Raw genomic sequence first — 57671 nt, 5'->3', positions numbered from 1 at the left:
TAAAATCAGCGTTAATATTCATTTTTGATAATTGTGTTTTTTAATATTTCTGGGATACCAGCTCTTACAGAATAAGGGCTAATAAAATTTAGACTATTCAGAAATTGTCTATATCCAGTTTGATTTGAAAGAGCCTGAGATCTGTCTGGGTAGGGCAGTGCCCATTCTTTAATCAAGCGCCTGGTTAACTCACGACCTCGATTTGGTAGAACGCTCGATACCAAATCAGCCTCTACCAAGAGCATCGCTAAACAATCTGTATGAGAAGGCTGGGAGCTTAGTAATCGATTTAATAAGGCTGAATATTGGCCATGATCTGTGGCTAATACCCAAGGACTTAATGTGTTTAGAACTTCATCTATAAGAACAGAATCCATACCTATCTTATTTAGTGACTCTTTTAACAAAGCCAAACTATTTTTTTCTAACTCAAACGAAAAAGCATTGATTAAACCTGGATGACCTAGGTCGTGCATGGCAGCCCCAAGTAATAAGAGCCACTTCTCCTGATTTGAAACATGCCAAATATCATTAGTGGAAGAATCTTTCTCGTGACAAAGTAAATAAGAAAGTGTTAAACAAACATCCATCATATGGCGCTTGGAATGATAGGCTGGCTCTGGTTGCATCTGTGCAAAATGATCAATTGCAGAACCCACTTGCATAATCATTGGAACGTAGGGGTTTGGTTGGATTTGCCATTCCTGCCAGAGTTCTGAGCTCACTAAAGCATCTAGAAAAAAGCGCATAGAAAGATCATTTTTTTCTAGTACTGAAAAAAACTCTTCAATAACTTGAGTGTCTAAAGATGTGATTATCGAGCTAAAAAAATCATTCAAATTTTCTTGGAGATTGTATTGTTTTAGCTGATCCATGAAATCAATTTTAGTCTGAAGAATAAATTCAATCAATAAAGTCTTCTGGACAACAAAAATTTATCCGATATTTTTAGTTAATTGTCTAAATAATCCCACATCCAATATGCTAAGGCGAAATCCCTTTAAGGACATTGCTAAAATGGATAGAATGATTATTATTTTTTTAATTAAGCGAAATAATTAGAAAATACAACTTTCAGTCTAAAAAAGGGGGCAAACATGGCTAAATGGTGTCGTTTTCAAAATAAAAAGACTCAAGAAATGAGTTTCGGCAAACTCAGTCTTGATGAAAAATTCGTGGAAACCATCTCAAGTCATCCTTTTTCAAGCTACAGCCTGACTGGAAATTCAATTTCTGTAGAGGAAATTGAATTATTTTATCCCTGTCAACCTTCCAAGATGATTGGCTTATGGAATAACTATCACGCCTTGGCCCAGCAACAAAACAACGCCATTCCCTCTGAGCCCCTTTATTTTATTAAATCGAATAATTCTTTTTTGAATCCAGAGGGCATAATCAAATTTCCAAAAACAAGTACCGGTCCGGTTGGTCGCGTCATTTATGAAGGCGAACTCGGTATCGTAGTGGGTAAAACTGCGAAAGAAATTTCGGTTGAGGATGCAAAAGATTATATTTTTGGTTACACCTGCGTTAATGATGTCACTGCGCTTGAAATTTTAACTAAGGATGAATCCTTTAAACAATGGACTAGAGCCAAAAGTTACGACACCTTTGGACCTTTCGGTCCATGGATAGAAACCGATGTTTCTTACGAGGATCTAACAGTCAAGACCCTTATCAATGGACGAGAACGTCAAAGCTATCCCTGTTCTGATATGATTTTTAATCCTTATCAAATTTTGAGTTATTTATCGTTTGATATGACTCTAAATCCTGGTGATGTGATTGCTTGCGGTACTTCTCTAGGTACATTGCCTATTAAAGGAGGTCAGATTGTTGAGGTTCAAATAGAAGGTATTGGCAAATTAACCAATACAGTGCAAGATATCTGATTGATTTTGTCGATTAAGTAATAAATGACTGTACTGTGTAGCTTGTTTTAATTTTTTATGTGGTGATAAAAATGAAAATTTGTGTTGTCGGAGCTGGAGCAATCGGTGGCTTACTTGCAGTCAAACTCGCACAATCAGGAAATGATGTGACCGTGATTGCACGGGGGCCGAACTTAAAAGCGATTCAAGAGAATGGGTTTAAATTTATCGAGCATGACGGTACAGAAACGGTTACTCCACTGCGTGCGCTCAGCTCGATTAGTGAGGCAGGACCACAAGACTTAGTCATTTTAGGGATGAAGGCGCACCAAGTAGCTGCCATTGTTCACGAATTGCCGGCCTTATATCATGAAGAAACAATGGTACTCACCGCTCAAAATGGTATTCCATGGTGGTATTTCTTTAAACATGGTGGTGAGTACGAAGGTCGAGTCTTAGAAAGTGTTGATCCTGGTGGTGTCATCGCTGCTAATTTACCGATTGAGAGGGTCGTGGGTACGATTGTTTACCCTGCAGCTGAAATTATCGCGCCAGGAGTTTTAAAGCATATTGAGGGCAACCGTTTTTCTGTTGCTGAGATAGATAACTCTGTCACCCCCAGAATTGAATTACTTTCTAAAACCTTCAAAGAAGCAGGCTTCAAAGCGCCAGTTATCTCCGATATCCGCTCTGAACTTTGGACCAAGCTATGGGGTAATTTAAGTCTTAATCCGATTAGTGCCCTCACCCATGCAACTCTCGTTGATATCTGTGAATTCCCATTGTCACGTGATTTAGTTGCAAAAATGATGAAAGAAGCCCAGGATGTGGGAGAGAAGTTAGGGATTGCATTTCGGGTTTCATTAGAAAAAAGGATTGCCGGAGCTCAAGCAGTTGGTGCTCATAAAACTTCCATGTTGCAAGATATTGAGGCTGGACGTGCCATTGAAAAAGATGCTTTGATTGGTTCTATCGTAGAGCTTGGTCGTATTGTGAACTTACCGACTCCACACATCGATGCTGTCTTTGCTTGTATTAGTTTGCTTTCAAAAACTTTAGCCGATCAGAACGGCCAATTAAAAATCACCACTTAATAAAGAAGAGGACTACGAAAATGAAACGCTGTTCTACCCTGCCAGAATTACTTTCCTTAGGCAATGATGCCGATGCAGCCATTGGTGCGCCAGATCAATTAGATGTTACTTTTAAAAGCTTACGCACTTTTATTACGCAAACAGTCGCCAAATTAAATAGCTTTGGTATCGGTAGAAATGATCGTGTTGCAATTGTGTTAGACAACGGACCGGAAATGGCTCTCGCCTTCATGGCTGTTGCAAGTGGCGCAACGTCTGCACCACTCAACATTTCCTATCGAGCTGATGAATTTCAATTTTATTTAGATGATCTCAATGCAAAAGCCATCATCGTCAAAGTAGGTTCTGAGTCTGCTGCTATTTCAGTTGCTGAAAAATTGGGGGTAGCAATCATTGATCTCCACCCTACTTCTGAATGTGGTGCAGGAACCTTCACACTCAGCTTACGGGGTTCTAAAAAGGCAAAGCTTAAACAAGGTGGATGGGCCAAGCCAGATGATGTTGCCCTCATTTTGCATACTTCAGGAACAACTTCCAGACCAAAAATTGTGCCCCTTTCGCAAACGAACGTCTGCGCCTCTGCAGGTAACATTGCACAAACTTTAGCTTTTACCTCAAAAGACCGTGGCCTCAATATCATGCCTTTATTCCATATTCATGGTTTGATTGCAGGAATTTTGGCACCTCTTTCAGCTGGCGCGTATGTTTCCTGCACGCCTGGTTTTAATGCACTGAAGTTTTTCTCCTGGATGGATCAAATCAAACCGACTTGGTATACCGCTGTGCCAACCATGCATCAAACTATTTTGACTAGAGCCAACAATAATCAAGCGATTATTCAAAATAACCCACTTCGTTTTATCAGATCTTCTAGCTCTTCTATGCCAATGAAAGTGATTGAAGAGCTTGAAGCCTGTTTTAATGCTCCCCTGATTGAGTCTTACGGCATGACCGAGGCTTCCCATCAGATGGCGAGTAATTTACTCCCGCCAGCAAAGCGCAAACCTGGCACAGTGGGAGTTGCTTCAGGACCGAAAATGGCCATTATGGATGAAGATGGCAAGATTCTAGGTGTTGGTGAGACTGGCGAAATTGTAATTCAAGGAGCCAACGTCACCAAGGGATATGAAAATAACCCAAAAGCGAACGCCGAAAATTTCACAAATGGTTGGTTCAGAACTGGCGACCAAGGCACGATTGACGCTGACGGTTATGTGACGATTACAGGTCGTTTGAAGGAAATTATTAACCGTGGTGGAGAGAAAATTTCACCTAGGGAAGTCGATGAAATCCTAATGGAGCATCCAGCAGTATTACAAGTCGTAACATTTGCAATTCCTCATGAAAAACTCGGTGAAGAAGTTGGTGCTGTAGTGGTTCTTCGTGAAGGTAAATCTGCCGAAGAAAAAGACATTCGTACTTTTGCGGCGCAAAAGCTGGCTGATTTCAAGGTCCCGAAAAAGATTATCTTTATGGATGAGTTGCCTAAAGGGGCAACTGGTAAATTACAACGTATCGGTCTTGCAGCAAAATTAGGGCTTTAATTAGATCAGTGCCCCGATTAAGTTCGGGGTACTAGCAAACCCATAAATTACACTCTACCCAAATCGACATTCGAGCGATAACGTTTCAAAAACGGCCAATCATCATTGCAGTGCTTAGAGGATAATTGGCTTTCATCACAATACAAAAAGGTTCTACTATGCCATTCGCTTTGATCCGAAATGTTCAAATTTATTATCAAATCATTGGTGATCAAGGGCCTTGGTTTACCCTCTCAACAGGTGGTAGAAGAAGTCACGCAGAATTTATACCTCTCGCCAAAAAAATAGCTGAAGGTGGCTTTCGGGTTTTACTACATGACCGTCGAAATACCGGTGCATCCGAAGTGTCCATTACTGGACAAGATGGTGAAGAAATAATTTGGGCAGATGACTTAGCAGAGCTGTTACGACAATTAGGTATCGAGAAGGCATTTATTGGCGGCGCCTCTTCTGGTGCAAGATTATCAATCCTAGTCAACCAACGCCATCCCGAAATTGCCAAAGCGCTCGTTTTACTGCGCTTGACTGGTGGAGAAACTGCAGCGAGCAGATTACCGAAAAAATATTACCAACAATTTATTGATGCTGCCAAATCAGGTGGGATGCAAGCAGTTTGTGAAACTTCTGATTATCAAGAACGAATAGCCGCGCGACCTGAAAATCTGGAAGTTTTAATGAAAATGGATCCAGTTGAATTTATTCGTGTTTTAGAAAATTGGCTCAGTATTTTTGTAAGTGGTCCCAAATATCCAGTGATGGGAGTGGAGGAATCGACCCTGCGAGCCATTAAGGTGCCAGTCCTGATTATTCCGGGTAATGATCGAACTCATGCTCGCGAAAATGCAATTGCTGCGGCGCAAATCATTCCCGCAGTAGAATTATTTCAGTTACCGATTGAAGATCAAGATGCAGATATTATTTCTTTTACACAGTGGGCTCCACTAGAGGATGCCATTGCTACTAAGATTATTTCTTTTTTAAAGGACATTCCAGAATGAAGATTCGTCGCGTAGTTACAGGTCATGATGCTAGTGGTAAGGCCATTGTTGAGCAGGATGAAATCTGCTCCAATATTATTTCAAGGCGTGATCATCACTCCAGTATCGTCGTTTGGTCTACTGGTCAATTTCCAGTTGATAATTTGGACTCTAGTAACGGCATCTCTAGAGATGTATCTGTTCTGTCTAAAGAAGATACTGTTTTTAGAATTGTGCAATACGATCCAGGTGTCGCTCCTCGGAATCATCGAACAGAAACGATTGATTACGCGATTGTGATGTCTGGTTCGATAGATATGGATTTAGACGGCACCATTGTGCACCTCAATCAAGGGGATGTAATCGTACAAAAAGGCACTATTCATAACTGGATTAATAATGGTGATGTGCCCTGTGTGATTGCATTCATTTTAATTGCTGCAAAGCCTATCAGCCTTACAGAAGCAACTTTACATGCTGATGGATAGATCCCTAAAAGTATATTTATTTTCTGTATTGATGGCAGTAAGTAGCTTTAGTTTTAGCCAGTCTTATCCTTCAAAATCCGTGAAAATCATTGTGCCATCTGCTCCAGGTGGCGGCTCAGACATTATCGCTAGACAACTAGCACAGTCTTTTACCAAAGCCTTTGGGCAAAGTTTCTTTGTAGAAAATAAACCTGGCGCTGGCAATATGATTGGCATTGAGGCAGTCATGCATGCCCCGCCTGATGGCTATACCTTATTGATGGTACCCACTCCATTGATTCTGAATCCCATATTAATGAAAAATATTGGATACGATCCAGTTAAAGATTTTTCGCCCATCTCTCTGGCAGCGACTGCTCCTAATATTTTTGTGGTGAATCCCAATATTCAGGCAAAAAATTTAAGAGAGTGGATTAATTTAGCAAAAAAAGATCCGAATAAACTGAATTACTCTAGTGCAGGAGTAGGGACCTCACCTCACATGTCGATGGAGTTATTTAATTATCTAGCTGGTATTCAGACAACTCACGTGCCGTACAAAGGGACAACGCCCGCCATTACTGACTTACTCAGTGGCCAGGTAGATGCGATGTTTATTAATCCGCTCACTGCAATGCCGTACATTCAATCAGGCAAACTTCGCGCGCTCGCGGTTTCTGGTAGTAAACGATTAGAGCTTTTACCGAATACTCCGACTGTAATGGAATCTGGTATTAGCAACTATGTCGCATTGCAATGGTATGGCCTACTCGCCCCCGCTGGAACACCAGATAATATTATTCAAATGATTCAAAAAGAAATGGTAAAAGCGCTTCAAAATAAAGAGATAAAGGAGCGTCTATTGGCAGAAGGGGCAGAGCCAATGGGAAGTTCATCAGAAGAGTTCAAAACTTTGATAAAAAATGATTATCAAAAGTGGTCTGAAGTTGCTAGGAGAGCAAAAATCGAAGCGCAGTGAAGTCAACTCCCCTCCCTAAAGGAAGAGGCTTGAAAGGCAAAAGCCTAAAGAGCCCGGTTGACCAGCCTAAGTAACAGAACACCGTTACTGCTTTGGCAGTATGTCATGAACTCAATTTGACTTTAAGTTCATGAGTTGAAGCAAATTGATACTATTCCCCATTGCTTGGTATCCAACTCGATTCGGATGTAATTTATCGCCGGGTCCACCAATAGTACTATCGGGAACAAATTCAGCTTTCATTTGACCGGTTGAGGGATCTATGATTACTTCATCAAAATCTATATAACCAGAAAAAATCGGGGAGGTTTTAATGAATTGATTAAACACCTTTCGCTTTTCATCCTGCTCGGGAAATCCATGAGCGGCGCTCGTGCTGCCTAACGCAGTTGTGAGTGTTGCTCCAACCACCTTAATACCAGCAGCTTTTAAACGACGTACACCATCCGTTAATCCATCGAGTACTACCTGGGTAGTGGCATTACCATTCTTACTGAAATCATTAATTCCTTCTAGCCAAATTAATGTCGAAATCCCAGAAAGACTCAAGACATCTCTCTCAAGTCGCATACTCGAGGAAGGACCCCCTGGAAATGGCTTAGTTGGAGAGTACTCTGCTGGTCCAGCTACCTGATTTCCGCCAATACCTGCATTTAGTACAACTACTTTATTGCCATATGCTTTATGTAGTCGACGGGATAAAACATCCGGCCAGCGGTCATCGCCATTCATCGTTGAAGCTGTTCCATCTGTAATTGAATCTCCAAAAGCCATAATCACTTTGGTATTAATTGGTGCAGACATATCTACAGCATCTAAGAAAAACCAAGAGGCTACAGAATAAGGGAAGACTGATTCCACCTCTTCGCTTGCTTTTGCGCCAGCGTTAGGCGCCGTAACATAGGATGTGGTGAGAGCCTTTGCATGCCATGTCATCGGTCCACTAGCGTTTGGGATATGAAAACTTACTGCGAGATTACGACCTTCTAAATTGGTATTCCCCATTTTTTTTACAAATGGCAGATTCACTGAATCACTCCAGGCATCTTGCCCCGGAGCAATCGTGATGGTTTTTTTGCCTGCAAAGGTCGCAAGTGTATTGCTTCCTTTAACGATCTCTGCACTACCCAACTGTAATCCCACATACACATTATCAAAAGTGACTGGTTGTGTTCCAAGCGCATTGGATAAGCGAATACGAGTGCGATTTCCCCAAATATCGGGACGCACAATGAGGCGGAAGGATTGATTAACAGCACCATTTTCTGCTGAAGGAAAAACTTGGCTTAAGTTAGGTTGGGCCGATGGATTACCGACTGGGTAAGGGCCTTGAACCGAACCAACCCATGAGGTTACCCACTTGTCCTTTTGAGCGAAGGATAACTGACTAAAAGTGGCGAGAAATAGTAATCCTAAAAATATAAATTTGCGCATCAGTTGTCTCTTATTATTATGTGCCAAAGTCCTAAAAAGAACCAAAGTCCTTACTCGAACAATTGTTAATAAAAAAATGAAAGTTAAAAAATATTGCATGTATTAAAGGATCTACAATTAATTTTAATAAATGCTATATTAATTTAATCTAAGATTCACGGTTTGTCAGATATTTTTATTATTATGTAACCATACCATGTAACGATTTGATTAAAAATAACGATGCCTTATTTAAGTAAAATAGCTCTCCTGACCGTTTTAATTCATCCTCTACTTGGGTGGGCGTTGGATTTACAACCGAATGATATCGTGGCACCATTGCCTGATAGAACCATTGCTATGGTTTCATTCTTCAATACTGAAAATACCAATTTCTACAAAAATGGCTCGGTATCTACAATTGGCCCCTATGCGAATCCAGTAATTGATAACGTCAATTACATCGCTAGATTATCTCGAAGTTATACCTTTGGAGACTTACCAGGACTTTCCTTTATACAGGCACCTTATGCAACAACCACTCCATCAGGTTCACTCGCAACTAATCCCTCAAGCAGTGGCATTGGTGATACGACCTTAGCAACGGCAATATGGCCCTACGCCAATCATGACACTAGAACATACTTTGCTGTAGCGGCCTATTTAATCCTGCCAACTGGCTCTTACAATAGCTCACAAGCCTTCAACGTAGGTAACAATCGCTACTCTTCTGACTTACAAGTAGGCTTTCAAAAACGTATCACTCAGAACCTTGAAGGCATTATTGCTATCGACTCTCAGTGGTTTGGTGGAAATAGTCAATGCGCTGCAGCTTGTGGTTCAACTACAAATACGTCGTTAACTCAAAAGCCAGTAATCACTACCCAACTAGGTCCCATCTACAAAATTAATCAAACCTTCACGCTAGGCGCTTCCTATTTTTATGTTACTGGCGGGGCTACTGAAATTAATAATGTCTATCAAAATAATGTGATGAATACGCAACGCTTCTTACTTAGTGCTCTTGCCTATACTGATATTGGCAGATTCTCACTTCAATACGGGCGCGATATCGATGTGCAGAATGGTTTTATGCAGAATCGATTACTGGCTATTCGGTATTTAAAGGCATTCTAAATTACTGGAAAGTTAATTAGGTAGGATTAGTCTCAACTTTTCTGCCAGCACTTTGTTTATTCTCCTAAAATAAATCCCCGCCTTCATGTGAGGATTTACTGAATTCGCTACCAATAACTTCAATCCAGATTCAAAAAATTCATTTTACAGAATAAATTCTTGTTAAAGAACTCTAGTCATTTTTAGCTGGAATAATAGGTAAAAGAATATAGGGAGTGAAGTCCTTTGAGAAGTGGATGTGATTTAGCGTATTAAAAATATGTGGTGGGCGATCCTTTGGATTAGTATGCGTAAAAGGCCCCACACCTTTCATTGGAAATGGCGCATTGGGAATTGGTGCAGCGGTTCCATCGAATTCATAGTCTTTACCACGAATGCTAAGGGCTAACTGGTAGCCTTTCGGAACCACTATAGAGGTTGGCCAGATTTCGACATCTAACTCTTCCGCTTGATTTGGAATCAGCGGTTGTTTTTCGTCATGAGTATGCCAAGGACGGTAAGGAGTCGATTTTTGTGGATCAATTTTACGATGGGATGCACGTAACCAACCCAGTCCAACTGGCGTCCTTGGGTCATTGGAACCGATAAAGACGACCTCTTTGCCTTCAGGATCATAAACGCCAACAACTAAAAATAAATCAGCATCAATTGTGTCTGAGGAAATTCTTAATTTTGCTGCTAATGGACCGGTAATTTCTAAATCTTCAGTCATCGGCGCCGTCATGAAACGAATTCCATCTGACATTGTTTGATAGCTTAAGATTTTCTCAGCGGCGTTTCTTTCAGGGCTTAGACTTTGATTTTCGGGATTTAAATAAAATTTTGTCCATTGAGTTCGAGCGATAGGCCATTCGTTCTCAGGACGTAAGACGAACTTCTCTCCTGGCCAGCGAATATTGAGGGAGACAGGCGCTTGTTTATCCCAACCGGAATCTTCCCCTTTTAGAAAGTAGGAAAAAAATTTCTTTTGCAATGGCTCGCCATACTCACTATAAAAATGGGTAAAGTGTGTATCGCCATGAACTTCTAACCATTTTTGTTTTGAGGCTGAACGTAAATAGCCTTCGTAGTTTCCTCTTGGGTGAAGACCTTGTCCACCCCAATTGGCGGTGGATAGTAAGGGAACGTCTATTTGAGAAAAATCAGCCATCCGTGCATAATAGTAATCATCAATCAATTCTCGATTCAACACTTCAGAATCGATTTCTAATCGATTTCTAAGAAGCTCTTCATCACTTAAATTTAATGGGCCAGCAATTGGATCATTTGTCACAATACTTTTAGATCCGCGGTCGCCAACACCATGTTGCACACCTAACACTTGACGCTTATACCAAGTATCTAAAAAGTCACACAGAATACCACCATGCCTTGCTAATTCTCTGTAGTAATCGGAGGACCCTTCCCACAGGCAGATAGCAGATAAATACTTTGGCTTTGTTGCAGCAACATTCCATTGATTCATGGCATAGTAAGAGATACCGTTTAAGCCCACTTTCCCATTACTCCAAGCTTGCTCACCAGCCCATTCAATACATTCATGAAAGTCCTGTGTTTCTTGTGCTGACCAACAGTCCATCAAGCCTGGAGATCTGCCTGCACCTCTCGAGTCAATACGGATAATGACATAGCCATCTTGCACCCAACTTTCGGGATCGACGAGTTCCCAATTTTGGTATTTATTACTCGTTTTCGTTAGTAAAGATGGAACCGCCCTAGTTAGTCTCGCCCAATGGCTTTTATAGCCTTCTTGAAAATGTAAGCCTTTCGCATAGGGCCCGTAGGACATAATAATTGGAAACTGGCCCTCTCCGATGGGTCGAAATACGTCAGCTCTGAGAGTTAAACCATCCGACATGAGAATGGGCATGTCCCATTCAATTTGCATTCCATCACGCGTTTCCTGTTTCATTTGCATCATGTTTTATCCTAAAAAATTAATTTAATGCATTACCCATTTGATCTACTAGCGTTTTCCATTTAATTCGGTCTTGTTTTAAAAACTCAGGAAATTCAGAAGGTTTAACTTTTGCCACATCAAATCCCTGACGATCTATTACTTGTGAAATAAAATCCTCTGTTTGTGAAATCTCCCAGATCTTCTCACTCAATAATTTCACAATCTCTGGTGGTGTTTTTGCTGGCGCGACCACACCAAACCAGCCTCTTGATTCAAAGCCAGGAAGGCCTGCCTCACTGATGGTTGGAACTTCCGGTAGTGATTTATGTCTTTCTGGTCCCACCATCGCTAAAGCCTTTAATTTATTCGCCCGAATATAAGGCAGAGGTCCGGAAATGGCTGACATCATTACCTGTGTGTTGCCAGAAATTAGATCTGGAAAGGCGGTAGAGGCGCCAATGTAGGGAATATGCACCATTTCAATATTAAGGAGTCGATCCATTGCTTCGGTAGAGACATGACTTTGACTGCCCATTCCATAGGTAGCATAGGACAGGGAGTTGGGCGACTTACGCGCTAAGTCAGCTAACTCTTTGACATTTTTTACCGGTAAATTAGCGTTTACAAAGAGCACTTGCGTTAATTGCGCAACCATACTAACTGCGACAAAGTCTTTTGCTGGATCATAGGGAATATTTTTTTGTGTGGCTGGAGCTAAAGACATCCCCGCGTCACTTGCAAACAGCAGTGTATAACCATCAGGATTAGATCTTGCAACATATTGTGCAGCGATCGCAGTGTTTGCCCCTGGCTTATTCTCCACAATGATTTGATACCCATATCGCTTATTTAACATCTCTACAAGTGGGCGAGCTAAGTTGTCAGCAGGTCCACCCGGAGTAAATGGGACAATTAACTTAATAATATGTTGGGGAAAGGTGCCGGAATTTTTATCCTGGGCAAAACAAAAGTTAATTCCCAAAAAAGAAATAGATAAACTTACAACCATTTTTTTCCACATGGTGTGTCTCCTTATTATTTATTTATCTTACATGAATTCAAAAATAGATAGGTCAAAATTCAAAAAGGAAAGAGTACGAATTTAGAATAATAAAAATTTACTATCTAGAGATTAGTAATTACCCCTAATTCAAATAAAAATCCTCGGAATTACTGATACTCTAAAAATAAAAAAGGGGATAAAAATGAACTTACCATGCTTAGGTGCAAGAGTTTTTAAGAACTTCTATATTTGTATTTCAAGTATGTTGCTTATGACTACGCCATTTGCACAATCCTCTTTTCAAAACTATCCAAACAAGCCAGTAAAAATTGTTATTCCCTTTGCAGTCGGTGGTCCGGTTGATACGATTGCAAGAATTCTTTCACAACGCTTGAGCACTGTGACTGGTCAAACAGTGTTAGTTGATAATCGTGGCGGCGGAGGTGGTGTTATTGGACCGAGTATTGTTACCAAGGCCAATCCAGATGGTTACACGATTTTGCTATCTACGGGTTCGATGACATCAAACCCAGCCTTCAATGCTGATATTCCATTTGACACAATCAAAGACTTCACGCCAGTAACAATGCTAGCTAGAAATTATGGGCAGCTTTTTGTGGTCAATCCAAATATGCCAGTTAATTCAGTTTCAGAATTTATTCAATATGCTAAGACGAGTACTAAAGGTTTAAATTATGGGGCAGCCGGTATTGGCAATATTACCTATATCGCCCCAGAAATGATGAAAACAATGACTGGCATCAAAATGAAAGATATTGAATATAAAGGAACAGCACCAGCCATTACTGATTTGATGGGGGGTCATATCGACCTTTGTTTTGTGGGCACACAAAATTTACTTTCTTTAGTGCAGAGTGGTAAATTAAAAGCGCTAGCAATTACTGGTCCAACTAGATGGAATGAATTACCTGATGTGCCAACAATGCATGAAGCAGGTGTCACAGGATATGAGTTAATTGGTTGGTTTGGTGTTTGGTTACCAGCCAAGGCTCCTCCTGAATTAGTAAATCGTTTATACCAAGAGATAGTAAAAGCATTAGATGACCCGCAGGTAAAAAAACAATTTGAAGAGGCAGGTTTAGTGAGTGTTTTATCTTCTCCAGATAATTTTAAAAAGTTTACTGAAAAAGATTTACTGGCAATGAAAGAATTGGCTAAAAAAATTGGCGCCAATCCAGGTTAAGTAATACATTCATTGCACAAGGAAAGATTTAAGAAATTTAATCAACCTGATTGATTCGTCATTGCGCACCGAAAACCAATATTGTGGTGACCCGCTTTGGGATTACGGGATAAATATCTGCCTCGCTGGGTAGTAGTAATTTCTTGGGCATTTGAATCATGTCCACCACCTCTCGTTGCACGGACCGGTCCCGCACTTTGGTTTTCTCTACCTTCGTCCTGTTTGTAAGGATAAAGACGATAAGCGCTGGATACCCACTCCCATTGATTACCGGCCATATCTAAAATTCCATAGGGACTTGCTCCTTCTGGGAAAGCATCAACTGGCGCTGATGAATTAAAGGGTGCGCCAAACAGCGCTAATTTGGCATTTGGTGGTGAGTTACCCCATGGATATTTCCGACCATCTAGACCACGCGCTGCTTTTTCCCACTCAGCCTCAGTCGGCAATCTCTTATTTAACCATGCGCAGTAATCACGCGCTCCGACCCAACTCACTTCATTCACGGCGTGTGATGCATAACCCTGATCAGCTCGCCATGTTGAGTTTTGGAGATGGATTCTAGCGTCATGATCGTCATCATCATAAAAGCTCTCACCTTGCTGATTTTGCAGACCACGAGAGTTAAGAAAAAGCGCAAAATCAGCATTACTGACCGGAAGAATATCTAGATAAAATGCTTTAACAAAAGTAGTATGTTCAGGTTTTTCATCATCGGGTCCCACATTAGAGCCCATCGTGAAAGCCCCCTCTGAAATGAACGCCATCGTTTTGGCTAGGCTTGGTTCTTTAGCATTTACTTTGGCTTGAACCAGTAATACTAGAGCAAGCAAATAAAATATACCAGGGCATACCCGCTTAGCAAAATATGCTGATGTAACTTTAGTATGCATTTTTCTCCAATATTTTATAAAGCTTGCTAAATTGTAACAACGACATTCTTACAGTGAATATCCTCAGAGACATGAGCAAAATTTGATGATAACTCTGAAGTTTTATATTATCAAATATCCTAAATCGATGTGTGTGAAGATATAGATTATCAAAAGTTATTAAACGGATAATTTCTACGCCAACTTTGGATTAAATTGAATTGACTAAACCTTAGTTTGGATTCGAAGATAATTAGTGAAATTCATACCATGTTTGGGGGAGCTGAACTTAGTTAGGATTGATCCAACGAACTTTTTTCTTAATAACCTAAATAGTCGTTGGTATTTGATTAATCAGTTAAATTGATCAAAGAGTTTCCATACTCTTTATGTAAGAATTTGGAATTAAGTTTAATCATCCACTTAATTCCAAATTTGCATTTTAAAAAAATGAGGCTATACGGGTTTCATAATGATCGGAATAATGTCTAAAAATGGTTTTGGTATCAGGGCACTTTCCCCTCGATAGAGGTCTTCCAGTATGAAAATGAGCGATATCAGCATGGAGATACCTAGTGTCACCCCACCTACATAAAAGATCATTCTCGACAATGGATTAATGAACCATCCAAAGAATATCAATACAGATAAGAAGCAAGAAAGTGATCCCCATAGATATGTTTGTAAATATAGCCTAGTAGTCGCTATCCGGGCATCTCTAATATCAACCACTTGTGTTAGGGTAATGTCTATATCTCCCTTTATGGTATCTTGTTCGCTTGAACGTGGAGTTAAGTTACTAATTGCTTTTGTCAACTCTTTCAGTTTGACGGCAGTAGTGTCACTTCCCTTATCATTTTGCAATTCAGGCCATTCATCATCAACGATAGACTGAACGTACTTTACCAAAGCAACCTTTGCTTGATTGGCATCGTCCGATTCATAACGAGTCAACAAACTTGCAATTTTTAAATTAAGTGTTGCCTCTCTAGAAACAAGATCCTCCACGTTCTTATGATCGCCTTGCAATTGCACCAAGCTAAATCCAATCATCACTAAAGCTAGTGTAATAAACATTTTGTAAGACTCATCAGCACCAGCTGCAATTGAATCTCTAGGATTTAAATCCAGTTTATATCTGATCGTTGCGGGGATAATCACCGAAATCAGTAAAAAAGAAAATACAAATATAAATCCAATTTGGTAATTAGATAAGGTGTGTAACCAGTGAGCCATAGTGAGATCCTTTTTAGAGCTTTTAGAAAAGAATAATGAGATTGATCATAAAGTTCATATCCATTTTTTTGTTGTAATCGATTGTGCCGATTGCTTTTGCTGAACTACCTGTATAGTTTTTATGCGCTCCAGGCCATTCCATTTCATGATACGAATTAGCTAATGCATCTCCTGGTGCTCTTAGTTGGGAACATGAGCGATTCGCAGAAGTTACTGCCCCAACTCCGGACTTTCCACTACCGCACCCCCCATTTGAATACTTTGGTTTAGTTCCGCTCAAACTGTTCCTAGCATCATCAATTGAATTGATATTAGAGTTGTTACTATTACCTGTTCTATTGAGCCCATTTTTAGTTGAAGAATAGGTCTTTCTTCTTGGAGTGAAATCTCCCTTTGTTACATTTGAACCAAAATTAGAACCATTCGGTCTAGCAAAGTTGGAAATATTTGAATTAATATTATTCTGAAGATTTGCACCTGCTTTGGAATTAGCTTTATTGTTACCATTTCCTTTACGGGCTGCTTTACCTTGATTACTTGAAGAAGTATTTGTTTGTGGTCTAGCTCTATTATTCGCAGTGGTAGTTGCTTGTGAAGTAGTTGTATTATTTCCTAATGAAGGTTCACTACCATTATTTGAGTTAGAGTTTTGTGAGGAGGTTAAAGCTGTTCCATTAGTTATGGAATTATTTGCTAGTTGTACAACCACGCCATTAGGGTTAGCTAACGGTCCACCCATACCAGACACTGATGATGGGGAGGAACTGACATTAGAAGTAACGACAGAGCGATACGTAAGAGGTGTTCCAGCATTAGTTACAGGTGCAGGACTTACATTAAATGAACCAGAATTTGGTAACTGATAATTACTACTTAGGGCACTTCCGCCAGATACAGCAATCGCTAAGTTATTGATGCTTGTACCAACATAACTTCCAGCATTAGGACTGGAAGTTTGCGCGCTTCCAGAAGTGAGGGAAATTATTTCACCATTTTGTGCTCCGCTCACCATCATATTGAGATAAGTGAAGGTTCCAGTACCGTCATAGACTTTAGTACCAGAAACCGTTAATGGTGCTTTAGCAATTAGTATGGTTCCACCAAAATTACCATTAACTCCACCACTATTAGTTGGGGTGACACCATTTACACCGTTGTTACTCAATGAAGAATTGACGATGATGTAATCGGATGCATTCGGACCTGTTAAAGTCGATCCATTATTAATGATTGTTTGTGAACCAGCGTTTATTCCATTGATAGTGAGTGAAGTGGTACTACTTACGCTAGTACCACTTACCACACCCGTTAAGACTGTAGAATTAGCTATTACGTTACTACCATTGTAAGTTGTCAAGCTAGGAGTAACCGTCGCAGTGAGGCTGGCAGGATTAACTGTTAATGATCCAGTTACATAACTAATTGTGTAGTTGGATAAACCAGTTCCACTTGCTGCTAGACTCGTATCGGTGTAAGTATTAGCATGTAAGCCACTACCTAAGCCACTCACAGAGGCGATTGTATCTGAACCAAATAATTGACCACTCGTAATACTGTAAGTGTTTGTAAGTGTCGTGTTATTGAAGGTTGTATTAGTCGTTCCACCACTAATCGTCAGTGCTGCCTTCGCAATGATTGCGGTACCAGCCACAGAGGATGGCATAGTAATTGAGTAATTAGGATTGTTAACGCTCACGTTGGATACTGTTGCAGATTGCGTTCCTACATTCGCACTACCAAAGGTGAAGGTACCACTTGCAGTGGTTGTTGCAGCGTCAGCTGGCAATACACCACTTAAGGAAATAGTTCCAGCTCCTAGTGTGCTGCCGTTATACGTTTTAGCATTCACTAGGGCTGTGCCAGTAATTGCGAGAGGGTTAATCTGGATAGTGCCATTAGTGGTTGTAATACTGTAATTCGACAGTGATGTACCTGATCCAGCTACTGGCAATAAGTTATCCGTAATGGATCCTTGCACTACGTTGGTCGCTTGGGCTGAACCAGTTGCAGTAATGGTTTCACCAGGTACTACACCTGTCACAGTATAAGTATTTGTTTGTAAGTTACCGTTATAAGTTGGTGTAGTTGTATTACCAACAATCGTCAAAGTTGCTGGGGTAATGGTCGCTGATCCTGCTGATGGTGCAACGGTGACTGAGTAATCGGTATTGTTAATCGTGACACCTGATACCGTTGCTGATTTTGTAGCACCTGCATTTGCATTAGCGAATGTAAAGGTACCACTTGCAGTTGTACTTCCTTGATCTGCTAGTAGTACTCCGGTTAATGCAATTGATCCCGTTCCAGCCGTCGTGCCGTTATAGGTTTTACCGTTTACTTGAGCCGTTCCTGTAATCCCTAGTGGGTTAACCTGGATAGATCCGTTCGTCGTTGTAATACTGTAGTTCGATAGTAATGTGCTTGCCCCAGCGACCGGTACTAAGTTGTCAGCAATCAATCCTTGTGCTACGCGTGTTGCTTGAGCTGAACCAGTGGCAGTAACCGTCTCTCCAGGTATTAAACCAGTTACGGTATAAGTATTCGTTTGAGGATTACCGTTGTATGTTGGCGTGGTGTTATTACCAGTTACCGTTAATGCTTTTGGCACAATCACAATCGTTGAACCACTATTGTTCGGACCAGCTCCAGGGGTAACTTGATTATTTGCAGCGCCACTGCCACCGTTATTGAGGATTGATGAGCTAGCAATCACATAATCACCAGCATTAGGGCCTGACAAGGTTGTACCATTATTCGTAATCGTTTGTGTTCCAGCATTCACTCCACTTAATGTGAGTGAAGTAGTTCCATTAACAGTCGTGCCATTAATCACTCCATTTAGAACAGTCGCATTGGCGAGAACGTTGGTACCGTTATAGGTTGCAACATTTGGTGTAATTGCAGCTATCAATGTTGCTGGGTTTATTGTTAAGCTTCCAGGTACATAACTAATCGTGTAGTTCGATAAGCCCGTTCCACTGACTGAAAGGCCAGAGTCATTGTAAGTATTAGCATGCAAGCCACTTCCTAAGCCACTGACTGAAGAGATAACGTCAGATCCGAACAGTGCACCACTTGTAATACTGTAGGTATTAGTGTGAGTCGTGTTATCGAAGGTCGCACTATTCGTACCGCCGGTAATTGTCAAAGTAGCAGCAGTAATGGTTGCACTACCTGCTGATGGCGGTACAGTAACTGAGTAATCTGTGTTGTTAATCGTGACACCTGATACCGTCGCTGTTTTCCCTAAACCAGCGTTAGCGTTCGCGAAGGTAAAGGTGCCACTTGCACTTGTTGTTGCGACATCGGCTGGTAATACCCCAGTTAATATAATCGTTCCAGTTCCAGAGGTTGTGCCGTTATAAACCTTGCCATTAACCTGAGCACTTCCAGTGATCGCGAGTGGATTTACTTGGATAGAACCATTGGTCGTTGTAATACTGTAGTTCGAGAGCAATGTTCCAGCACCTGCGACTGGTACTAAGCTGTCAGCGATTGAACCTTGCGCAACGTGGGTTGCTTGAGCAGAACCGGTTGCAGTAATGGTTTCACCAGGTACTGCACCTGTCACGGTATAAGTATTAGTTTGTAAGTTACCGTTGTAAGTTGGCGTGGTTGAGTTACCAGCTATTGTTAAATTTGCTGGGGTAATTGTTGCAGTACCTGCTGATGGCGCAACGGTGACGGAGTAGTCGGTATTGTTAATCGTGACACCTGAGACTGTTGCAGCTTTAGCAGCACCTGCATTTGCATTAGCGAATGCAAAAGTACCACTTGCAGTTGTACTTCCTTGATCTGCTAGAAGTACTCCGGTTAATGCAATTGTTCCCGTTCCAGCGGTCGTTCCGTTATAGGTTTTACCGTTGACTTGTGCCGTTCCTGTAATTGCCAGTGGGTTAACCTGGATAGATCCATTGGTCGTCGTAATACTGTAGTTCGAAAGTAATGTGCTTGCCCCAGCGACCGGTACTAAGTTATCAGCAATCAATCCTTGTGCTACGTGCGTTGCTTGAGCAGAACCGGTAGCAGTAATCATCTCACTTCCAACTAAACCTGTTACGGTATAAGTATTGGTTTGAGCATTACCGTTGTAGGTTGGCGTAGTTAAACTACCAGTCACTGTTAATGCTTTTGGCACAATCACAATCGTTGAGCCACTATTGTTTAAACCAGCACCAGGTGTCACTTGATTATTTACAGCGCCAATCCCACCATTGTTCAGGATCGATGAACTTGCGATTACGTAATCACCAGAATTAGCACCTGATAAGGTGGTACCGTTATTCGTAATCGTTTGTGTTCCAGCATTCACTCCACTTAATGTGAGTGAAGTAGTTCCACTAACAGTCGTGCCATTAATCACTCCATTTAGAACAGTCGCATTGGTGAGAACGTTGGTGCCGTTATAGGTTGCAACATTTGGTGTAATTGCAGCAGTCAGGGTTGCTGGATTAATAGTTAGACTTCCTGGTACATAACTAATGGTGTAGTTCGATAAGCCTGTTCCACTGGCTGAAAGGCCAGAGTCATTGTAAGTATTAGCATGTAAGCCACTTCCTAAACCACTGACTGAAGAGATAATATCAGATCCAAACAGTGCACCACTCGTAATATTGTAAGTATTGGTATGCGTCGTGTTATCAAAAGTAGCACTCGTATTTCCGCCACTAATTGTCAAAGCTGCTTTACCAATTACAAGTGATCCTACGTTATAGCTAATTGTGTAGTTGGATAAGCCTGTACCCGTTGCCCCCGAAATGGTTCCTGTGTAAGTACCAACATTAGTACCCGATCCAGCTGTATTGGTTGCAAACCCAGTAATCGTGTCACTTCCTAATAAACCACTGGATGTGTAAGTTGTTAAACCAGACTGAGCCGATCCATTGTAGGTAAGGTTTGAACTGCCCTGAGTTACCGAGAGATTCGCTTTACCAATAACCAGTGATCCAGCGTTGTAAGTAATTGTGTAGTTGGATAATCCAGTTCCAGTTGCTCCCGAGATGCTGCCTGTGTATGTGCCAACATTAGTACCTGTAGCAGCAGTATTGGTTACAAAGCCTGAAATCGTGTCGCTTCCTAATAATCCACTTTGTGTGTATGTTGTTAAACCGGACTGAGCAGATCCATTGTAGGTAAGGTTTGAACTACCTTGTGTTATAGAAAGATTCGCTTTACCAATAACCAGTGATCCACTGTTGTAACTAATTGTGTAATTGGATAAACCAGTTCCAGTAGCCCCTGAAATAGTACCTGTGTAGGTGCCAAAATTAGTACCCGTTGCAGCAGTATTGGTTGCAAACCCAGTAATCGTGTCACTGCCTAATAAACCACTTTTGGTATAAGTAGTTAATCCAGACTGGGTAAATCCATTGTAAGTAAGGTTTGAACTATCTTGTGTTACAGAAAGATTCGCTTTACCAATAACTAGTGATCCACCGTTATAGCTAATTGTGTAGTTGGATAATCCTGAACCTGTTGCACCTGAAATCGTACCAGTGTAAGTTCCAGCATTAGTCCCCGTTGCAGCATTATTGGTTGCAAACCCAGTAATCGTGTCACTTCCTAATAATCCACTTGGAGTATAAGTTGTTAGGCCATTTTGAATTGCGCCATTATAGGTAACGTTACTTGCGGAATTCTGTGTAATGCTTAAGTTAGCTTTATTAACAGTAAATGTTCCAGGATTGTATACAAAGGTGTAATTTGACAATCCAGATCCAGTTGCGACTGACGGTGTATCTGTAAAGGTACCTGATTGTGCTACAGCACTATTAGTTACGGGTGTAGCCCCTAATTTAACAACGTGTGTAACAGAGCTGACAGAGTCATTTGAAGCAGTAACAGTTCCAGTTGAGGCTGTAAATCCGGAAACAAGTCCGGAAACGGTATAACCGTTATTAGCTAAAGTTCCGTAATTACTTACCCCGTCGTAAATACTATTTGTTGAATTGCCAGTAATAGTTAAAGTTGCAGGTGTAATAGTGTAAGTTGAAGTTCCAGTAGTGGTAACCGAGCCATATGGGGATGAAATTTTTGCTGTTCCGATTAAGGAAGTCGTACTCTGAACTAAATTTGAATTAGTTACGGTCCCCAAATTACTTGCAAAGGACAAACTTGCAAGAACTTGTGCAGTTGTTGGGGCTGAACCAAAACCTCCACCTGTGACTGTTGGAGTGGCGTGACTAGCGCTTTGAATCCAAGTATTTGCAGAAGTAGAGTTATATGCAGTTCCATACACGGCTGAGTAGTTACCTGTTAATGCAACACTTATTGTTGGGGATATTACGCCCACACGATAGTTCACGTTATTTAAAGTCGTTGAATTAATTGCGCCCATCACTCCACCAACTTGGCTATAAGCAACGTTAGAAGCTACTGAGGCATTTGCTGAGGTTACGCCTGCAGCAGTTTCAATAGCACCGCCAGTAACTGACGTAGGTTGTGCCATAGATAAAGAAATTACACCACCCCCAGTATTTACAAGAGTTCCAATAGCTGTAATAGTTCCGCCAGTAATAGTTCCAGCAGCTATGCTACGACCACCAGTAATATTAATACCACCTGTACCTGAATCATTTAGCAAAGAGGAGCTATTAATATTTCCCGTTGAGGTTATCGTTATATCCCCTGAACCAGTATTTGTTACTGTATTTTGTAAGCCAGTAACACCGTTAGCGTTCATATTAATTTGACCGTAAGCACCAGAAGATGTTCCTGAAGTAGATGTACCAGTAATCGTCACACCAGAAACTGCACTGATTGATGCCCCATTTTGAATAGATACGCCAGTAGATGAAGTACCTGTTAAATTGATGGATCCCCCAGAGGTGAAAATACCGCTAGTATTATTCATTGCAACATCACCGGCCGTTGTTGTACTAGCTGTGATGTTGATGTTGCCCGAAGTAGTGGTTAAATTTGGCGTTGATACCATGTACACACCAATACCCGTGGTTCCATTACTTGAGCCGTTCATTGTAATATTACCTGTGGCATTCATACCGTTATATGTGCTTCCGTTATAGGTAAACGGATTAGACTGCTGAATATAGATGCCGTAAAGTCCGCCTTGAACAGCACTACCAGCTGCCCCCGCAGTTGAAAGATTTGCAATGGTAGTTCCTGTTGAGTTCGTTACTGAACCTGAAACGGCATCTTGAACTACAAAATTGCCACCAATCTTAGTTGTGATTTGGTAAAGGCGTGCACCAACACTTGAATTATATTGTCCCGCATTTGCACTAATAATGAAGTTACCGCCCGCTTGAACAAACATTACGCCATTGGCACCAGTTGTTAAAGCAAATGACGACTGAAGATTATCGGTATTGTAGTTGTACGCATTAACTATAACGTTACCAGTTGCAACAACGGAGCCGTTATCAAGAGTAACAGCACGTCCCCCGCTACTAGCCGCAGCAGAACCACCATTAATAGTAATATTACCGTTAGCAAGTATGTCTTCATTAACATGACCCACTTGATTCATAATGCGAATACCTGTCGCAATGTTCACACCGTTGACTGCGGTAACACCGATTAGGTTAACGTCACCAGCTAAAGTCTTTAAACCACCATAAATACTCATACCATTGTTTTGGGTTGATAAACCAGTGATATTGATATTGCCAGTTGTCGCAGTAATGGTTGAAGTTCCGGTCATGAGAAACGCATCAAGCGAGGTCGCAGGTGAAGCACTATTTACTGCATTAATCGTAATAGCATTCGTCCCAGCATACAATCCAGATGAAAGGCTTCCATTAACCAAGATAGCAGTAGCGGTTGTCGAGACAGTTGATGCGTTTGTTAGAGTAATAAAACCAGTTGAGGGAGTTCCGCCTGATCCTGCTGTTCCACCATAGGTATTATCCAAAAGAATATAGCCCGGCATTGTTACTGTAGCTGGAACAGTTATTGCTCCGCCAGATGCTTTTACGATATAGTTAATTGCAGTATTAGATGCAGCCACACCACCTGTTAAGGTCAGGGCCCCTGAAGTAATTGTAGAGTTTTTGTTTCCGCTGGTAGTATCGTAAGTAATGCTAGATAGATTGCCACTTGTATTGGCTGCGACTGTTATTGCGCCTGTTTGATTAATGGCGTTATTAGAAACAAAACTAATGTTGCCGCCATTTGCATTGTCAGTAATAGCACCCGTTTGCGTAATACCGGTAGTAGCTCCAGCAGTACTATCATTACCTGTCACAGAAATATTACCACCGCCTGAATTAATCGTCATGGCACCTAAAGATACGACCGTTGCAGCAGTTGTACCTGTTCCCGAAACAGTAATAGAGTTTGCGGTAATTAAGCCTGTTGTTGCAATGGTTGTACCGGTGGTCGATGTACCCGTTATGCTGACATTTCCGGTGGTCGCTGTAATCGGACTGCTAAATGTAATGCCAGCACCTGTAGAGGTGGTTGTGTTTAATGAAATATTTCCAACGGATGCAGTTAGACTATCATTAGCTGCGGCGTCATTAATGCCAATACCAGCAGTGCCAGCGATTGCCTTCAGCGTAATTGCATTAGAACCTGCTAAGGCTCCAGATGTTAATGCGCCGCTAACCGTGATTGCTGTACCAGTTGTTGCATTCGCAGCTAAAGTGACTCCACCATTGGTGTTGTCCACTAGGATATAACCTGGAACGTTGGTAGCACTGATGTTTAAAGCTGAGCCAGATGATTTCAGAACATAATTAATGGCCGATGAACTAGTTCCAGCCCCAATACCCAATGCACCTGTAGCAATAGTACTATTTAGATTACCGCTAGTTGTGTCATAAGTAATCGTTGAACCTACACCAGAAGTATTAGGAACTAAAGTTATCGCTCCCGCTTGAGCAATTTTGTTATTAGATGTGAATGTAATATTTCCGCCACTCACATTTTGTGAGATGACACCAGTTTGCGTAATGCCTGTATTGCCACCAGCAGTTCCAGTACCACTCACAACTAGACCTCCGCTTGCAGTATTCGTAAATACAGGCGAACCACTAAAACCAAGATTAGCAATTCCGTATCCAGCAGTTACTAGAGAAGTTGACTGCGTAGTAGCAACAGTACCGCCAGTCCACAAGGTATTAATGTTCGTACCAGCACCAGTAGTTAATGCCGTAGTACTTGTTTTAGCTCCAGTCTCAGTTGCAATTAATTGACCACCAATGATCTGAAGATTTAACTGCACTATTCTTGTCAAAGGCGCAGTTGCCGCACCCCAACCTAATAAATAGTTCGCATTCGTAGCAGTATTACCAGCCACGGCATACACCACTGTGGCTGATTGAATATTACCTGTGAGCCCTGCATTCGTTCCAGCAATCGCAGCGGAGGTCAAAGTTGGTAGTGTCGCAATCGTGCCAATGTAGGTGCCACTCGTATTAGAAATAAAACTTGGTGCCGAAACTGTACCCGAGACGTAAAGTCCGTTCACAGTCATCACACCTAAGCTCGTGATGGTTGTGGCAGTTGTAGCAGTACCGTTCACCATAATACCTAAACCGGTTATCGCACCAGTTGCAGCAATGGTGGCTCCAGTCGTTGAAGTGCCGGTAATGCTGACAGAACCAGAGGTAGCGGTGATTGGGCTAGCATAAGTAATACCCGCACCAGTAGAAGTTGTAGAGGTAAGGCTAATATTACCAATTGGGGCAGTTAATGAGTATGTTGTTGCGGCGTCATTAATACCAATACCACCAGTACCTGCTATTGCTTTTAAAGTTATTGCATCACTACCTAATAGTAAACCACCGGACGATAAAGCACCATTCACAGTCACTGCAGTACCGGTGGTTGCATTGGCAGCTAAAGTAGTTCCACCATTCGTGTTATCAACCAAGATACTTCCGGACACATAAGTAGCACCAATCGTCAAAGCTGAGCCATTCGATTTCTGTACATAATTAACTGGACTCGTATCTCCATTCGAGTTAAAGGTAAAAGCACCAGTAATGATCTTACTATTTACATTACCTGAAGTCGTATCGTAAGTTATTGTCTGAGCGTGGTTAGTGGTATTTGCTGTTGCAAAGCTAATCGCAGCGACAGAATTAATATCACCGTTAGTAACGTAACTGACGTTACCACCGTTCGAATTATTGGTAATAGCGCCCGTCGTTACATTGATACCGCCAGTGATACAACTTGTTCCAACGGTGGAGGTCAATGTCAAAGCATCAGCAGCAGTTGCAAAAGTATTTGGTAAACCAGCATCCAAGGCACTAATCGTAATGCCGCCCGTTATATTAATACCTTCACCCGTTAGGTTAGGATTGGTTGCTGTAATGACTACTTTTGGAGCAGTAATTAAGGCTGCAATTGAAACGCCGTACACTGTTGTGGAATTTGTAGAAACAATATTCACGACTCCACCAGTAGTCGTAATGGTTCCACCAGCAACTGATGACACACCAATATTCGTACCACCACTCGAGGTTAAAGTAACACCGGTAGCTGCTGAGATTGCTGCACCCACTTTAATACTGAGTTGTGGAGTCACTAAAGAACTCGTTAAATTGACACTACCTGAATAGCTAGTAAATGGTGAGGTTAAATAAATAGCTGGGGTATTTAAAGAAGCACCACCTGTGCCAAAAGTGGTTAAGGTAATATCGCCCAAGGCATTAATTGGCGAATTTATTGCGAATCCGCCAGGTGTATAGGCAATACCCGTTGGGCCTATCACGCGAATATTAGCTGTGAAAGTGCCGCCGGCATTGATAACTTGATTTGCACCAGGCTCCCATGCACCATAGTCCATATTGCCTGGAATCATGGTATTGGTACTTCTACTCGTAGTGAGTATCACATTACCACCACCAGTTGTTGAAGCACTTACTGCCAAACCATCATTCGTTGTATTAATTTGTAAATTATTGTGAGTCCACACGATACCATTTTGAATGGAACCCATCGTATTAGTAATACCAGCAGTGCCTAAGCCACTGATGGTTCCACCTGTTCCATCGAGCACTACGTAACCACCCCGAGTAATAAACTGGGCATTTTGACCTTTACCTGCATCAATGTTATTACTGCCGTTTACAAAGGCGTAAAAGTTTGCATAGGTATTCGCTGTATAAAAAGACTCAGCCAAAATATTAATCGGAGCTGCAGCTGTTCCTGGTGCATTTTGAATAATGCTGCCATTAATGGTGATCGTGGAATTAGACAGAATGGTTACATTAACTGGCGAGGTAATCGAAGCGCCTTGCGAGCTAATGGATTGAATTGTGATTGCACTGTTACCGTTCCCACTTGTCGTGTCGTATTTAATACTCTGAGCGTGATTCGTATTATTAGCCGCTAAATTCAGTGCACCGGTAAGAGAAATATCACCGTTGGATTGGAATAGCAAATCTCCACCACTAGATTGAATGGCAACCGTTCCCGTGGAGGAGATTCCGGGATTCCCCGCATTAGAAGTTTTGTGGTTAGCAATGACTGAAATTGCTGCAACATCAGCTGTTGGGAAAGATGCAGCACTAGTAACCGTTAAGTTAAAAGCGCCCAATGAAACGACAACCGCGGTACCTGAGTTAATCCCGTTCAGATAAATACCAACCCCTGAAGTTAAATTACCACCTAGGGTAATCGCACTCGAGGTAGTAGCATTTGGTGTTGGGGTCGCTATCACATTTGTTGCCGTTAAATCAGAAACGCCTGCAGTAGTACAACCGTAGCAAGTATTATCTATACGAATATACCCAGGCATCGTAATCGCGCCGGGGGTAATCGGTGCTCCGTTTGATAGAGCAATAAAGTTAATTGGACTCGTACTAGAACCACTAATGGTGATAGCACCATTCACTAAGGTTGATAGGTAGTTGCCACTGGTTGTGTTAAAAGTAATTGATGAAGCGGTTCCGCTAGTATTTGCAACTAATGTAATAGCACCAGCCTGAGCAATTTTGTTATTAGAAACAAAACTGATGTTGCCGCCATTTGCATTGTCAGTAATAGCACCCGTTTGCGTAATACCAGTAGTTGCTCCAGCGGCACTATCATTGCCAGTCACTGAAATATTACCGCCACCGGCATTAATCGTCATGGCACCTAAAGATACGACCGTTGCAGCAGTTGTACCTGTTCCCGAAACAGTAATAGAGTTTGCGGTCATTAAGCCTGTTGTTGCAATGGTTGCACCGGTGGTCGATGTACCCGTTATGCTGACATTTCCGGTGGTCGCTGTAATCGGACTGCTAAATGTAATTCCAGCACCTGTAGAGGTGGTTGTGTTTAATGAAATATTTCCAACGGATGCAGTTAGACTATCATTAGCTGCGGCGTCATTAATGCCAATACCAGCAGTGCCAGCAATGGCTTTTAAAACGATTGCATCACCACCTAATAGTAGGCCGCCTGATGATAAAGCACCATTCACTGTCAATGCTGTACCAGTGGTTGCATTGGCAGCTAAAGTAGTTCCACTGTTGGTATTATCAACCAAGATACTACCTGAAACAGAGGTCGCACCAATCGTTAGTGCTGAACCATTCGATTTCTGTACATAATTAACTGGACTCGTATCTCCAGTCGAGTTGAAGGTAAAAGCACCAGTAATGATCTTACTATTTAAATTACCTGAAGTCGTATCGTAAGTTATTGTCTGAGCATGATTGGTGGTATTTGCAGTTGCAAAGTTGATTGCTGCAGTTGCTGTGATGTCACCGTTAGTAACGAAACTGACGTTACCTCCGTTCGAATTATTCGTTATTGCACCAGTCGATACACTAATACCACCGGCTTGACCCGATGTGCCAACGGTAGATGTAATTGCTAAAGCATTTCCGACCGAAGTAAATGTATTAGACGCTCCATTCTTATTAGCACTAATGGTAATGCCTCCAGTTACAGTTGCGCCAGTACCACCTGCGGTATTATTTGTAGCTGTAATTAATACTTGTGGTGCAGTAATCAAGCCGGCCAAATTGACAGCCAAAATTCCGGAACCGGTAGTAGTACTAGTAATGTTAACGGTTCCATTTGCACTGGTAATGGTGCCTAGGGCTGATGTATTCACTCCAATCCCAATTAAATTGTTGTTGGTAATTGAAACTCCGGACGCCCCTGAAATGGCGGCAGTTGCATCTACACCATATGTTAAGGATGCTCCGCTTCCGGTTGTATTAAGTGTTACCGACCCAGCATAAGAAGTTAATGCTGATTGAATTTTTATCATGCCTGTTGCCGTGGCTAAGGAGGCGGTAGTGTTTGTGGCGGTAATCGATAAATTGCCATAGGATGTAATTGGGGATGTTGTAACATTCCCGCCGGTAATAAAGCCCATTACTGCTGTACCACTTGTGCTAATATTAATTGTTGCAGTACCGCCAACATTCAAGGGTGCAATTGCGCCAAGCTCAAATGCTCCAGCTCCAGTCCCTAAACTGCGACTGCCTGCAGCTGCAAAGTTTCCACCTGTGGTAGCTGCACCCACCGCGAGACCATCAGTAGTTGTACTCAGGGTAATAGAACCACCTGTTGTAATTCCACCATTTGTAATGAGGCCAGGCGTTATGGTTGAACCAGAAATTGTCCCGCCCGTAGCATCAAGTAATAAATTTCCGCCTTTTGTAGTAATTGAACCGGAGATATAAATATTACTGCCCAGAATCGTACCGGTTGTATTACCTGAATAGAAGGATTGCATCGTCACATTAATTGGACCGCTACTTGAACTAATAGCACCACTACTAATTGCTTGACCACCAGCTAATACTTTTAGATTAACCGTGCCGGCTCCGGAAGATGTGATTCCACCCGATAAAGTAATATTCTGAGCTTGAGTTGCACTATTTTCTAAGATCAGGGTACCTGTAACTCCAGAAGCTGGAGCAAAAGCAAGTGCGCCACTTTGGGTAATAGTTCCAGTCGCAACCACATTGACAGTGCCACCTGCATCTACTGCAGCTTTAATATCTGCTGTGCTAATGTTGGAGACTCCAGCTGTAGCCAGTGCGGATGCTAGTGAACCTGAAGTTGAAGCAGAGGCCGTAATAGTAATATTGGTTGGATCAAGCAACCATTGGTTTGCAACTACCGTATTAAGTTGAGTACCCAATAAATCGGCGGAAGTTTCAACACGATTTGCAGTCAAAGTTGAATTACTAACTGAAGCAATTTTTGCCAGTGCACCATAACCATATATTGGTCGACCAATAGTGATATCACCATTTTGGGCAACTAGTGTTGAATTATTAATTTGGATTTTTTCACCGAAAACTACGATATTGCCGTTTGGTGAATAAATAGCGCTTTGGCTATCTAAGATAATGTTACTTGAAGTAATACTGTTATTTGAATCTACTGCTGTTACAACTGCGTTATTAATAAAAGATATTAATGATGGAGGAGCAGTTGCTGGGGGTGCTAAAGTAGAGCCATTACTGAGATTATTAATCTGCCCTAAATTAATGACTCCACCTTGAGATAAACCCTCAGAGCTAATTAAAGCCCCAATAATCTCGGTTAGGGTTTTACCGACAATAGTAATATTTCCGCCATTATTTATCTTACCAATCGAATCAATAATGCCATTATTATTTACATTACCAGATATCGAAATAATATTTATTGTTCCACCATTAATACCATTTGCAGAAATATAAGCATTAGAACCTATATTAATATCTCCAGTAGAAATAATATTAATATTACCTCCATTAGAAGTATAAATAGTATTATCTGAATTTAAACCACTTTGACCATTACGACGATTATTACGAGTACTTGTGTTTGCTGCATTTAATGTGCTTGAATTTGAATTACTGGAACCACTATTATTACTACTGCCATTACTATTGATATTACCTAAAAGATTAATGATAGCGCCTGCTAAATATATACTTGAATTAGTACCACCGTTGGTATTAATCGAACCATTTACATTAATCGCTTGCGCCACGGCATACACTGCACCGGCAGTAATATTGTTGTTAATGTTGATAGAACCTCCTACCGCATTGAGTGACAAGGAAGTCAGTTGGTTCTGAGAAAAGATATCAGCGCCAGCTAAAAAACTAATTGTGGGAACACTACTTTGCACGCATGAACCGAACCCACCGCACGAGGAAAGGGTGGCATCCAAGGTAACATTGGTTGTTTTTAGTGCATTTGATATAACTAAAGCAGCAGTTTGGTCAATGGTTATCTCAAGGGGATCGGTAATCCAGTTACCAATCTTTCCTTTTGGTGCAGTTGTATCTACTATCAACCCAGTTCCGTAGCTTACTTTGCCTGCAGAACTTGTATCAATAGTGCCGCCATTACCTGAAAGTAAGCCACCTTTTGCGTAGAATTTACCTGCTACTACCGTTGTCTGCTCAGACCAAACTTGAATAACGCCGCCATTGCCATTTTTTGTAGCGGATACATCTACTATTGCCCCTTTATCAATATTTACTTTTTTGGCATTAACTTGAGTTAATGGTGAATTATTATTTGATTTTCCAATTAAAATCTCCCCACCACCTAATGTTCCGGTAGCCGTGGTTTGAGATTGACTTGTTAAATTAATCTCATTACCTGTTATATTTACCTGACCACCAGTTGAAGAAGCTGAATTTGACTCAATAATACCTGCTTGAACCACTTTATTACCTACTAAAGTAATTACTCCACCCTCTTTATTAATTCCGGAAGCAGAAATAGTCCCTGAATTTTGTACTACGGAGTTTCTAAGAGCTTGGGCAGAATTTGCAGCAATAATAATATTTCCACCATCAACTTGGATTAATCTCTTATTTTGAATCAAGGAATTAATACTAGAAGCATCTACGTAAACATTAATTAACTGCTGATCATGAAAAGTTAATGTCACTTTTTGACCTGAAACTAATGCGATTGCATTTGCACCAGATAATGTTGCACTAATAACACCTTCATTTTTTACTTCAGGCGCCATTAATGCAATATAACTATTAATATTATTACCAGTAATTTTTCCTTTATTAATCACTTTAGCTGAACTATTACTATTTCCAGAATATGTTTGCTTCATATTCCCGGCCATAAATTCATCCTGATTAATATTCATGGTGGTAGCAACCATACCGCCGACATTAACCTCAGCATTTTTTCCAAATACAACGCCATTTTGATTACTAAATATCACCTGACCATTTGCATTAACTGCTCCATCAATCATGGATTTTGAAGAACCATTTACGACGTTTAAGGTAGCAGAACTTGCACTCGGTTGGTTAAAGTTAACGGTAGCGTTCGATCCAACGTTAAAAGTTTTCCATCCAATCACTGCATTTTGCGATGATTGATTAATATTTAAGGTATTTTGGGACTGGTTGATGGTTGCAACCCCTGCATTGACGACCCCACCTGTTGGCAGAGAGTTGTTTGGCAATACATTGTTTGTTACAGCAAAACTAAAATTAGTTATAAAAATTATACTTATTAGGGCGGCTTGGATTGGGGTTTTATTTTTTGGGAAGTTCGCTCTAAATTTCACTTGATGTTTTAGTTAGAAAAAATAGTTGCCCTTGATCCATGCCTGCACACTTCTGTACTGATTGTCAGTGTTTAACTGTGAACCGTCGGAATTGTACAGCGGATTTTGTCCTACGCGAAATGCTAAAGAGCCCTGCAGCTGAAAATTTTGGTAGTTGTACTTTGCCCCAAATCCTGCAGCATAAACTGCGTAAACATTATCTGCATTGGTTAAGCCTTGTAGAGTTGGACTCCACTGAGTTAAATATTGTTGCACCAATCCAAGGTCGAAAAAGGTACTGACCTGAAGTTGACTGGGATAAGTATGGATAATCTCTGCTGAAGCAACTAGACCTTGCGCTCCGCCACTCTGAGCAATCGGGTATGCACGAACACCATAAGGACCGCCTAAGTATATTTGTTCGGAAGAGTTCAAGTTACGACCGGAAATTTGACCATTAAATGAAAGCAAAACACTAGTCATATCAATCGGGATAGGACTCAAATAACCTAGGTAGACGTTTAATTTCTCATAAGTACCAGCCGTAAATGGACCGGTTGGCGATTGATCAGACTGCAGTTGTTGCGTATTACGAATCACTAGATTACCAATTGTGGCATTGACGGAATAGTTAAGATTATCTTTACCCAACATTTTTGAACCAGACCACCCCATTGTAAAACTGGTAATACTATATTTACTGGCCTCTAAACTCTTGACGTAGTTCAGGTAATCACGATTTTCTAGGCCAAAATTTAAATTTTGGCTGCCTGAACTATCTCGTTCAAGCGCATAGGTAGCGTAAACTCCGTAGGTTGAGGCATTACCATTGGTTGAAGTTGCTGAAAAACTTTCTAAACCTTTATAACTCAGTGAGGAACCACCAATGCCAAACCGCCATCCGTCGTAACCGACGGGCAGCCAATACTTCAGAGATCCATAAATTGCCCCCTCAGAACCAATGACGTCTAGAGCAATTTGATCCCCTATGCCAAAAGGGTCATTCAAATTAAATCCGCCGATTATTTGGGCGACTCCAGTACTCGCAGCTCCGTAATTCGAGATATCGACACGACCGCTCGTTAAGGGTTTGTCTGTGAGTTTGACTTGAATATTACTGCCACCATCCTTTTGACCGGGGGAAAGTCCTCCCTCTGCGCTTACTCCAGGTAATTCATTCAACAAAATAAAACTACGTTGTAATTGATGAAAATCCAAAAATTCACCAATGCCGTTACCGTTTTTAATAAATCCTCTAGCAACCTCTTGATTGAAACGTGACGGGCCGTTTTCTGAATCACTGTCTAGGGTAATTGCCTCTACTGTTCCTTCAAGTATCTTAATTTCAATGATTCCGTCCCTTACCTCTTGGGGTGGAATCACGGCAGTAGCTACACGACCAGCTTTTGTGTACAAATCGGTAATAGCGGTTCCAGCCTCTTCAATCTGGGCAAAGGTTAGTTCTTTGCCATTAAAGTTCTTTAATGCTAGTTGGGCATTTTCAAGACTAATCAAGCTTAAACCAGTAACCGTAAAACCATTTACTTGAATTTTTTCCGTAGATTGGACATCCGTTGCAGGAGCAGGTTCTTTTTTAGGTTCTAGTTGCTCTACATTTGGCTGTTGGCGATTTCGTTCTGCCTCACGTTGCAACTGTTGCTGTAAAGCACCAGCATCGGGACCTAATTGAGCAGTGGAGGTCGTTCCATAACTGAGCATGACTAAGCCCACAGCCAGTGCCATCGCGTGGCGAACTGGACCAGAAGTAATTCGAAAATTACAGTCAGAAGTATTTAGCGAACTCATCAAATATGTTGATTTAGATAGAAACGATATTTGACTATGAAAATAATGATTTGAATATCAGTCGAACGCATGATATTCATCAACCTACCCAAAATAACTTACCCTACTCCCCGATTTTTTAGTGAAATAAGTTCCGCTAAGGAGCTTAAATTGAGCTTACGCATCACTTCAGATTTGTATTGTTTGGCTGTCGGAAGCGCAATTTGTAGCTTTTCTTGTAATTGCGCATTATTAAAGCCGATAGCAAGTAGTTCAAAAACCTCACGTTCACGAGGGGACAAACTTTTTAACATTTCTTCTAAAGTAAGGCGCTGTGTAAAAGATTGCATATAAGCTTCATCTTGTTCTAAGCCACGCTCCACTGCAGATAATATTTGATCTCTATCAAATGGTTTGATTAAAAATTCAATTGCCCCCTGCTTCATGGCAGAAATTGTTTGCGGAAAAGTGCTCTGTCCGCTGATAAAAATAATAGGAATTTGTCTGCCGCGTTTTAGTAACTCAGCTTGCAACTCTAAACCATTTATATCAGGCATCCGCATATCCGTAATGATGACCGCAGGTGCAACCTCTATTTTAATTTTCAGAAATTCAACTGCAGATTCAAACACATTTACCTGATAGCCTAAAAACTCGAGAATTCCCTTTAAAGAGATGCGCATTGATTCATCATCGTCAATTAAGAAGATGTGCTTTGATCGATTATTATTTGGCAAATAGCTTGTATCGAGAGACATAGAAAATCAAAATATGTTGCAAGCACCTATTACGGTAAATCACTATTGAGAATTGAATTTAGATTCAGACATCCTACTAAAAGAGGATGTCAAAACGATGATTTTACCAAACTACCTTCTTAGTGCGGAAAACTTAGTATAAATTTAGCACCGCCTCCAGTAGCATCTTGGTAAATAATTTTCCCACCAGCATTACTCATAATATACGCAGACAGCCATAAACCAACTCCCATTCCATTGGCTTTATCACTATTTAATAAACCGAAAAGATTGGGTTGTCGATCCTTGGAGACTCCAGGGCCGTTATCAGTTATTTCTAAGATGTATTGGGATTCTTTTTCATAACCATGCAAAGAAATCAACTTCTGAGCAGAGTTTGAATTACTCAAGGCTTGAATTGCGTTATTAATTAGATTTAATAAAACCTGTAAAAACTGACCCTTATTGAAAAGAAATACTGCGTTACCCGTCAAATCTAACTTAATTTGAATATTTTTTGATATTAATTCTGATTTGTAGATTGCCAAAGCATTATCAACAAGCTCTCGTACTTGAATGACTTCCGGTAAACTGCTCTCTTTTGTAAAAATAGCGCGCAGCGACCGAATGACTTCACTAGATCGTTTTGTATCTTTCTCTAACTGATTAACAATTGGGCCAACCAATTCAGGTTTTAAATCACCGGACTTCTCAAGCATTTTTAAAAATTGAATATTCAATAAAGAGGCGCCTAGAGGTTGATTAAGTTCATGCGCGATTGAAACAGAGAGCGCTTCAGTTGCTGAAGATTTATTGGATTGCAGCATTGCTGCAATCATTCGTTCGCGCTCTTCAACCACATTATTTAGCGCCATATTCATATTATTTAATCTGCCATGCTCAGCAAAACCTAAGTGCATACGTAAGTTTATATAGATAAGATTCCTAAGGGTGCTAAGCACTGCAATCGAAAAATAAGTAATGAAGTTATAAAGTTGTGGATCAAATACGTGATAACTTTTTTCGAAAAACATATTTAGCCCCCGAAAGACATACAAAAGACTAGATCCGATAAATATGGCACTAATACAATTAAAAATTAGCCGATTTTGAAATTGGTTCCCAACCTTTTTAGCAGTATAAGCGCCATATAAATTAATCAGGATCCAAACAAATGTTGTCAGAAAAGACATTTGAGCAGTGATCTTGCCGTTCCCAATGTAGCGCAAAGACTCATGCAGAATAAAAAGGCTAATCGCTAACCCAATTGAATAAGCAATACCTCTTGACACCTTTTTCCCAAGCAATAAACCCCACAATGATTGACTCATGAGAAGTAAACTTGCCGACTCAATAGAAATCATCAGGCTGTAACTAATTATTAACGGGATTTCAGTTCGATAAACAGTTACTGATGTAGCAAGCGCTGATAATAAACAGCAAGCAATCCAGATCGAAGCAGATAAATCTTTGCGCCCCCAAAACAAACCAATCAGCAGTAGTCCGCAGAATGTACTAATGGCGCTATAAAAAATGAATATGGATTGGATATTAATCATTGGCATGCCTTATTTTATCGCCATTCATTTTGTGATTCATTGTCCTTGAAGGAAATCACGCTGCAGAACAACGATTTTTAGAGAACTAATATTGTTCATAACTCGCAAGCAAAATCTAAGCGTTTCAACTTGTCACGCTCAATGCAATACTTCCCAAGAAAAAAACCCCAGAAGTTAGAGATCTCCTAACTTCTCGGGTCTGTTTACGAAAGGTGGTTTTAGATATTCGATTAGTCACCCATTCGAATAGCCTTACTGTCCAAGCTCAGCAGATTCTTGGACCACCAGCGGATCCAAACCATGGGGTGCTGGAGTTACTTTTGATTTAGTGCCAGGCATGAGTTCAAAAGTAGGGGTAAATACGGTGAGACTACTACGCAAATCATCAAAGGCTTGACGATTGCCTTCAAACTTGGCTTTACCTTCTTGAATCAACTGGTCAAAGGTTTTAGTTCCTCCCATAACGGAGTTTAAGTCAGCGCGGTTCAAAGTAATTGTGAGGTCAGGTTTTGGCGACTGTTGACCTTTAATATTGGTTAGGGCGGAGTTACTTAATTCGACCACAAATTTCTCACCATTATCTGGCGTATTGAGATTGATGATTGATTTCTTCCCTGCTACTTTTTTGCTATCCATCGAGATTGCTAGAGAATTGAGCCACAACTCTGTTGGCATGCCACGAATCATGTCAGGACCACTAGCTTTAGGAGGTGTTCCCGCAGGCATACCGTGACGTAATTCATAGGCAGCACCAAGGAAGCTATTACGTACACTAGGACTTTCCTTTTGATAACCAATTTGCTCAAATAAATCCGCTAACAAATCTTTGGCAGCCGTATTAGTTGGTTGTGCATAAACTAATTTATTGACAATCTCTGTACCTTCTAAGTACTTACCTTGGCTATAAAGTTGTTTGCCTTTTGCAATAATTTTTGCACTACCACCCATCATTTCAACATAAAGTGGAGCTGATTCCTTGGGTGAAAGTGGCGTTAACGTCGTTGGATTGCCATCCCAGTAACCAATGTAACGGTTAATTACTGCGCGGCTATTATGTTCTTCTGAACCATGATAGCTATGCGCTGACCATTTATTTTTAAGACTGTCCGGGAGTTTGTAGACGTTTTGAATTTCATTGATAGTGACACCTTGATTGGCATGGTGAAGTACTTCGTTATTCAAATAAGCATAAGTGTCTCTTTGTGTTCTCATAATGTCTTGAATACGTGCGTTACCAAAACGTGGCCATGAGTGGGAAGCAAACATGACCTCTGCATCCTGACCATAACGATAGAGAGCGTTATTAATATTTTTAGACCATGCTAGCGCATCACGCACGAGTGCGCCACGCAGTGTGTAAATATTATGGATGGTGCCAGTAATGTTTTCTGCTGCCCAGAATGCTTTCATATCTGGAAAGTAAGTATTCATTTCAGCAGGGGCCTCTGTGCCTGGAGTATTTTGGAACTCCATACGAACACCATCAATGGTCATTTCTTCAAAAGCTTTGGTGATGTATTTAGTTGGCTCGATTAATCCTAAGTTACCTGCCGCCGTATTTTTACCAATGGATTGATCGACGTGCCCAAAAGGACTGCGTGGAAGTAATACCCCGTATTGGAAAAACATCCGACGTGTCATTGCATTACCAGCGTAGACATTCTCAGCTACTGCAGCTTCCATAAATCCTACCGGAGCAATAATTTGTATTTTTCCAGCTTTGACGTCGGCTTCATCTGCAACGCCACGAACACCACCGAAGTGGTCGCCGTGAGAGTGAGAGTAAACCACAGCTACTACTGGACGCTTACCAAGTTTTTCATTAATGAAATCAAGTGCTGCTTTGGCAGTTTCTTTTGCAGTCAGTGGGTCAAAAACAATCCATCCTGTATCGGTTTTAACAAAACTAATATTTGCCAAGTCATAGCCACGAACTTGATAGATTTTTCCAGGAAGAACTTCATAAAGGCCATAAGCCATATTCAGAATAGCTTGGCGTTGTAAAGAAGGATGAATACTGTCGAAGGTTTTGCCTTGTAATAAAAACTCATAGCTTCCCATATCCCAAGCTACATTACCTGCTTCTGCTTTAATTTGCTTGTATGGAGGCGCTGCAATAAAGCCTCTTTTTGCTTCATCAAAATCAGTTGTATCTGCGAATGGTAAGGACTTGCGAGCCATTTCTTGAAGTTTAATGGTGTAAGTCGATGGATATTTACCTTTGGCATCAAAGTGCTTACCGGTCATTGCTCCAGGATCGGCAACAATCGCACCCCCACCGGCTGCAAAAGCAGAGTTCATGGAAAAGCAGAGCGCCAAAACAGCAACTAGTTTTAATTTTCTCACTTGATCACCTTCGTTGTAGTAATTGATTAATTGAAATGTATTAAACATCACAGGTGATTTGAACACTTAAATTGGCTTTAGGACATCCTACTAAAGTAGGGTATTCAAAGATGAATATGTAAATGAGTGAATTCCAAACGCTGCCTTCTAATAATTGATCTACCCGATTAGTTGTTTCATTAAGAAATCTGCCAAGGCTGGTCGCACAATATGAGCGACATCATGATTACAATGCCCACTATCCGACCAGATAGACATTTCAACAGAACCAGAAATACCTTCTTGAAGACGGGTAGCATTCGACATTGGAGTAATTACATCTTTTCCACCATGCAAAATAAAGCTTGGACAAACAATATCTTTAACCACATCACTCAAATCAATGCTGTGAATATAGGGTAAGGCTTCCTCTAATGTTTTCGCGCCGCAAACGTAAATAAATCCATCCAAGGTATGCTTCGGAATACTAGCGTAGTTTTTCAAATCAAAGAAAGCACCCCATACCGCTAAGGCTTTGATACGGTGATCTTGTGCTGCGGCTCTAGGGCCATAATAACCACCAAGACTTCTTCCTACCAAACCAATTTTATTTGCTTGAATTTCTGGACGTTTTTCTAGAAAATCAATCACGGCACTCACGGCATCCGAAAAGTTTGCATTCATTTTCAAATCATAAAAAGTTTCACCTTGCCCTGGCCCATCAAAAATAAGCGAAGCGATACCTCTTTGAGCAAGTAAACCACTCATTACCAACCACTCCTCCTTACCTGAATCAAGACCTCCTAAACAAATGACACAAGGGTATGATGCTTTTTTTTCTATTGGCAATCGCAAATAGGCTTTCATCTCGATTGAATCGTAAGGAATCGTGACAGGAATTAATTCAGGCGAAAGAAGTGGCGCTGCCAGTCGCATCATCTTGCATGAGTAATCATGAACTACTCTTTTTTCTTCCAGCTTGTGCCAAAATAAATAATGGCCAAAACACGCATACAAAGATGCACGCGCGTATTCAACACCGGCTGTCTGCAAATAGTTTTTTTGCACCGCTTGAAGAGCTCTTTGCTCAGCCTGCTTTGCAAACTCATACCAACCAGCACACCAACCATCCCAACTAGAAATGTTTGCACGGATTTTTTTAATATCTGCGAAAGGAACACCCTCTGCTAAATACCTATTAGTGTAAGCATCCCAAGATTTTTGTAATTCGTCATCCATATTTATTCCGCCTGAATATTTGATTGTTTCGCTATGTCATTAAATCTTTTTAATTCTGATTTGAAATACATTTTAAAATCCTCTTGCGAATCTGCCACCACTAAAAAACCTAAATCATATAACTTATCTTTTACTTCTTGCATCATTAATATTTTCTTTAGTTCAGCGTGAAGTCGGTTGATAATCGGTGCAGGAGTTCCTGCTGGAGCAAAAATACCAAACCACCCTCCCTCGGTTACAAAGTCTGTCAGTCCAGCTTCTTTAAAAGTTGGTACATCCGGGAAAGCAAGAGATCTTTGCGGCAAAGAATACGCTAAAGCCCTCACTTTCCGAGCTTGTAAAAAGCCCACAGTAGTCTGTAAGGGTGCTAGCATAGTAGTAACCTCATTAGCAACGACTGCTCCCGCAGCAGGAGCACCACCTTTATAAGGTACATGCGTCATTTTTACACCGGATTGAGTAATAAAAAGCTCACCTAATAGATGTAAAGTATTACCTACTCCAGGTGAGCTATAAGAATAATTTGCATCTGGTTTTTTCCCGTTTGCAATGAATTCGTCTAAATTTTTAGCTGGATTTGATGGATGAACAATTAACATTAAGCCCATATTAGAAGCGATGTTCATAATAGGAATAAAGTCTTTTTCGGTATTGTAGGGCAGCTTCTTGATGACAGCAGTCTTTACTAAAAAACCTGAAGAATCAACTAAAAACGTATAACCATCTGGAGTTGATTTAGCCACTGCATCTGTACCAATAATGCCACTTGCGCCTGATTTATTATCAACAATAACGGCTTGTCCAAGTGCATTACTCAAATAGGGGTTGATTACACGCATTAAAGTATCTGGACCACCAGTTAATGCTGGCACAACCATTCTAATAGGGCGGTTTGGCCAAGCGTTGGTAGTTTGAGCCATGAGTGGGCTAGTAATAAAAAAAAATAATGCACTTAGATGCATTATTGTTTTTTTATGCATTTTTAAACGACACATATACGCTCCATTTTATAAAAAAAATAGCATTACATTGATGCTTAAAGACTTTTAAATCACTACTTAATCATGCCTGCATTTTTTGCATCATCAAAAGCTTGAGGAATTTTCTCTTTCATGAAAGCTGGTATTTTTTCTAGAGGAATATCAACGAGGATGAACCCTTCATCTTCTAGTTTTTTCTTAACGACAGGGTCAGCATTCAACAGTCCAAAATAGTTGGAGAGTTTCTCCTGAGTTTCTTTTGGGGTCGATTTCGGCACAGCAACCCCGCGATAGCCACCATCTACCCAATTAAGACCCAATTCTTTAAAGGTAGGAACATCAGGTAGTGATGGATGTCTTTTTTCCGTCGCAATCGCCAGTGTCCTGATTTTTGATTTTTGCTGAATGGCGAGTGGCAGGTACCCCATTGCACCGTCAACATGCATGCCAATTAAAGAAGTAATTAAATCGCCGGTTCCTTTAAAAGGAACATAGTTAGTTTTAATTCCTGCAAGCTTATTAAGACGTTCATTTGCCATATGATTAGCTGAAAACAATGCTGATCCTGCAATATTTAATTTGCCCTGATTTTTTTTGGCAGCATTGACTAAATCTTGGTAGGTTTTATATGGGCTATCAGCAGAGACCATTAGTGCATCTGGTGTGAAGTGATAATAATAAATTGCCTGAATATCATCTGTTTTAAATTGTGTACCTTCTTGTAAAGGTTGCAAAATAATATGTGGAATATTAACGCCTACAACCATCGTCCCATCATTTGCATAATTATTGAGTTGACTCCATGCTAAGGCACCGCCTCCACCAGGTCGGTTAATAACAATCATCGGCTGATTGTATTTCTGTACTGAAAGTTCGGCTTGATAGCGTGCGACTAAATCAGATTCACCAGCAGGAGGAAATGCGATGATGTATTGAATTGTTTTACCCGGCAAAACTTGTGCACTTGAAGAAATAATAAAGCTACAAATACCAACCACACCAATTTGAAATAACCGGATTACACTTTTCATTTTTGTATCTCCTGAATAACTGCTTTCGTGACATCTTTCATCATCGCTACACCGCCAAGATCTCGCGTATGAAGGGCAGGATTACTAGTCACTTTTTCAATTGCCTCCATTAATTTATTAGCAGCGTCTTGTTCACCAAGATGCTCTAACATCATTACCGCTGACCAAAATGTCCCAATAGGATTAGCTAAACCTTTACCCATAATGTCAAATGCTGAACCGTGGATGGGTTCGAACATCGATGGGTAACGACGATCAGGATCGACATTGCCGGTCGGAGCTATACCAAGACTGCCGGCTAAGGCCGCTGCAAGATCGGTCAAAATATCCCCGTGTAAGTTGGTAGCTACCACTGTATCGATTGATTCGGGTCGATTGATCATTCTGGCAGTTGCGGCATCTACTAATTCTTTATCCCAAGTAACATCTGGAAACTCTTTTGCGATTTGAACTGCAATTTCATCCCACATCACCATCCCATGTCGCTGGGCGTTTGATTTTGTAATCACGGTCAAATGTTTACGCGGACGCGACTGGGCAAGTTTAAAAGCAAAGCGTTGTACGCGTTCTACTCCGACTCGGGTCAAGATACTCATATCTGTGGCAACTTCAATAGGAAGTCCTTGGTGAGCACGCCCACCAACGCCAGAGTATTCTCCTTCAGAGTTTTCGCGCACAATGACCCAATCAAGTTGGTGAGGTTCGCATTTTCGAAGTGGTGTTTGAATCCCAGGCAGAATACGCGTTGGCCGAACATTGGCGTATTGATCAAAGCCTTGGCAGATTTTGAGCCTCAATCCCCAAAGGGTAATATGATCTGGAATTTCCGGATCTCCCGCTGAACCAAATAAAATAGCATCCTTATTTCTTAAATCATTGAGGCCATCATTCGGCATCATCACGCCATGCTTACGATAATAATCTCCACCCCAGTCAAATTCTTGAAAATCAAAACTAATACTGGGATAACGCTTTTCTAAAGCTGTTAATACCTCAGCGCATTCAGGAATAACTTCTTTACCGATGCCATCACCTGGTATGAGTGCAATTTGATACTTTTTCAAAATTCCCCCGATATCGTCTAATTTGTTCTCTATCCTGTAATAGATTCGTTAGTCTGTCAATTGAGGGTTTCCTCTAAATTTGCTATGGGTTGACGTGAAAAACGAGAACCTTTAATCACCATCTATGAATTAATAAACTTCTACCATTGCATAGATGGCATGCAAAGAAGGTAGATATCATCCTTTTTGTTTATTTTTTTGCGCCAAATTTATACGTTAGGCCTGCCCATATTGCGATTGGAGGGGCAGGAGTAATAAAGTTCTGAGTTGCCAATGAATAGATGCTAGTTACTCCACTCTGACCAAAGGTAGCGTATTGATTATTGAAAAGATTATTTACATTGGCAAAGAAAATTAAACTTTCATTAGCGCGATAACGTACATCTAAATTTACGATAGAGTAACCACCCACTTTTCCAGTTGGATCAGAGTTACTCTCATTACCGTGCATAAACTGACTGCTCACGGCAATTAGATTTGCCCCAATTAACAGATCACTTGTTATGGAATAAGCTGCTCTTAACTTTAGAGTAGATTCAGGAATTCCCGGAATAACGTTGCCGCTAGTGACATTCTGTCCACCTGCCGTTGTGAAATTCGATTTAAAAATGGCGTTAACGTAACCATAATTCGCAGATAAATATAATTTATCAATGGTAGTTTTTAAACCCATCTCAAATCCACGACGCTCAGTATCTCCAACATTAGCGAAGTATCCAAACGTCGTACTATTCGGCGCATTTAAAAATTGGATGTCATTACTCAAGAGAGAATCAAATACGGCAGCATTCCAATAAACATTGCCAGCTAAAGTCCCTCTCCCCCCCAACTCAAATGTTCTCGCTACAACAGCTTGTAAATCAGGGTCACTATTAAATCCAGTAGGAAGTGAACAAGGGCTACTTGGATTTGCGCAGGACAACTCAACCGAAGTTGGCGCCCGCATCGATTCACTATAACTCCCAAAGATACCATTCTGAGGATTGATCTTATAGTTAAAACCGATGGAAGGATTGAATCGTTGATAGCTATGAGAGCCATTCAAGCTATTGGTTTGATTGGCAACTGAACCCACTGGAATGGTATTTGCTGCACTGGCTACTCCAGAAGGGTTTGAATTCTTATAACTCCATGCTCCAACAAAACTTGGATTGTAGTAATTGACTCCGCCATCTGACCAAGTCCAACCATCATCCGAATTTAAATAGGTATTACTTGAACCAGATTGATCAATACTTGTATAAGTAAAACTACCACCAGCCGTAATACTGAAATAATCACTTGGATGAAAAGTATCTGTTAAAAATAGACTTAGATTTTTATTTGTCGAATTTAAACCGACACCTCTGATTACGTTACTTCCACTAAATATGGCTGGATTCGTTGCTGAAGGCGCCAGTCCATTTGCTGTAAATGCATAGTGTGTATTGGGAACCATGACAGTTTGATAATTTACAAGTTGAGCTAAATAGGTGCTCTGGTTGTAGTTGATTTGAGATTGATCAAAACCTCCGCCGAACGTAAAAGCGTTTTTATATCCAACTAAATTGTCAAAATTAGACCATTGCACAGATGTGCCAAAAGTATTTGTCTCAGTAACCGAGTTGACGATACTGGTATTAATTGCGCCACCATATCTTCCATAGCCCAACGCCAAAGCATTAGCATTGGTAACTCCATTTAAAGCGGAACCATTAGGTGCCTGATTAGAACAACTAGAAATGGTGCAACCATCATCTAGTTGAGCATTGCTATTGATATTGTTTAAGCTAGCTTGTCTGAAATACACTTGACCAGCAAGTTGATTGTTATCAGATAACCAATGACTCACTTTTAAGTTCAACACATTATGTGAGTTCGTCATGGTATCTGGCCATGTATAAGCCGCTTGACGATTAGACAACATATCTTGAGGCAAGGCCTGCGTCCCACTCAAGGTATTACTGGCATAGGAACCGGATAATTCAATACGGGTTTGATTGCTATTGCCCCTCCAACCCCACTTCCCAAAGAGTTGCTTTACTTGCGATGCTGAATGATCTCTCCAACCATCTTGTTGATCAAAGTTTCCAGCGATAAAGAAATCTGTATTCGTCTCTTCATCAAACCAGCCGGATTCAAACTTCGTCGCTTTTCGGTTAAATGAGCCCCCTAAAACACTTATTGCCGAACCCTGGTCGTCTTTCCCATTTTTGGTATTGAGGACTAATGCTCCGCCTAATGTATTCAAGCCAAACAAAGGATTAGAACCAGGTAATACCGAAAGATTAGAAATAGCATTCATTGGGATTAAGTCCCAATTGACAATGGACCCAAATGGTTCATTCATTCGAACACCATCGACATAAACTGACAGGCCGACTGGTGCGCCTAATAGTGAAGTTGCCTGAAAACCGCGATAGTTCACATCATTTTGATAGGGGTTTCCAGTGCCATTACTCACACTAACGGAACCTAAATTATTATTGAGCAAATCCGCCACATTACTCTGTTCTTGCTCAGTTATCTCTTTCGCATAAAAGATCTGCGCATTGGCTGGAGTTTCACTGAGTAAAGTGCCAGTGCCAATCACCGTATTGGGTATAACCACAATTTCAGGGAGTTGCACCTCAACTGCATGAGTATTCAAACTAGTAAACGGAATGCCAATAGCAAAAGAAATCGAAAAAGCTTTTGAAACTTTTTTTAATAAACCCATCATGTCTCTACTTAATTATTATTAAGTAATCATACGACTACCTTAATCTTTTTACAATATGGGAAAACCCCTTGTGCTGATTAAAATAGTTAGGTGAGATTGAATTGGTTTTCGACTGAAAATCGACTAGTTAACTTTGTTTTTTTATCACTTTACCGATGAGTGGCCAAAGTAGCATTAACAAAGCTAATGATGTAATGCCAGTAACCACGTAACTAGAGAAAAACACTCCTAAACTGCCTTGAGAAATCAACATTGACTGACGAAATGAGTCTTCGGCACGGTCGCCTAATACGAGGGCTAAAACCATCGGCGCCATTGGATAGTCGAGTTTTTTAAATAGATACCCCAGAAAACCAAAGCCTAACATTAACCAAACATCAAACACAGCGTTATGAACAGTGTAAGCACCAACTGCACAGATGACAATAATGACCGGCGCAATGATGGAGAATGGAATTTTTAAAATAGATGCAAATAGGGGTACGCAAGTTAAAACAACAATTAATCCAGCGATGTTACCTAAGTACATACTGGCGATCAAGCCCCAAACAAAGTCTGGCTTTTCGACAAAGAGTAAGGGGCCTGGCTGTAAGCCCCAAATCAATAAACCGCCAAGAAGTACCGCAGCAGTTGGCGAACCAGGGATACCCAAAGACAGCATAGGAAGAAGTGCTGATGTACCTGCGGCATGCGCTGCTGTTTCGGGAGCAATAATGCCCTCCATTTGGCCCTTACCAAAATTTTTACTCTTCGACATACGTTTTGCAACGCCATATGCCATAAATGAAGCAGGAGTTGCGCCACCTGGTGTAATACCCATCCAACAACCAATTAAACAACTACGAATAGAAGTAGCCCAGTACTTCGGTAATTGCGCCCAAGTATTGAGAACTACTTGGCGGCGAATTTTTGCTGCTGCCCCCTGAAACGCGAGTCCCTCTTCCATCGAGAGCAGAATTTCTCCGATGCCGAATAAGCCAATCACCGCAATTAAAAAGTCAAAACCACGCATCAACTCTGGGTTACCAAAGGTTAGACGCAATTGGCCTGTCACTGTATCCATTCCTACAGTCGCCAATGCAAAGCCGAGCATCATGGCAGAGATGGTCTTAAAAGGTGATCCCTTATTCATCCCAACAAAGCTACAAAAAGTAAGTAAGTACACCGCGAAAAATTCCGGGGGGCCAAATTTCAAAGCAAACTTAGCGACCAATGGTGCAAGGAATGTAATCATCACAATCGCAAAAAGAGCTCCCACAAACGAAGAAGTAAATGCAGCAGTTAATGCTTGACCAGCTTTACCTTTTCGGGCCATGGGATAACCGTCAAAGGTTGTTGCAACCGACCATGGCTCACCTGGAATATTAAATAGAATTGAAGTAATCGCTCCACCAAATAATGCTCCCCAGTAGATGCATGAGAGCATGATAATGGCTGAGGTTGGGGACATAGTAAACGTCAAAGGCAACAGAATCGCTATACCATTGGCCCCACCCAATCCTGGTAGAACACCAATAATTACGCCAAGAGTTACACCAACTAACATCAACAACAAATTAAATGGTGACATTGCAATCGCAAAGCCATTAAACAGTGCATTAATTTCTTCCAACTTAAACCCCTTTTTTAAATCTTTTTCTTCATTTTTTAATTGATAATTTTTATTGCACACCCACTAATTCGAGTGGGTTGAACCATGAGCCATGCGGTAACGGAATTTGAAACCAAAATTCAAATAAAAGGTATAGGGTCACGCTGACTCCAACAGAAACTACAATTGCCTTCCAAATTCGGTATTTGCCCAACCAAACCATAAAAAAGGCAATGTAAAAAACGGATGAAACGTAAATCCCAATTAATTGCACACCCAAGACAAAAACAATCGCCGGCAATAACACCGCCATTACTTGCTTAAATGACTCTTTATTAACAAAAGCCTCTGTTTTCTTATGAACGATAGCCGCTTGATACAAGTTAACGGCGCTTGAAAGAAGCATGATCACACTAATATAAAAAGGAAAATATCCAGCCTCTGGACCATCACTACTCCAATTAGCTCCCAATTTAAGGCTTCCAAACATTACAACCAAGCCCACAACAATAAATAACAAGGCGGTAATAATGTCTATTACTCTAACGCTGATTAGAGAGTCTTGATTTGAATTTTCTAAATTTTGAGACATTTTTTTCTACATGAATAAAGTGATGAAAGAACTACTACTTAAAAAAACAGGGCCCTTTAGCAAAGACCCATCCAATTTCTTAAAAATTATTTCGCCAAGAATCCAGCTTCAGTCATTAATTGCTTATGCAGAGATTCATTGGTTGTAAGCCAAGTTTTAAATTCTTGACCAGTCATAAATGTCTGATTAAAAGCACCATCTGCCATGAACTTTTTCCACTCTGGTGTGGCACGAACTTTTTTGAATAACTCAATATAAAAATCAACCTGCTCTTGTTTAACCCCAGGGCCCATAAAAATACCCCGCAACATTAAATAGTCAGTTGATACCCCAGCTTCTTTACATGTAGGTACGTCATACCATGATTGTGTATCGGTAACTTTTTCTTTATATGGCATTCTTGTGTCATCAAACACGCACAGGGCACGTATCTTACCCGCACGCCACTGAGCTACTGCTTCAATTGGATTATTTACTGTCGAGTCAATATGATTACCAACGAGTTGCACTGCAACTTCGCCACCCCCTTTAAATGGAATGTAAGTAAATTTAGTGCCAGTTGCTTTTTCAATTGCTACTGTAATAATTTGGTCTTCAGACTTAGAGCCGGTACCACCCATTTTGAACTTATTCGGTCCAGCAGCCTTAACTGCATCAATGTACTCTTTAGCAGTTTTGTAAGGCTTCTCAGCATTGCCCCATAAAACAAATTGATCAAGCGCTAACATTGCTACCGGTGTAATATCTTGCCAGTTAAATGGAATACCCGTTGCCAAAGGCGTTGTAAATAAGTTTGAAAGGGTTATTACAATCTTATGCGGATCACCCTTGGCTTCTTTGATGGCCAAAAAGCCTTCTGCACCAGCTCCAGATCCTTTATTTACTGGAATAACCGCTTGCTTCATTAAATTATTTTTGGTGATAATCCCTTGAATCATGCGAGCCATTTGGTCAGCACCTCCACCGGGACCAGCTGGGATAATAAATTCCACAGGCTTGGTTGGTTCCCATGTTGCGAATGCAGGTAAAACTCCAAATATCCCGATAGATAAGGTACTGGTGAGCAATGCGCCTTTGAAATTCAACTTCATCAATCTACTCCTCCAAAATAAATAAGAATTTGGTGTTACGCACTTTTATTTAAAATTTAAATACCAATTGATAACGTAAAGAAAACATCATCAAAAGATCAATTTTTTAAACTTAAAGGTGTCGTAAGGAGGTGAATAGGGGCTAAAAATTATCTAAGAACGAATTCGCGTCACTAGCCGTAATTGATACGGCAAGCATTCAGTGCGCAATAAATTAGGATTTAATTCGTCTGTAATACTCATTTAACATCTATCTCCAACAATAAAATTAGATGATGTAAACGCTGTAGAGTTGGAATGAGAAAACTCAAATTCCTTATTTTTTCTTTTATATTACATGAAAATATAAAAATGGACATCATATTTATTTTGTAGAAAATAAATAAGCTAACCGTTCAAATGTCCTTAATTGAAAAAGTCACCATTTTGGTTCAATGGTGACTTTTATCTTTAAAAACAAAGCTATAAACTATCTAAAAACTGTTAATTTAGACAGTCTATGATTCATTTTAATAAGATTAAATGGAAGCTGGGGCTCCAGGTTGCTTTAATGGATGCGCTTTAGAAAAGGCCTCTAACTTAGAGCAATTATCATAGATTTGACGCACACGAGGAAACGCGCTGAGGTCACATGCAAAAAAACCAGCTCCGATTACATGTGATGCCAAAAAGATATCAGCCATACCAGGTTTATTGCCATAACAATAGGGGCTTGACGTAGAATTTGCAGTCAAAATTTCTTCACAAGTTTCTAAAGCTGGCATTACAAAACGATGAATCCACTTTTTTACACCATCGGCATCTAAACCAAGTTCTTCTGATAAGTAAGTTCTTACTCTAGGTACCATCAGAGGATGCGAATCAGCTGCAATAATTTGAGCTAAACTCCTTACTCTCGCTTTTTCAAGAGGATCAGTCGGCAAGAGGGGATTATTGGGGTATAGCTCATCAAGATATTCAACGATGGCCATCGATTGGAATAAAGCTGGCCCGCTTCCAACATCCAAGGCAGGTAATAAGCCTTGTGGATTGATGGAATGATAATGCTCTCCGAGATGCTCTTTCCCTAATAAATCAATCGTTACGACTTCAACGTCGATATCTTTCAGGTTAATTGCAACTCGAACTCTGTAAGTGGCGAGTGAGCGCCAGTGTCCATAAAAACGCATAAATTAAATCTCCTTATTTTGAAAATAATGCCGTCATTAAACTCATATTTATAAAACTTTTCATCTCGATTAGTCTTAGCTACTTTAACTCAACCATGACGATTTGATAAAAACTTAACTGAGCAAGCTAATCAGTTTTGCTTTGTTACAGTACTGACTGAATTGAAAACAGGTTCATTTCGTCTTGGTCTAACTGCGCAATCAATCCAGTTTCCCACTCAAGATAGCGGCGCGCCGCATCCTTGTTACCATCATGCCGATCATGCACAAAAAATAGGAAATCAATGCAGTCTGAGTCTGGCGGTATGGTTTGCGTTGAAATCGTTTCAATCTCTTTCGGAAACCCAGAACCCTGTAATTCAAAAACCTTTATGTTCAGATCTAAGCCATCCAGTTCTAAAAGCGCTCCATAAGTCAGCGCAGGGTCATCTGAAATCATCAGGATTGATTCTCGAGCACCACGAATGATTTCTTGAAGTTTAGGACGAATAGCCCAAAGGGAATTTGGTAAATGGCCCTTACGGTATTGCATGCTGCCACGAATGTCTAACACTGTGACAGAACCATTTTGATAAATTTCGCACAAGTCAGAGCTCTTCATCTTTACCAGACCACGTAAATGATCAATCTGAATACTTGGTAAGCTCACTTTACTTTGTATACCCTCTTGTAAAACTGCTACATCATGCCCCATCTGCTTTAACCAACTAGCAACTGTTATTGCCCGAACTCCATCAGAGTCATACAAGACAATTCGAGCATTACGAACTCCCACAAATTGATCAGTTGCCTGAATCAATTGTCCTCCCGGTGTGTTTTGTGCACCAGGAAGTCCATTATTTGAAAATTCCTCGGCAGTCCTAACATCACAGAGGTATAAAGATCGATCCTCCTCGTTTTTCCAAATTAAGAATTGATCATCTGAAATGATTGGAATAGCAAACTTTTTCACTAATGCCTTACTAGCATCCAGCATTTCATCATCAACCAATGGTAGTGCATATTGAGCAACTTTCCCATGATCTAAAACATAATCATTCAGATACCAACCTTGGGTACCATTCTCTAAAGCAAAGATTGGATTTTGGATTCCCAAGTTAATCAACGTTTGTGCACCAATAATGCTACGGGTTCTTCCTGCACAATTAATAATGATTTTGGTATCTTGGTTACTAACGTGGCTTTTAATGCGGTAGGCTAATTCTCCGTTGGGACAACATTGAGCCCCAGGAATGCTCATCTTTTTAAATTCACTCTGAGGTCTGCCATCTAAAATAATGAAATCCTCTTTATCGACCATCATTTTCATTAAATCATGAGCACTCACTCGGGGGGTATGGCATTGATGCTCGACTAACTCCCCAAAGGTTTTAGATGGGAGATTGACTCCTGCAAATAAATTAAACCCCGCATCCGCCCAGCCTTGCGTGCCACCACTCAGTATATAAATGTCTTGATAGCCCTGTTGAATTAGGACCTTAGCGGCCTTGACAGAAACTCCATCACCATGATCATCATAGACCACTATCCTGACAGATTTACGTGGGGCTAATCGACCAATGTCATACTCCAGACGACTATAGGGCAGAGAAGTTGCTAAGAAAAGATGTGACTCGCCATATTGACCATGTTCACGCACATCAAACAAAGCAATTTCAGTTTGACCATGCAGCCACTGCTTTAAGGTTTTAGCATCAACCGATTGAATCGCCATCACAAATCCATATTATTATTGGTATCAATTACTCTAGCTTGAATTTCAAGCGCATGACACCACCGCTTTTAAGGTTTCAAACCGCGGAATACAACAACTAGCCTTAAACCACTTCGTATTTAAAACGCTTCACCTTTGACATATCAGTCCCTTCTATGCGAATCAGACTTGTTGAGTCTTTACGCTCGGGCGCATGGAGATCTCCCTCGTTGTAAACGTGCGCGTCACCGGGAGTCAGTGCATAAGATCGGGTAGCTTTCACTTTACCTGGTTTATCAGCACTAGCTTCTTCGAGTTTTTGAAAATCTCGCATTTCAGTCCTACCGTGGACTTGCCCATAGATGGCCCAAGAATGCGCATGATCATGTGGGTCAGAACTTTTGGCGCCAAGATAATGATGAGCCAGAATACAAAACCCCAATTCAGGATCTTGATAAATCATTTCGCGCTCGCCAGTGGTTGGGGGAAGGTGCTTTGCAATAAAGTTCTGATCAATTAAAACGTCTTTTAACGCGTCAGCAACTTTTTGACGCCCATCAGGTCCCGGGCTATTCTTAAGAATATCGTGGCACTGACTAGCAAATTGTTCTAGTGTATGACTCATTTTTGCTGGCTCCTTTATTGTTTTCAATAGAATTATATTAACTCACTTTAAATTAAATGATTCGACCGAATTTTTAGTACCAATGTCCAAAAGATTAAATTGAGGGACCTTTTCTTAAAGTTACCATCAAAATAATCATTTATTTTTTAAGAGTTTGAGGAGGCGTTTTCAATATTAATCTCAGGTAAATTGTCTAGGGCGTGAACTCGAATAGAAACAAATTAAATTTCAGAATTTACATCGTATACTTTTAATGATTAAACATAAAATTACTCTTTAAGGGATACTGGGATGAACTGGTCGATAGGAATTGATATTGGGGGAACATTTACTGATATTGTTGCGTGCCACTTACCATCACAGAAAGTTGAGTCTCTAAAAGTACTCACTACAAACTCAAATCCAATTGTTGGAGTTACGAATGGCTTGAATCAGCTAATTACTAACAAAAAAATTACCCCTGAAGAAATTTTCCGGATCGTACATGCTACAACTTTATTTACAAATGCTTTGATTGAACGCAAAGGTGCTTGCACGGGTCTAATCACTAATCAAGGATTTAAAGATATTATTGAAATAGGAAATGAGCGCAAATATGATCTTTATGATTTAGCTATCAGCCGCCCAGATACTTTAGTGCCTAGAAATCTCCGAGGTGAAATCTCTGGTCGAATTGACGCAAGAGGATTTGAAATTGAAAAAATTAATGAGGCGCAGGCACTATCTGAAGTTGAACGTTTAATTCATTTAGGGGTGGAATCAATCGCTATTTGTCTACTACATTCCTACGCAAATTCAATGCACGAGGAAACATTAGTAAAAGTAATTAAAGATAAATATCCTAATTTAGCGCTGACTATTTCATCAGAAATAAGCCCCATTATTCGTGAGTTTGAAAGGATGACGACGACGATTGCGAATGCTTATATTCAGCCTATCGCCCTGTCCTACCTAAATCAACTTGAAAGCACTCTTTCCTTAATAGGTATTCAAGCTGAAGTGTTAATGATGCTATCGAATGGTGGACTTAACCATCTTAATACCGCGAAAAGTAAACCTATAGCTCTATTGGAATCGGGACCAGCTGCCGGTGTTGTAGCTGCGGGCTATTTTGGCATGGAAGAGGGAATTTCTGATTTATTAGCCTTTGATATGGGTGGTACAACAGCCAAACTATGCCTCATTAATGAGAGTAAACCTTCAATTGCCTATAGCTTTGAGGCTGCGAGACAAAAGCGCTTTACAAAGGGTAGTGGTATACCAGTTAATATCACCACTATTGAACTGATTGAAATTGGTGCTGGTGGTGGCAGTATTGCGCATCAAGACGAATTAAACTTACTTCAAGTAGGTCCCCAAAGTGCTAGTTCTGAACCAGGGCCTGCATGTTATGGACTCGGCGGTGATCAAGCAACTGTAACAGATGCTAACTTATTTCTAGGCTACATTAATCCTGACTACTTTGCTGGTGGAACTATTCCAATTAATAGCCTTGCAGCAGAGCGAGCCTTAAATCAGTTGGCTCATGTCTGCAACTCAAATCGAACTCAGATTGCATGGGGTATTCATCATCTAGTTGCTGAGAATATGGCCACTGCAGCACGCTTACATGTCGCTGAACAAGGTAGAGACCCCCGTAACTTCGTTCTCCTCGCAACTGGTGGTGGAGGTCCGCTGCATGCCTATATGGTTGCCAAAGCTATAGGTATCTCTACGATTATCTGCCCTCGAGATGCAGGTGTTGCATCTGCATTTGGACTTCTCATTGCGCCGGCAAGAGCTGATCGTTCGAAAACCATTAGTTACAAACCTGATTTCAACTTGATACAAGATTTAGAAAAAAATATTCGAGATTTAGAGTCAGAAATACAATCAGATCTTCAAGCGCTAAATGGAAGTTATGGTCCAATTCAGATAACGTATCAAGCCGAGGCTAGATTTGTCGGACAAGGATTTAATCTACTCTTTAAATTACCTATTTTTTCAGTAAATAATGAATCGCAAAAAATGGCGAACCAGGAAATAAAAGATACATTCCTTACTCAATATACTGAAAAGTTTGGTCGCACACCTCCCAATGGCGTGATTGAACTTGTAAATCTAAGAATTGCAGGAATTGCTCCGCCCATCCAAAAAAATCCTGTGGTACAGGATAAAAAAGCACCTTCTAATGCTACGCCAAAGTTTCGACAGGTTTTCTTTCAAGAAATAGGTGACTTTACCAACACACCTATATTTAAACGCTCTGAATTAGATTCTAGCTTTGAACAAGCGGGGCCCTTATTAATTGAAGAATACGGCACCACCATCGTGGTAGGTCCCTTAGGCTTTGTCAAAATGAGTAATCATGGCAACTTAATTATCACTATTTCAGATAACGAATGAACATGAAAAATGTCCCTCTTTTAAATTCTGGCCCTGTATTTTTACAAATATTTTGGTCACGCGTACAAGCCATTGCTAACGAAGCTGCGCAACTCATTATCCGAACATCCTTTTCTACTCTTTCTTCCGAAGCAAATGATTTCGCTGTAGTCATCACAGATTCTGATGGGAATGCATTTGCCGAAAATAGTGGCAGTCTCCCTTCCTTTATCGGTACCTTACCCAATACAGTCAAAGCTACTCTTAATAAAATTGGTAAAGAGAAGATGGCCAAAGGTGATGTTTTTATCACCAATAATCCTTGGATTGGAACTGGTCATTTGAACGATGTGTGTTTAGTTGCTCCTATTTTTCACCATGAAATATTGGTGGGATTTGCCGCTACCGCAGGACACGTTCCCGATATCGGTGGAAAGGTTCGTTCGGTTGATGCACGCGAATTGTTTGAGGAAGGTTTTCATATCCCAATCATGCCTTTGTTAAAGGGCGGCAAACAAGATGAAACCTTAATTGAATTAATTCGAACCAATGTACGTACACCCGATCAAACTGTCGGCGATATTTTTTGTCATGTCGGCGCAGTGGAATTAATTGCACAAAGGATGGAAGGATTACTTACCGAATATAAGCTGAGCAATTTTTCAGAGTTAGCCGATGGCTTATTTGAGCGGAGTGACCTTGCAATGCGCAAGGCAATTCAATCATTACCTGACGGAATTTATTCTTATAATATGGAGACTGATGGGTTTCAAGAACGCTTACAATTTCATGTAAAGGTAGAAATTAAAGATTCAACGATTACTTGTGACTTTACTGGATCACCACCACAGCAAAACTATGCAATTAACTGCGTTCTGCCCTATACCAATGCAATGGTGATCTACACCATTAAATGCCTACTATTACCGAATCTGCCTAATAACCATGGACTCTTTAAGGCAATCAAAACAACAGCTCCCGAGGGTTCACTCCTAAACCCTAAATCACCAGCTCCAGTAGGAGGTAGATCTTGTACTGGGCATTATGTCCCTTGCTTGGTTTTTGGCGCACTTGCACCAATCCTTTCTCAAAAAGTAATGGCAGCTTCTGGCTCACCAGTGTGGATTACTAATTTAAGTGGCATCAAAGAAGATGGTAAACCGTTTTCAAGTGTTTTATTTTTTAATGGCGGCTTAGGTGCCTCAGCAGTAAAAGATGGCTCCTCTGCTATGTCTTGGCCTAGCAATATTTCACCAACCCCAATTGAAATTGCTGAACGCGACTTTCCCTTATTTTTTAAAAGGAAATATCTGGTAACTAATTCAGGAGGTCTTGGTCTTTACAGAGGCGGATTAGGGGAAGAAATTTGTTTTATCAATATGCACTCATCGCCACTTTCTGTAGCACTTTTAACTGAGCGACTGAAAGTAGCCGCACCGGGGATTATAGGAGGTGAGTCAGGCCAATTAGGTCAAGTAATGATTAATGGTCAAAGCGTGGATTCTCGAAAACCACAAATTTTGCAACCCGGTGATGAGGTAGTTTTACGAACCCCTGGAGGTGGAGGCTATGGTGATAAAAAACAGCGCAACCAAACCCAGATAAACTTTGATTTACAACATGGTTATATTTCTGAAAGTACTTATGATGAATAAACATTATTTTCTAAAGGTTTTTGTTAGTAGCCTTGTAGGAATTTTTTCTACGTTGAATTTTGCGGTAGCTCAAACGGACTATCCGAATAAGCCAATTACGCTAGTCGTTGGATTTTCTCCAGGGAGTAGCATTGACTTAGTTGCAAGAACTTATGCTAAATCAATTACCAATAAACTTAAAGTACCTGTCATTGTAGAAAACAAAGCCGGAGCTGGTGGCAATATTGCCGCAGAGTGGGTGGCAAAGTCAAAAGCGGATGGCTACACTTTTCTTGTGGTTGCAAATAGCATTGCAATTAGTCCCGCTTCTTATACAAATCCAAACTTTGACGTAAAAAAAGATTTGGTCGCAATTGCCTATATGGGTATAGGTCCGCTGATCCTCAAAGTTAATAAAGACTTGAAAATTAATTCAGTAAAAGAGTTAGTTAATTATGCTAAAGATCATCCCGGAAAGCTCAATTATGGATCTTCGGGAGAAGGTGGAACACCACATATGGCTACGATTTTATTTGAGCAAACCGCCAATATCAAAATGACGCATATTCCCTATAAAGGAGGCGGTGAAGCCTTGGCTGCTCTAATGGGTGGGCAGGTTGACTTACTAATTAATCCACTTTTAGGTGATATTAAATCAGAGCGAATTTCTTCTCTTGCAATTACGGGTTCAAGCCGATCACCACTTTCACCAGATATTCCAACATTTAAAGAATCTGGCTATGACTTTAATATTGGTGTTTATTACGGCATCATGGGTCCTAAAGGGATTCCAGTTAAATTAGTTGACACAATGAATCAAATTTTTAACGATTCGCTATCCGATACAGAACTAATTGATATCCTGACAAATAAAAGTGGCATCGTTACGCAAAAGATGTCGCCGAATGAATTTCAAGAATACTTAAATAAAGATATTGAACTATGGAAAAAAGTGGTTGCAAAGACTAAAGCTGGGGGATAACAGCAGATACTTTTTAGCCTTAATTGAATAAAAATTTTTTAATGGTCAACAGGAAAGCTTAAGAAATCACCTTTCTGAGCCATTTTCTGACTGACCCTTTTAGCGATTTTAAGAAATCTGACTTATTAGGTTTTATAATAAGAAATGATAAATAACGTCTATTATCTAGACTAATTTGGTTCTAGACAGACGCAGTTTAAAATCTAGGATTAGGGCTAGCTGATTTAACTAATTTTATTTATGAGGAATACTCATGAATGAAACTTGTTGAGCTAATCCGATCTTTAATTACTGTTAATAATTAATCCATTTTTAGAATTGAATGACGCCAAAGGAAGACATGAGTAATAATCAATCACAAATCATCT

At 40.6% G+C, this 57671-nt stretch carries 34 protein-coding genes (1 of these 34 cut by a window edge); 11 read left to right on the top strand and 23 right to left on the bottom strand.

The annotated features are described in order from the left end of the window. Both AOC35_RS00675 and AOC35_RS00670 read right to left on the bottom strand, forming a co-directional pair. Positions 1–22 carry the start of a cupin domain-containing protein gene (locus AOC35_RS00675; protein WP_108645295.1) on the bottom strand. 629 nt of this gene lie to the left of the window's left edge, so 22 of the gene's 651 nt are visible here — the first part of the coding sequence; it begins with the start codon at positions 20–22; the stop codon falls past the left edge of the window. Continuing rightward, positions 12–875, bottom strand: a complete 864-nt coding sequence (locus tag AOC35_RS00670) for an HD domain-containing protein (RefSeq protein WP_159077410.1) — start codon at positions 873–875, stop codon at positions 12–14. Before AOC35_RS00670 ends, AOC35_RS00675 begins: the two co-directional genes overlap by 11 nt. A 222-nt stretch (positions 876–1097) precedes the next feature. Here AOC35_RS00670 and AOC35_RS00665 point away from each other — a divergent pair, with 222 nt between their 5' ends. From AOC35_RS00665 to AOC35_RS00640, 6 genes are all read left to right on the top strand, one after another. Continuing rightward, a complete protein-coding gene (locus tag AOC35_RS00665; protein ID WP_108645293.1) occupies positions 1098–1892 on the top strand; it encodes a fumarylacetoacetate hydrolase family protein in 795 nt (264 codons plus the stop codon). A gap of 71 nt (positions 1893–1963) precedes the next feature. Further along, positions 1964–2965 (top strand): 2-dehydropantoate 2-reductase, encoded by a 1002-nt coding sequence (locus AOC35_RS00660; RefSeq protein ID WP_108645292.1) that lies wholly within the window; start codon positions 1964–1966, stop codon positions 2963–2965. Between the two features lie 20 nt (positions 2966–2985). Continuing rightward, positions 2986–4509 carry an acyl--CoA ligase gene (locus AOC35_RS00655; RefSeq protein ID WP_108645291.1) on the top strand — a complete coding sequence of 508 codons (1524 nt, stop codon included), beginning with the start codon at positions 2986–2988 and terminating at the stop codon, positions 4507–4509. 158 nt (positions 4510–4667) lie between these two features. Further along, positions 4668–5507: an alpha/beta hydrolase gene (locus AOC35_RS00650; RefSeq protein ID WP_108645290.1), complete on the top strand. Its 840-nt coding sequence runs from the start codon at positions 4668–4670 to the stop codon at positions 5505–5507. Continuing rightward, positions 5504–5974 carry a cupin domain-containing protein gene (locus tag AOC35_RS00645; RefSeq protein WP_108645289.1) on the top strand — a complete coding sequence of 157 codons (471 nt, stop codon included), beginning with the start codon at positions 5504–5506 and terminating at the stop codon, positions 5972–5974. The genes AOC35_RS00650 and AOC35_RS00645 overlap by 4 nt, the downstream gene beginning before the upstream one ends. Continuing rightward, the gene (locus AOC35_RS00640) at positions 5961–6932 is read left to right on the top strand and encodes a Bug family tripartite tricarboxylate transporter substrate binding protein (RefSeq protein WP_108645288.1); all 972 of its coding nucleotides are present in this window, start codon (positions 5961–5963) and stop codon (positions 6930–6932) included. The genes AOC35_RS00645 and AOC35_RS00640 overlap by 14 nt, the downstream gene beginning before the upstream one ends. 111 nt (positions 6933–7043) lie before the next feature. Here AOC35_RS00640 and AOC35_RS00635 read toward each other — a convergent pair whose 3' ends face one another. Next, on the bottom strand, positions 7044–8366 hold the full coding sequence (locus AOC35_RS00635) for a GDSL-type esterase/lipase family protein (protein ID WP_108645287.1): 1323 nt from the start codon (positions 8364–8366) through the stop codon (positions 7044–7046). A 222-nt stretch (positions 8367–8588) separates the two neighbouring features. Between AOC35_RS00635 and AOC35_RS00630 the strand changes: the two genes are divergently transcribed. Continuing rightward, on the top strand, positions 8589–9482 hold the full coding sequence (locus AOC35_RS00630; protein WP_108645286.1) for a transporter: 894 nt from the start codon (positions 8589–8591) through the stop codon (positions 9480–9482). Between the two features lie 172 nt (positions 9483–9654). Here the strand turns inward: AOC35_RS00630 and AOC35_RS00625 are convergent, their stop codons facing one another. After that, the gene (locus AOC35_RS00625; RefSeq protein ID WP_245898386.1) at positions 9655–11400 is read right to left on the bottom strand and encodes a CocE/NonD family hydrolase; all 1746 of its coding nucleotides are present in this window, start codon (positions 11398–11400) and stop codon (positions 9655–9657) included. 19 nt (positions 11401–11419) lie between these two features. Further along, a complete protein-coding gene (locus AOC35_RS00620) occupies positions 11420–12403 on the bottom strand; it encodes a Bug family tripartite tricarboxylate transporter substrate binding protein (protein ID WP_108645284.1) in 984 nt (327 codons plus the stop codon). A 184-nt stretch (positions 12404–12587) separates the two neighbouring features. Between AOC35_RS00620 and AOC35_RS00615 the strand changes: the two genes are divergently transcribed. Then, positions 12588–13589 (top strand): Bug family tripartite tricarboxylate transporter substrate binding protein, encoded by a 1002-nt coding sequence (locus tag AOC35_RS00615; RefSeq protein ID WP_108645283.1) that lies wholly within the window; start codon positions 12588–12590, stop codon positions 13587–13589. A gap of 41 nt (positions 13590–13630) precedes the next feature. On the opposite strand, the gene AOC35_RS00610 is transcribed toward AOC35_RS00615, so the two are convergent. From AOC35_RS00610 to AOC35_RS00525, 18 genes are all read right to left on the bottom strand, one after another. Next, on the bottom strand, positions 13631–14482 hold the full coding sequence (locus tag AOC35_RS00610; protein ID WP_108645282.1) for a formylglycine-generating enzyme family protein: 852 nt from the start codon (positions 14480–14482) through the stop codon (positions 13631–13633). Positions 14483–14917: 435 nt separating this feature from the next. After that, positions 14918–15697, bottom strand: coding sequence for a bestrophin-like domain (locus tag AOC35_RS00605; RefSeq protein ID WP_108645281.1), 780 nt, complete (start codon positions 15695–15697; stop codon positions 14918–14920). Between the two features lie 22 nt (positions 15698–15719). After that, positions 15720–32057, bottom strand: a complete 16338-nt coding sequence (locus AOC35_RS00600) for a YDG domain-containing protein (RefSeq protein ID WP_159077409.1) — start codon at positions 32055–32057, stop codon at positions 15720–15722. Between the two features lie 117 nt (positions 32058–32174). Further along, the gene (locus AOC35_RS00595; RefSeq protein WP_108645279.1) at positions 32175–33947 is read right to left on the bottom strand and encodes a ShlB/FhaC/HecB family hemolysin secretion/activation protein; all 1773 of its coding nucleotides are present in this window, start codon (positions 33945–33947) and stop codon (positions 32175–32177) included. A 98-nt stretch (positions 33948–34045) separates the two neighbouring features. Further along, on the bottom strand, positions 34046–34684 hold the full coding sequence (locus AOC35_RS00590) for a response regulator transcription factor (protein ID WP_108645278.1): 639 nt from the start codon (positions 34682–34684) through the stop codon (positions 34046–34048). 119 nt (positions 34685–34803) lie between these two features. After that, entirely contained in the window at positions 34804–36222 is a 1419-nt protein-coding gene (locus AOC35_RS00585; protein ID WP_159077408.1) for a sensor histidine kinase, read from the bottom strand. A 252-nt stretch (positions 36223–36474) separates the two neighbouring features. After that, entirely contained in the window at positions 36475–38568 is a 2094-nt protein-coding gene (locus AOC35_RS00580; RefSeq protein ID WP_245898385.1) for an alkyl/aryl-sulfatase, read from the bottom strand. Between the two features lie 159 nt (positions 38569–38727). Beyond that, positions 38728–39786 carry an alpha/beta hydrolase gene (locus AOC35_RS00575; RefSeq protein WP_108645276.1) on the bottom strand — a complete coding sequence of 353 codons (1059 nt, stop codon included), beginning with the start codon at positions 39784–39786 and terminating at the stop codon, positions 38728–38730. A gap of 2 nt (positions 39787–39788) precedes the next feature. Continuing rightward, positions 39789–40781 (bottom strand): Bug family tripartite tricarboxylate transporter substrate binding protein, encoded by a 993-nt coding sequence (locus tag AOC35_RS00570; protein ID WP_108645275.1) that lies wholly within the window; start codon positions 40779–40781, stop codon positions 39789–39791. A gap of 59 nt (positions 40782–40840) precedes the next feature. Then, a complete protein-coding gene (locus AOC35_RS00565; protein WP_108645274.1) occupies positions 40841–41797 on the bottom strand; it encodes a tripartite tricarboxylate transporter substrate binding protein in 957 nt (318 codons plus the stop codon). After that, entirely contained in the window at positions 41794–42861 is a 1068-nt protein-coding gene (locus tag AOC35_RS00560; protein ID WP_108645273.1) for a tartrate dehydrogenase, read from the bottom strand. Before AOC35_RS00560 ends, AOC35_RS00565 begins: the two co-directional genes overlap by 4 nt. A gap of 190 nt (positions 42862–43051) precedes the next feature. Continuing rightward, entirely contained in the window at positions 43052–45559 is a 2508-nt protein-coding gene (locus tag AOC35_RS00555) for a TonB-dependent receptor family protein (protein ID WP_245898384.1), read from the bottom strand. Between the two features lie 130 nt (positions 45560–45689). After that, complete coding sequence (locus AOC35_RS00550) at positions 45690–47174, bottom strand: tripartite tricarboxylate transporter permease (protein ID WP_108648647.1); 1485 nt, start codon at positions 47172–47174, stop codon at positions 45690–45692. A 49-nt stretch (positions 47175–47223) separates the two neighbouring features. Next, the gene (locus AOC35_RS00545) at positions 47224–47745 is read right to left on the bottom strand and encodes a tripartite tricarboxylate transporter TctB family protein (RefSeq protein ID WP_108645271.1); all 522 of its coding nucleotides are present in this window, start codon (positions 47743–47745) and stop codon (positions 47224–47226) included. 86 nt (positions 47746–47831) lie between these two features. Beyond that, the gene (locus AOC35_RS00540) at positions 47832–48836 is read right to left on the bottom strand and encodes a Bug family tripartite tricarboxylate transporter substrate binding protein (RefSeq protein ID WP_108645270.1); all 1005 of its coding nucleotides are present in this window, start codon (positions 48834–48836) and stop codon (positions 47832–47834) included. Positions 48837–49354: 518 nt separating this feature from the next. Continuing rightward, complete coding sequence (gene maiA, locus AOC35_RS00535) at positions 49355–50005, bottom strand: maleylacetoacetate isomerase (protein WP_108645269.1); 651 nt, start codon at positions 50003–50005, stop codon at positions 49355–49357. Between the two features lie 145 nt (positions 50006–50150). Beyond that, positions 50151–51719 (bottom strand): rhodanese-like domain-containing protein, encoded by a 1569-nt coding sequence (locus tag AOC35_RS00530; protein ID WP_108645268.1) that lies wholly within the window; start codon positions 51717–51719, stop codon positions 50151–50153. A 103-nt stretch (positions 51720–51822) separates the two neighbouring features. Continuing rightward, on the bottom strand, positions 51823–52323 hold the full coding sequence (locus AOC35_RS00525; RefSeq protein ID WP_108645267.1) for a cupin domain-containing protein: 501 nt from the start codon (positions 52321–52323) through the stop codon (positions 51823–51825). A 291-nt stretch (positions 52324–52614) separates the two neighbouring features. Between AOC35_RS00525 and AOC35_RS00520 the strand changes: the two genes are divergently transcribed. Genes AOC35_RS00520 through AOC35_RS00510 form a run of 3 tightly spaced genes read left to right on the top strand, consistent with a single transcriptional unit; the run spans position 52615 to position 57303 of the window. Then, positions 52615–54708, top strand: coding sequence for a hydantoinase/oxoprolinase family protein (locus AOC35_RS00520; protein WP_108645266.1), 2094 nt, complete (start codon positions 52615–52617; stop codon positions 54706–54708). Between the two features lie 2 nt (positions 54709–54710). Then, on the top strand, positions 54711–56342 hold the full coding sequence (locus AOC35_RS00515; RefSeq protein ID WP_245898383.1) for a hydantoinase B/oxoprolinase family protein: 1632 nt from the start codon (positions 54711–54713) through the stop codon (positions 56340–56342). Further along, complete coding sequence (locus AOC35_RS00510; RefSeq protein WP_159077406.1) at positions 56332–57303, top strand: Bug family tripartite tricarboxylate transporter substrate binding protein; 972 nt, start codon at positions 56332–56334, stop codon at positions 57301–57303. The genes AOC35_RS00515 and AOC35_RS00510 overlap by 11 nt, the downstream gene beginning before the upstream one ends. Positions 57304–57671 lie beyond the last annotated feature (368 nt).

The sequence above is a fragment of the Polynucleobacter rarus genome (assembly GCF_003072505.1).
Lineage (GTDB): Bacteria > Pseudomonadota > Gammaproteobacteria > Burkholderiales > Burkholderiaceae > Polynucleobacter > Polynucleobacter rarus.
This window is presented reverse-complemented; position numbering and strand designations above follow the sequence as displayed.

Coding starts and splice junctions, on each gene's coding strand:
- AOC35_RS00670 (WP_159077410.1), bottom strand. CDS start 875: ATGGATCAGCTAAAACAATACAATCTCCAAGAAAATTTGAATGATTTT.
- AOC35_RS00665 (WP_108645293.1), top strand. CDS start 1,098: ATGGCTAAATGGTGTCGTTTTCAAAATAAAAAGACTCAAGAAATGAGT.
- AOC35_RS00660 (WP_108645292.1), top strand. CDS start 1,964: ATGAAAATTTGTGTTGTCGGAGCTGGAGCAATCGGTGGCTTACTTGCA.
- AOC35_RS00655 (WP_108645291.1), top strand. CDS start 2,986: ATGAAACGCTGTTCTACCCTGCCAGAATTACTTTCCTTAGGCAATGAT.
- AOC35_RS00650 (WP_108645290.1), top strand. CDS start 4,668: ATGCCATTCGCTTTGATCCGAAATGTTCAAATTTATTATCAAATCATT.
- AOC35_RS00645 (WP_108645289.1), top strand. CDS start 5,504: ATGAAGATTCGTCGCGTAGTTACAGGTCATGATGCTAGTGGTAAGGCC.
- AOC35_RS00640 (WP_108645288.1), top strand. CDS start 5,961: ATGCTGATGGATAGATCCCTAAAAGTATATTTATTTTCTGTATTGATG.
- AOC35_RS00635 (WP_108645287.1), bottom strand. CDS start 8,366: ATGCGCAAATTTATATTTTTAGGATTACTATTTCTCGCCACTTTTAGT.
- AOC35_RS00630 (WP_108645286.1), top strand. CDS start 8,589: ATGCCTTATTTAAGTAAAATAGCTCTCCTGACCGTTTTAATTCATCCT.
- AOC35_RS00625 (WP_245898386.1), bottom strand. CDS start 11,400: ATGCAAATGAAACAGGAAACGCGTGATGGAATGCAAATTGAATGGGAC.
- AOC35_RS00620 (WP_108645284.1), bottom strand. CDS start 12,403: ATGTGGAAAAAAATGGTTGTAAGTTTATCTATTTCTTTTTTGGGAATT.
- AOC35_RS00615 (WP_108645283.1), top strand. CDS start 12,588: ATGAACTTACCATGCTTAGGTGCAAGAGTTTTTAAGAACTTCTATATT.
- AOC35_RS00610 (WP_108645282.1), bottom strand. CDS start 14,482: ATGCATACTAAAGTTACATCAGCATATTTTGCTAAGCGGGTATGCCCT.
- AOC35_RS00605 (WP_108645281.1), bottom strand. CDS start 15,697: ATGGCTCACTGGTTACACACCTTATCTAATTACCAAATTGGATTTATA.
- AOC35_RS00595 (WP_108645279.1), bottom strand. CDS start 33,947: ATGAGTTCGCTAAATACTTCTGACTGTAATTTTCGAATTACTTCTGGT.
- AOC35_RS00590 (WP_108645278.1), bottom strand. CDS start 34,684: ATGTCTCTCGATACAAGCTATTTGCCAAATAATAATCGATCAAAGCAC.
- AOC35_RS00585 (WP_159077408.1), bottom strand. CDS start 36,222: ATGATTAATATCCAATCCATATTCATTTTTTATAGCGCCATTAGTACA.
- AOC35_RS00575 (WP_108645276.1), bottom strand. CDS start 39,786: ATGGATGACGAATTACAAAAATCTTGGGATGCTTACACTAATAGGTAT.
- AOC35_RS00570 (WP_108645275.1), bottom strand. CDS start 40,781: ATGTGTCGTTTAAAAATGCATAAAAAAACAATAATGCATCTAAGTGCA.
- AOC35_RS00565 (WP_108645274.1), bottom strand. CDS start 41,797: ATGAAAAGTGTAATCCGGTTATTTCAAATTGGTGTGGTTGGTATTTGT.
- AOC35_RS00555 (WP_245898384.1), bottom strand. CDS start 45,559: ATGGGTTTATTAAAAAAAGTTTCAAAAGCTTTTTCGATTTCTTTTGCT.
- AOC35_RS00545 (WP_108645271.1), bottom strand. CDS start 47,745: ATGTCTCAAAATTTAGAAAATTCAAATCAAGACTCTCTAATCAGCGTT.
- AOC35_RS00540 (WP_108645270.1), bottom strand. CDS start 48,836: ATGAAGTTGAATTTCAAAGGCGCATTGCTCACCAGTACCTTATCTATC.
- maiA (WP_108645269.1), bottom strand. CDS start 50,005: ATGCGTTTTTATGGACACTGGCGCTCACTCGCCACTTACAGAGTTCGA.
- AOC35_RS00530 (WP_108645268.1), bottom strand. CDS start 51,719: ATGGCGATTCAATCGGTTGATGCTAAAACCTTAAAGCAGTGGCTGCAT.
- AOC35_RS00525 (WP_108645267.1), bottom strand. CDS start 52,323: ATGAGTCATACACTAGAACAATTTGCTAGTCAGTGCCACGATATTCTT.
- AOC35_RS00520 (WP_108645266.1), top strand. CDS start 52,615: ATGAACTGGTCGATAGGAATTGATATTGGGGGAACATTTACTGATATT.
- AOC35_RS00515 (WP_245898383.1), top strand. CDS start 54,711: ATGAAAAATGTCCCTCTTTTAAATTCTGGCCCTGTATTTTTACAAATA.
- AOC35_RS00510 (WP_159077406.1), top strand. CDS start 56,332: ATGATGAATAAACATTATTTTCTAAAGGTTTTTGTTAGTAGCCTTGTA.